This is a genomic window from Bacillus sp. RAR_M1_44 (assembly GCF_020165935.1).
Lineage (GTDB): Bacteria > Bacillota > Bacilli > Bacillales > Bacillaceae > Bacillus > Bacillus altitudinis.
The window spans coordinates 173014-230684 of the sequence record NZ_JAIUKX010000003.1 but is presented as its reverse complement, the minus strand read 5'-3'; the positions used below and the strand labels follow the sequence as shown (position 1 = coordinate 230684).

Here is a 57671-nt window from a genome sequence, read left to right as displayed (position 1 = left end):
ATCAAGCCATTACAGTGGATGGCGATTTCTATCTTGTTTATATTCAAACGAAAAAGAATACCGAATCTCCGGGACTTGCCACAGATGAAGATGGCCCTAATGCTGAAAGAAGCTGGCAGCTGACGAGCGGTGCTTTTTCTCCTTCTCCGAAAGAAGAGGGGAATTATATGATTCGTGCGCTTGTAAACTATGAAGCAGATGTACCAGAAATCACTTCTCCAAAGGCAGGAACCATTACAAATCAAGGTGAATTGACGATTGAAGGCACGGCCTCTCCGGGTCTCGATGTTGCCATTTATCAAAATGATGAAGAGGTGGCCAACGTCAAATCAGATGAGTCGGGTACTTTCAAAGAAAATGTATCTGTTCCAAGTGGAGAGCATGTCTTCACGGCGGCGACTGTAACGGATAAAGGCTCAACAAAACATTCCAAGCCAGTCAAGGTGATCATCGATCAAACAGCACCGACATTGACCATTGATACACCGAAAAAAGGCGACAAGTCTAATAGAGAATCACTCACGGTGGAAGGGAAAGTAGCGGATGATTATCTAGATCAAGTCACAGTCAATGGGAAAAAAGCGACCGTAAAGGATGGGGCATATTCTGCAAGGGTGCTGCTTGAAAATGGGAAAAATACAATCAAAGTGACAGCAAAAGATGCGGCTGGAAACAAAACGACTAAAAAGGTCGACATCGATGTACAATATGATGCACCTGTCATTTCTGAATTAACGCCAAAAGAGAATATGAATCTATCATCAGGTGAATCGGTTAAGATTTCATTTAAAAGCAGGGAAAAGCTAGATGCCACCTTTGTTCTTCATATGCCGCTGACAAATGCTAGATCAAAACTTCAAAACACAACTGAACTGCCGATTCGTGAAGTAGCACCGGGAACGTATGAAGGCTATTGGACGGCGACATCTATTGCAAAAGCAAAAGGTGCAGTGATTGAAGTCATTGTCAAAGATGATTATGGAAATGTCACAAGACAGAAGGCAGAAGGAACACTCACCATCAATGAGAAAGAATGACAGCGAAAAAGACACGACTCTTCGGAGCGTGTCTTTTTTTGTGCAATGAATAGAGGAGACACTTGTCCAACAAATCATTCGGATGTTCTTTCTGTCTCATACGTCGACAAAAACGATAACAATCCACCAAAAGTTCTCTATCATCCCCTACAAGAATTGACAGACTTCCATCCGATGACTGTTTTATACTGGTACAAACAAGTGCAAGTACTGCTTTTGATTCTTTGTTTCAGATGAAAGGAGCAGAAGGTGGTCATTTATTTAGATGTCATTTGGCTGTTAAACTTTTGTTTTGATCTATTGCTGCTCTTACTCACGGCATTTATTCTCAAACGACAAGTGAAAAAAAGGCGATATATGTTAGGAGCTCTCATTGGGTCGAGCATTGTTCTCTTGCTCTTTACGCCATTTGCAATGATTGTGTCGCACCCTTTAGGTAAACTGCTTTTTTCTGTCTTGATCGTGCTTGGAACCTTTGGCTTTCAAAGATTTCGTTCCTTTTTTCAAAACCTGTTTGCTTTTTACTTTGTCACATTTTTGATGGGAGGGGGCATGATCGGGGTTCATTCGTTTTTGCAGACAAATACAGTCATTCAAGATGGACTGCTTATTTCACAAAATGATGGATTTGGTGATCCCATTAGCTGGCTTTTTGTTCTCACTGGCTTTCCGGCCATTTGGCTGTTTTCAAAGAAACGATTAGGAGAGGTTGGTGCGAAAAAAAGACAATATGACGAACAAGTACTTGTGGAGATCCACATTCAAGGAGAAACGATCCGCTTAAATGGTCTGGTCGATTCTGGAAATCAGCTGTATGATCCATTGACGAAAACACCTGTCATGATCGTCCAGCTCGATCAGCTCACATCTATTTTCGGAGAGCCATTTATAGAAAAAATGAAACAGTTTCATCCTGTTGAATTGATGCAAAAGCTCGATGACCATTTTCCGCTGCTTGATCGTTTAAGACTTGTTCCGTATCGCGCAGTCGGTCATGATCACGGGTTTCTACTATGCTTTAAACCAGATACGGTCGTCCTTTATACAAAAACGCATATGATCCAGCCAGCGAAGTGTTTTGTTGGGATGAGTCTAAGTGGATTATCAGCAGATCAGGAATTTCAATCCATCATTCATCCAGAGATGTTAGACGGAAAAATGATACAAGGGGTGTCGTAGTTTTTTTGTGATGTCTTTTATCTTACGAAGTCAACTGGACATTTAGAAGGGAGAAGAAGATGAAAAAATTAAAATTTAAACTCACTTACTACTGGTATAAACTCCTCATGAAGCTAGGGCTAAAGAGTGATGAGATTTATTATATTGGTGGAAGTGAGGCACTGCCTCCGCCGTTATCAAAGGATGAAGAACAAGAATTGCTCGTTAAATTACCAAAAGGTGATCAAACAGCACGAGCCATTTTGATCGAAAGAAACTTGCGATTGGTCGTTTATATCGCAAGAAAATTTGAAAACACAGGCATTAACATTGAGGATTTGATTAGTATCGGAACGATAGGCCTCATAAAGGCAGTAAATACGTTTAATCCAGAAAAAAAGATCAAACTGGCCACATATGCGTCTAGGTGTATTGAAAATGAGATTTTGATGTATTTACGCCGAAATAATAAAATCCGTTCAGAAGTATCCTTTGATGAACCGCTTAACATCGACTGGGACGGCAATGAATTGCTTTTATCAGATGTACTTGGGACAGATGATGATATTATCACCCGGGATATTGAAGCAAATGTCGATAAAAAATTACTGAAAAAAGCGTTAGAACAATTAAACGATCGTGAAAAACAGATCATGGAACTGAGGTTCGGTTTAGTTGGCGGTGAAGAAAAAACCCAAAAAGATGTTGCCGACATGCTTGGTATTTCTCAGTCCTATATTTCAAGGCTCGAAAAAAGAATTATTAAACGATTGCAAAAAGAATTTAATAAGATGGTCTAAAAAAAATTTTTTTGAAAGCTTTATCCCTGTACTGTCAAAGGGATCACCATTTTTTCACATCTTTCTCGTCATAGACCGTGCATATTTTTCCATCCCACGGAGATACTGAACTTTGTACAACAGCTCCTGTAGGGAGGGAAAAAAGTGTCCAGAAATAAAGTGGAAATCTGCGGAGTCGACACCTCCAAACTGCCTGTTCTGAAAAACGACGAGATGAGAAAATTATTCAGACAGCTGCAAGATGAAGGTGATGATACAGCAAGAGAAAAGCTAGTCAATGGCAATTTGCGGTTGGTTTTAAGTGTGATTCAGCGTTTTAACAACAGAGGCGAGTATGTTGATGATCTCTTCCAAGTAGGCTGTATCGGATTAATGAAATCAATTGATAATTTTGATTTAAGCCACAATGTCAGATTTTCAACTTATGCGGTCCCTATGATCATAGGAGAAATCCGTCGATACTTGCGCGATAACAACCCTATCCGGGTGTCTCGTTCACTAAGAGATATTGCCTATAAGGCGCTTCAAGTCCGTGAGAGACTAATTAGTGAGACAAGCAAGGAACCAACGGCAGAAGACATTGCCAAAGTGTTAGAAGTCCCTCATGAGGAAATTGTTTTTGCCCTAGATGCCATTCAAGATCCTGTTTCTTTGTTTGAACCGATTTATAATGACGGAGGAGATCCGATTTATGTGATGGATCAAATTAGTGATGAACGGAACAAAGATACACAATGGGTAGAAGAATTGGCCTTAAAAGAGGGAATGCGCAGATTGAATGATCGAGAAACAATGATTCTTCGTAAACGCTTTTTCCAAGGCAAAACACAAATGGAAGTGGCAGAAGAAATCGGCATTTCTCAAGCACAAGTATCAAGGCTTGAAAAAGCAGCAATCAAACAAATGAATAAAAATATTTTTTAAAGCCGCCGCTGATGTGCGGCTTTTTTCATTCTTTTTAGAGAACCCATCTCTAGTATTGACTCTGTTATTTTTTTCATTTAATCTGTTTTTAACAAATGTTATTTGAAATATCATTTGTGAGGGAATAGAGAAGCGGAAAGAAGGGTTATTATGACATTCCATGATGAAAGAAGGCTGCTCATTAAGGTTGCGCATATGTACTATGAAGAAGGCGCCACTCAATCTAAAATTGCAGAAGCTGTTGGGGTTAGCCGTTCGCTCATATCGAAATATTTGGCAAAAGCACGTGAAGCAGGAATCGTGGAAATCATTATTCATGATGAAGTAAATCAACAATATGGTTCGTTAGAAAGAAAAATAGAGCGAAAATACGGGCTGCGAGAAGTCGTGTGTGTGGAATCTCTCAGTCAAGAAACAACAAAAAGTCGAATAGGAGCTGCGGCTGCGGGCTTTTTATTAAAAGTCATGAAGGATGGACAAGTCATCGGTTTTTCATCAGGGACAACCTTGCATGAAATGGCGAAAGCGCTTACGTCTGTTCAGCATTTTCCGTCTGTGACATTTGTTCCGCTAGTCGGAGGCGTCGGAAATGAAGATGTTGATATTCATGCCAACTATATTATTGGAAGATGCTCAGAAGCACTCAAATCCAAATGTGAGTTTTTACATGTGCCTGTCATGCTTGATACGAAAGAAGCGAAAGATGTACTCATTAGACAGCCGTCGATCAAAAAAGTCATTGAATTAGGAGAATCATCAAATATCGCGGTCGTAGGAATAGGCGGTGTTCCGCAACATTCAACGATGGTGAAATCCTATATGACAAGTGGTGAGGAAGATATCCTGCAAGCGAAAGATGTCGCGGGTGACATTTGTTATAACTTTATTGATCATAAAGGTGAAGTGTATCCGCATCCGTGGAACGACCGGGTGATGGGGATCAGTCCTCAAAAATTGAAAGAGATCCCGCTTGTGATTGGTGTCGCTGGAGGAGAAGAAAAAATTGAAGCGATCAGGGCAGCGTTAGAAGGTGGATTAATTCATGTGTTAATTACAGATGAACAAACCGGAGATGCCCTATTAAAGTAACTACCTAAGCCGATTAGGTAGTTTTTTTGAGTCTTTAGACTCAAAAAGATTGAAAATTTTATCGATTTTATCTTGACACAAAGTTGACACATCATATAAACTAAGTTCATAACAAATGATAAATAAAATAACAAATGTTACAAGAAACAGATTTTTGTTAATTTTTATAACATTTGTTAAAAGTTTCAGATTATTTTTCTAGCAATCTATTGTGAAGCAAGAAAACCTGAAAGGATGATTTAGATGTCAATTTATCAACAATTGTTAGCACGAGAACGCAGCGGAGATCCAATCAAAGTTGGGATTATCGGGGCAGGCCAAATGGGCTTTGGACTCATTTCACAAATTTCTAAAATTCCAGGTATGATTGTCGCAGGTGTTTGTGATATTCATCTTAGTGCAGCTGAGAAAGCAGCGAATTTTTACAAGCAACATGCGAAACCACATCAAATGGTCGTCACAAATGATTACAGAGAAGTGATTCAATCAGATTCTGTGGAAGTCGTTGTGGATGCAACAGGTGTTCCAGAGGTCGGAGCAAACATTTCTTTGGAAGCGCTTAATTCAAAAAAACATCTCGTTCTTTTAAATGTAGAAGTCGATATTACGATCGGTTTGGTCATGCATAAATTATTCACGAATGCAGGACTTGTTTACTCTGGATCAGCTGGAGATGAACCAGCAGCAACGCTAGAACTATACGAATTTGCAAAAACAATGGGGCTTGAAGTATTGGTTGCTGGGAAAGGTAAGAACAACCCATTCTTCCCAGAAGCAAACCCAGATACGTGTAAAGCTGAAGCAGATAGTAAACATATGAGTGCCCACATGCTGGCAGCATTCCAAGACGGAACAAAAACGATGGCAGAAATGAACCTATTAAGTAATGCAACAGGACTTTTGCCTGATAAAGTCGGCATGCACGGAGTAGAAGCGAATTTAGAAAATGTAGCAGATAAATTAAATCAAAAACAGCAAGGCGGCGTACTGGATAACTTCGGAGTCGTTGAATATGTAAACGGACTGGCACCAGGTGTCTTTGTCATCGTCAAGAGTGATCTTGAGCCAGTAGATGAAGAGCTTCGTTACTTAAAAGTTGGAAAAGGTCCTCACTACACACTGTATCGTCCTTTCCACTTAGCAAGCCTTGAAACACCAGTGACGATCGCAAAAGCAGTCTTACAACACGATTCTTCAATCCATCCAATTGGTGTACCAGTATCAGAAACTGTCGCTGTGGCGAAAAGAGATATTAAAGCAGGAGAAACACTTGATGGTATTGGCGGATACTCCGTAAGAGGTGTACTTGAAACACATCAAGACATGAAAGCGAACGGCCACATCCCAATTGGCTTAATCAGCGGAAAAGTGGTAGCGAAAAAAGATATCAAATTGGGGCAATTCCTATCTCATGATGATGTAGAACTTGATTCAAACACAACGGTCTGGAAGCTGCGTTCATTACAAGATCACTTATTTCAATCATAAGGACGTGAGGCTATGGAAAAATTAGCAATCGTACTTTGCATTATTCTGATTGTGCAGTATGGTTTATCGTTTATTCAAATCAAGTACTACCGCAAAAGCATGGATTCACTGATTGACGACTATAAAGGGAAACAAGGCTATCACTTGTTTTCAGGAATGGAGCGGCGCAAATTTGGTCCTGGAGCCATTGCGCTCATCATTGTCGATGAATCATACATCATTCAAAAGTGTCATGTGCTGGGTGGCGTCTCGATTTTGTCTAAATTTAAGGAACTGCCTTCCTATGAAGGAAAACATGTGGGGGCTGTGCTTGATGAGCATCACATGATGAAACAAACATTGAAAAAGCGCAAAAGGGGACCAGCTGTCATGCAAGCACTCTCCATGGCAGCGGAGCAGGCGCTTGTCTCGATTTCTAAAAAAAATATAACAAATGTGAACTAAGAAAGGGGAGATGAAACATGGAATGGATTCAATGGTTTGGAGAGCACTTTATCGGGATGTTTGAAGCCGGCGGAAAGCAATTCATGGGTCTTGTTACAGGTATCGTTCCAACGCTTGTTGTGTTACTTACTTTCACTTATGCTGTCATGAAGTTTATTGGAGAAGAGCGAGTGAATAGAGCGATTCAGTTTGCAGCGAAATATACCATTTTGCGCTATACGTTAATGCCGATCTTATCCGTTCTTATTTTGACAAACCCAATGGCTTATACGTTTGGCCGCTTCTTACCTGAAAAACAAAAACCAGCATTCTATGATTCAGCTGTTTCATTTGTTCATCCGGTGACATCGCTGTTCCCGTATGCCAACGCAGGAGAACTGTTTGTCTACTTAGGAATTGCGAACGGGATTAAAGAAGCTGGATACTCTATGTCAGAGCTGGCTGTTCGTTACTTCTTAGTCGGGATCGTTGTCATTTTACTTCGCGGAATCATTACGGAATGGATCACAAAGTACTTAGCAGGAAAAATGAAAGCGAATTCACAATAGGGGAGGGTTAGACATGACAAACCACAAAGTATTTGTTGCAAAAGGTGCTGGCGGATGGGGAAAAGGATTAGAGCTTGAACCAACCGGTAAAAGAAGAAAGGTCGTTTCCATTACAGGAGGAGGCATTCACCCAGTTGCACGTAAAATTGCAGAAATGACAGGGACAGAAGCATGTGATGGTTTTAAAAATTCTATACCAGAAGATGAAATGATGTGTGTTGTCATTGACTGCGGAGGAACAGCGCGAATCGGACTTTATCCAATGAAACGTATTCCAACTGTCGATGTGCTGGCATCCTCTCCTTCTGGACCGCTTGCAAAACACATTACAGAGGATATCTTCGTATCAGGTGTCACAGAAAAAGATATTTCCTTTGCGGAAGCATCTGATAGTGAAGGGAATGTAGAAGGTCAAGAAAGCAGCGGCCCAATTGACAAAGAGAATTTCAAAGAAACCTATTCAAAACTGAAAGAGGAAAATATCGAACGTCAAGAAAAAGGGAATTTCCTCATGAGATTCTCAAGAGGAATCGGGAAAGTAACCGGCACATTCTATCAAGCTGGTCGTGATTCTGTTGATATGCTCCTTAAAAACATTATTCCATTCATGGCCTTTGTCAGTATGTTAATTGGAATTATCAATTATACAAAAATCGGTGATCTGATTGCCCATTTCCTTTCACCTTTGGCAGGATCTTTATGGGGGCTCTTACTGCTCGTTGTTGTCTGTACCTTACCGTTCCTATCGCCTGTCTTAGGACCTGGGGCAGTCATTGCACAAGTCATCGGTGTTCTCATTGGTAGTCAAATTGCACTAGGGAATATTCCGCCTCAATTTGCTCTTCCAGCACTGTTTGCGATCAACGGTCAAGTAGGGTGTGACTTTATCCCGGTGGGGCTATCACTTGGTGAAGCGAAGCCGGAAACGGTACAATATGGGGTACCAGCAGTTTTGTATAGCCGTCTCATTACAGGCGTTCTATCTGTTGTGATCGCATACGTTGCCAGCTTCGGTATGTATTAAACGTATTAAAGGAGGAATCGAGATACATGGTAACACAATCTGTCGTAAAAGAAATTGGGATCTTAGTCCCGCAGTTTAAAGAAGATAAGCTGATTGTTTTATTTGGACCAGCAGCGCCGCAGGAATTAAGAGATATGTCTGTCATTCATGAGTTTGAACACTTAGAAGAAGAGCCGCTGAAATTAGGCGGAACGATTCAAGTGGGCGACCAAACTTATACCATTACTGCTTTAGGCAATAAAGCAAATGACAACTTTAAGGAACTCGGCCATATTTCGATCTACTTCCAAGAGCCGTTTGATGATGTATTACCGGGAGCTGTCTTTGCATCCCCGCATACGTTTCCTGACATTAAAGAGGGCGTACGAATTGAAATTTCGTAACCATGCAAAAAAGCTGTTCCTTAATAGGGAGCAGCTTTTTTGCGTTAGGTTTACTGATTGAAACATTTGCGATATGCTGTAGACGTTATTATTTGTATATTCAGAATTTTTATTCAGGGGGAAAAGATCGTGTCGCTTGACTTGAAGGATGTTTCTTTAAAACGAAATGGAAAATGGCTGCTTCGTTCTATTGACTGGCAGGTGAAAGACCAGGAACACTGGGTGCTTTATGGTTTAAATGGTGCTGGGAAAACGGCTTTATTAAATATGCTTTGCTCATATTATTTTCCAACGTCAGGTGAGATGACGGTGTTAGGCCATGTGTTTGGCAAGGAAGCGCTTGGTGAAAAACTAAGGAAGAAAATTGGTCTCATCTCTGCTGGTCTTGAAAAGAAGCTGCACAGAGATGACAATGCATTTGAAATTGTTTTGAGCGGGGCATTTGCTTCCATCGGACTTTATGAAACACCTACAGATGAGATAAGAGAGAAGGCGATTGATTTATTAAAAACATTTGGATCGTTTCAATATGCCAATCGCACGTATGAAACCCTGTCGCAAGGAGAGAAACAAAAAGTGCTCATCGCAAGAGCTTTAATGAATGATCCGAAGCTTCTAATATTAGATGAACCTGTGACGGGTCTTGATTTTTTAGCAAGAGAACAAGTGCTGGAGACGATCTCATTGATTGCATCAAAACCAGATGCGCCCACATTGCTCTATACGACCCACCACGCAGAAGAGATTCTCCCGATTTTTCAGCACACCTTATTATTAAAAGAAGGTACTGTTTTTCATAAAGGGGAGACAAAGCAGATGATGACAAGTGACTTGCTTTCTTCCTTTTTTGAATGTCCAGTCGAAGTCATGTGGCAAAACGGCCGTCCTCACTTAAGTAAATTGTAGATAAGAGAAACTATTGGTCTGCTTCCCTGCTTTTCCATCATACATATTATAGTAGAAAACGAAAGGCGGGGAAGGACAGATGATCAGTATTTCTGAATTCCAAATCAAAGATGTCGTCGATGTGTCCAGCGGAAAAAAATTAGGTACTATTGGAGACATCGATATCAATGTCACGAGCGGTAAAATACAAGCGATTATCATAGGCGGTACAGGTAAAATGATGGGATTTTTCGGAAAAGAAGAGGAAATGATTGTCCCGTGGCGAAATATAGTAAAAATTGGCGAAGATGTGATACTTGTCCGATTGTCTTCTTAATTCGTGTAAACTCCTCAATCAATAGATCAAATTTTCCTTGAAACAAGCTCTCCATTCTCAGCAATCAATGTCTTTTTCGGGTAAAAAGATTACGTTTTCATATCAATTTGAAAAAAAACCTGTAGAAAGGGCACATTTGAGTGTAATATTTAATGAATCCCACTAACTGTCTTTGCACGTCTTGTGGTAAAATAGGAGCGATATAAAGAGAGATGAATGAAAGGTGGGAGGCAGCTTTGATAGACAAATATGACCCCTTTCAGCAGAAATCACCTTATGCAATGATGATTCATGATTGGACGAACATGACATGTTCTGGAAAAGAGATATTGGCCGGTTTTACGACAAAAAATGGCGGCTTTAGTCTTTCTCCATATCAATCAATGAACACTGGACTCCATGTAGGAGATGATGCTTCTAGTGTCCAAATGAATCGTCAAGTCATTGCAGATGCTACTGCTGTGCCGCTCTCTAATTGGGTGTTTGCTGACCAAACACACGAGGATCGCATCATGAAAGTCACAAAGGAACAAAAGGGAAGAGGAAGTCTTCAGTATGATGAAGCACTCTCTAGAACAGATGGTTTGTACACCTCTGAACCAAACATCATGCTCGCTCTTTGTTTCGCTGACTGTGTTCCGCTTTATTTTCTAGCGCCGCAATCTGGGCTGATTGGAACGGCTCATGCCGGCTGGAAAGGAACCGTTAAGCAAATTGGCGCCAACATGGTTGATGCATGGGTTCGCCAAGAAGGCGCTGATGCCGATCATATACAAGTCGTCATTGGACCATCCATTGGCAGCTGCTGCTACATAGTAGATGATGTTGTCATAGATCAAGTGAAACAGCTTCCTTTTACAACAGAGGATGTGTATTCCGAGATGTCACAAGGACAATACAAAATTGACTTAAAAAAACTAAACAAAAACGTATTACTTCATGCAGGATTAAAAGAAGAAAACATACATGTCAGTTCGATGTGCACAAGTTGCAATGAGCAGCATTTCTTCTCACACCGGCGTGATCAAGGGAAAACAGGACGTATGATGTCTTTTGTCGGGTTTAAGGAGGCATAAGTGCAATTGAATGTACGAGAGAATCTCAGACAAATAAATGAACAAATCAACGAAGCATGTAAAAGAGCAGGTAGACATCCAGACGATGTATCGGTTGTCGCTGTCACAAAATATGTCTCGATTGAACGAGCATTAGAAGCAAAGGATGCCGGAATTTTGCACTTTGGTGAAAATCGTGACCAAGGGTTACTTGAAAAACAGGCAGCCATAACCGATGAAAACATTAGCTGGCACTTCATCGGCAGTTTACAGACGCGAAAAGTGAAATCTGTCATTCAGACCATTGACTACTTACATTCGCTAGACAGAATGTCCCTTGCGAATGAAATTGAAAAAAGAGCGGATCACACGGTTCGCTGTTTTGTACAGGTGAACACATCACTTGAGGAGTCAAAACACGGTTTACAAAGCGAAGACGTGATTCCATTTGTCAAACAGCTGGCTGATTTCAAACATATTGAAATTGCTGGACTCATGACGATGGCTCCATTTACAGATGATTATACTGTGATACGAAACTGTTTTAAAACATTAAAAAGCCTTCAACAAGAGGTAAAACAACTGAACCAAGTAAATGCACCTTGTCAGCATTTATCGATGGGCATGTCAAACGATTTTGAAATCGCAATTGAAGAAGGTGCGACATTTGTTCGGATTGGCTCTTCACTTGTTGGAAATGAAACAGGAGGTGCGTGACATGAGCATAAAAAATAAGTTTAAAAGCTTCTTCACACTCGATGATGAAGAGTATGAGTACGAATATATTGATGAAGAAAGAGAACCAGCACAAGAAGAAAAAAACACAAAAGATAAAGCGGCATTTCAAGAGCGTCCTCAGGCAGGAAAACAAAATGTCGTCAGCTTGCAAAGCGTGCAAAAATCCTCTAAAGTGGTGTTAAGTGAGCCGCGTGTTTATGCAGAGGCTCAAGAGATTGCAGATCATATTAAAAATCGGCGTGCAGTCGTCGTCAATTTGCAGCGCATTCAGCACGATCAAGCAAAGCGAATCATCGATTTCTTAAGCGGAACGGTTTATGCAATCGGTGGAGACATTCAGCGTATTGGCTCGAATATATTCCTCTGCACTCCTGATAATGTGGATGTATCTGGCACAATATCAGAGCTATTGACAGAGGAAGAACCTCAGAGGTGGTAAACCAAAGTGATTCTATATTACATTTTTCAGTTTCTACAGACTGTATTAACGATTTACTCATTCGCGATCATTATTTACATCTTTATGTCATGGGTACCATCTGCAAGAGAAACAGCGATTGGCCGCTTCTTGACAAACATTTGCGAACCGTATTTAGAACCATTCCGTAAAATTATTCCGCCAATTGGCATGATTGACATCTCGCCAATTGTGGCATTGCTTGTGATTCGTTTCGCATCATTGTATGGACTAACTGGTCTTTATAATATGATTGTACGATTCATGTAAACAGGCTGCCGGGCTTGGCATCTGCCAGGCTCTTTTACATAAAAGGGGAACAAAATGAGCGATATTTATCAACATTTTAGAAAAGACGAACAGCCATTTGTCGACCAAGTATTAGGCTGGAAAAACATCGCACTCGAACAATATCGAATGAAATTAACAGACTTTCTTGATCCGCGTGAGCAGTTCATTACCCAGTCCGTGATTCAGCATTCTGATGAACTGGGTCTCATGTTTTTTGGCGGGTATGAGGAAGCAGAGCGGAAAAGGGCTTTGATCTATCCTGATTATTTAGCACCGACCATACAGGATTTTGAACTGACTTATTTTCAGGTGAACTATGCGAAAAAGTTTATTTCTATAGAACACCCCAATCTTCTCGGTTCGCTCATTGGGACAGGCCTGAAGCGTCAAAAATTCGGTGATTTGTTGTTTTCAGAGGACAACGTGCAATTTATTTGTACAAGCGATGTTGCCGATTTTGTTCGGGCTCAGCTGACGCATGTCGGCAGAGCATCTGTTTCATTAGAGGAAATTAGCAAGGCAGATCTTCAGCCAGTCATCAGCAAAACCGATATCAAAGAAGATACGATTTCTTCACTGCGGCTTGACGCTGTATGTGCTGCTGTTAGCCGTCAGTCTCGGCAAAAAGCACAGCTTTTGGTCAAAAATGGTCTTGTCAAAGTAAACTGGAAAGTCACTGAAGACCCTTCCTTTACAATTGGTGAAGGTGATCAGCTCTCTGTCAGGGGATTTGGCCGCTTTAGCTTAAAAACAATTGATGGGAAGACGAAAAAAGATAAATTCAAAGTAACATTTGAGCTTCTGACATAACGAATTTGAATCTGGAGGTGGCAAGATTGCCATTAACACCTAATGATATTCATAATAAAACGTTCACAAAAAGTTTTCGCGGCTATGACGAAGATGAAGTAAATGAGTTTTTAAGCCAAGTACGTAAAGATTACGAGATCGTACTTCGCAAAAAGAATGAGCTTGAAGACAAAGTCAACGAGCTTGATGAAAGACTAGGCCATTTTGCAACAATTGAAGAAACATTAAACAAATCCATTCTTGTGGCGCAAGAAGCAGCAGAAGACGTGAAGCGTCATTCTGATAAAGAAGCGAAATTGATCATTCGTGAAGCTGAGAAAAATGCAGACCGTATTATCAACGAAGCGTTATCAAAATCAAGAAAGATTGCTATGGAAATCGAAGAGCTCAAGAAACAGTCGAAAGTCTTTAGAACTCGTTTCCAAATGCTCATCGAAGCTCAGCTTGATCTTCTGAAAAATGATGATTGGGATCATTTGCTGGAATATGAAGTTGACGCTGTCTTTGACGAAAAAGAATAAGCGCATCATCTTGACATGAAGTGCTCATGTTGCATATAATACCATCATAAATTAACAAGAGATAAACGTTTGAAAGGGACACTCGCAGCGGTTACATGCGTAATAAAGCGAATCAGGGACGGTGGAAGCCTGACATTACGAAACGCTGCAACGAGATCACCCCTTTAGTTCCTTTTCTGAAATGAATGAGTAAGAAAAGGCGTCTGATCACGTTACGATTTTAGAGTGGATAAGCGGCAATTTCAAAGCGCTTGTCTAAAAGGGTGGTACCGCGAGACAAGCCTTCTCGTCCCTTATGGGATGAGAGGGCTTTTTTTATTGTTTTTTAATACGAATTTGCATGTGGAGGAATAGGTATGAACTACAAAGACACCTTATTAATGCCAAAAACAGAATTCCCGATGAGAGGGAACCTGCCGAACAAAGAGCCTGAAATCCAAGAGGAGTGGGCAGAAAAAGACATCTATCAAATGGTTTTAGAGCGGACAAAAGGACGCCCGACCTTTATTTTGCATGATGGACCTCCATATGCGAATGGTGACATTCATATGGGGCACGCACTCAATAAAATCCTCAAAGATTTTATTGTCCGTTTTAAATCAATGAATGGATTCCATGCACCGTATGTACCGGGCTGGGATACACATGGCTTACCGATTGAAACAGCCCTTACGAAAAATAAAAAAGTCAAACGCAAAGAAATGTCGACAGCAGAATTCCGTAAACTATGTGAGGAGTATGCTTGGAAACAAATCGAAGGTCAGCGCAATCAGTTTAAACGTTTGGGCGTAAGAGCAGACTGGGACAATCCATATGTGACATTGAAGCCTGAATACGAAGCGCAGCAAATTCTTGTCTTTGGTGAAATGGCGAAAAGAGGCTATATTTACAAAGGTCTTAAGCCTGTTAACTGGTCTCCATCAAGTGAATCAGCACTTGCTGAAGCAGAAATTGAATACAAGGACAAACGTTCACCATCGATTTACGTATCATTTAAAGTGAAAGATGGCAAAGGCGTACTTGAAAACGGCGAGCAGTTCATCATCTGGACAACAACACCTTGGACACTTCCTGCAAACCTTGGCATTTGTGTACATCCAAACCTAGAGTACAGTGTGCTTCAAGTGGGTGCTGAGCGATATGTCATCGCATCTGAGCTAGTTGAACAAGTGGCAAAAACACTTGGATTTGAAGAGTACGAAGTTGTGAAAACCTTAAAAGGTAAAGAATTAGATAAGGTCGTTGCAGCACATCCAATTTACGATAGAGATTCTCTTGTGATGCTTGGCGATCACGTCACAACAGATGCAGGAACAGGCTGTGTTCACACAGCGCCAGGTCACGGGGAAGATGACTTTATCGTAAGTATGAAGTACGGTCTTGATGTGTTATGTCCAGTAGATGAAAAAGGTGTGATGACAGAAGAAGCACCTGGTTTTGAAGGACTATTCTACGAGGATGCCAATAAAGCCATCACAGAACAGCTTGAAGCAAAAGGCGCATTGAAAAAGCTCGACTTTATCACGCACTCCTATCCGCATGACTGGAGAACGAAAAAACCAACAATTTATCGTGCAACTGCTCAGTGGTTTGCTTCCATTAAAGATTTCAGAGAAGCACTATTAGATAATATTAAAGAAACGAAATGGGTTCCAGCTTGGGGCGAAACGCGCCTGTTCAATATGGTGCGTGACAGAGGTGACTGGTGCATTTCAAGACAGCGTGTATGGGGCGTTCCAATCCCAGTCTTCTATGCTGAAAATGGTGAGCCAATCATCACAGATGAAACGATTCAGCACGTCTCTCAATTATTTAGAGAACATGGCTCGAATATTTGGTTTGAAAAAGAAGCAAAAGAATTATTGCCTGAAGGCTTTACACATCCAGGCAGCCCGAATGGTGAATTTACAAAAGAGCAAGATATCATGGATGTATGGTTTGATTCTGGTTCTTCTCACCAAGCGGTATTAGAAGAACGAGATGACCTTGTTCGTCCGGCAGACCTTTACCTTGAAGGTTCTGATCAATATCGCGGGTGGTTTAACTCATCTTTATCTACAGCAGTTGCTGTCACTGGAAAAGCGCCATATAAAGGTGTTCTCAGCCATGGCTTTACGCTTGATAAAGAAGGACGCAAGATGAGTAAATCATTAGGCAATACGATTGATCCGACGAAAGTGGCGAAGCAGCTTGGTGCGGAGATTCTTAGACTTTGGGTCTCTTCTGTCAACTATCAAGCCGATCATCCAGTGTCTGATGACATTTTAAAACAAGTCGCAGAAGTTTATCGTAAAATCCGTAACACGTTCCGCTTCTTGCATGGTAACCTGTTTGACTTTGATCCAGCAGTCAATGCAGTACCAGTCGAAGAGCTTCGCGAAGTGGACCAATATATCTTAATCAAATTAAACAAATTGATTGATAAAGTGAAAAAAGCTTATGATGATTACGAATTTGCGGTTGTCTATCATGCCATCCACAACTTCTGTACGATTGAGCTTAGCTCTTTCTATCTCGATTTTGCAAAAGATGTGGTATACATTGAGCATGCGGATCATCCAGACCGCCGCAGCATGCAAACGGTCTTCTACGAAACATTAATGGCGTTAGTGAAGCTGACAGCACCAATTCTTCCGCATACAGCAGATGAACTATGGAGCCACTTAAGCTTTGTTGAAGAGCCAAGTGTTCAGTTAACAGATATGCCAGAAGGTGTAGCTGTTCCTCAAGCAGAAGCGACAGAAGTGAAGTTTGACCGCTTTATGGAAGTACGTGACGATGTGCTAAAAGCGCTGGAAATTGCGCGTAATGAGAAAGTCATCGGACGTTCACTTGAAGCAAGTGTGACCCTTTATGCAACAGAGGAAGTGAAAAACCTTCTTGCATCCATTAAAGAAGATGTGAAGCAGCTCTTCATCATTTCTGAATTAACAGTAGAAGATGAGAAACATGCAGACGCATCAGCGCCTGAATACACATCAGGACGTATTGTTGTTCAAAAAGCAGAAGGCGAACTGTGCGAACGCTCCCGCATTATTTCAAAAGATGTTGGCGCAAATCCAAAATACCCAACATTGTCGCTCAAAAATGCTGAAATTGTGGAGAAATATTACCAGAATTAACAGCACAATATCACCAACTAGCGCCCCGCATATAGCGGGGCGTTTTTGATATAGAGAAAATGACAGCGTTTAGAACGAAAGGAAAAATCTTATGGCTTTAAAGTAAACAGGCGGGGCAACAATATGATTATCACGACAGGGCAGGAGTTGAAACAGCGACATGAATGGCGATCTAGAGACGATTTACATGGAACTCCTTCAAATGAGAGAAGAACTGCAATCGAAACTGTTTGAATATGCATCATTGCGTTCACCCGCTGAACATGTCACGTTCGATCAAGCAAAAACGACCACGCTTCTTTATCACATCAAAGAAGAACTGCAAGATGTTTCGCTCGCGATTGCAAAAATTGAACAAGGAACTTATGGCATATGTGAGGCGACTGGGCATACAATGCCCATTGAACAAATGAGTATTCTTCCGACTGCTCGTACGACTGACGACTTTTTATATCATAAGCAATACGAGAAAAAATCATTCACCCCTTATCCTCACGAATCAAACGATTCTCATTTTGAAGCCTTCCACATGTAGGGAGGTTTTTGTCTGTCAACTAAAGTTTCTTTACTCCATCCTGTTTTCTTGATAAAATGCTTAAAGACCAAAGTATGAAGATGGAGGAACGTGTGTGTTCTATTACATAATCGCATTCGTGATAATTTGTTTAGATCAATTAACAAAATGGCTCATTGTCAAACATATGATGCTCGGTGATTCTATTCCTGTGATTGATGGCTTCTTTTACATCACATCCCACCGAAATTCAGGAGCCGCATGGGGGATTCTCCAAGGACAAATGTGGTTTTTCTATGTGATCACACTCGTTGTTATTGCAGGAATTGTTTATTATTTGCAAAAACATGGACAAAAGGACAAGCTACTTGGCGTAGCGCTTGCCTTAATGCTTGGCGGAGCGATTGGAAACTTTATTGACCGTATTTTCCGTCAAGAAGTGGTTGATTTTGCTCATTTCGTATTTGGGGATTATCATTATCCAATCTTTAATATCGCAGATTCCTCTCTATGTGTGGGGGTCATTCTGCTCTTTATTCAAATGCTTTTAGATGGAAAGAAAAATAAGGAGTCAACTACATGAATCAAGTAAACATTGCCGTTTCAGAAGAACAAACGAGTGAACGGCTTGATAAATTTTTAAGCACAACTGAACCAGAATGGTCAAGAACCCAAGTCCAGCAGTGGGTGAAAGATGGGCTCATCGAAGTAAATGGAAAACAAGTGAAGGCCAATTATAAAGTACAAGCTGGAGATCAAATCAAAGTAGAGATTCCAGATCCAGAAGCACTAGATGTAGAAGCGGAATCAATGGATCTTGATATTTATTATGAGGATGAAGATGTACTAGTGGTCAATAAACCAAGAGGAATGGTCGTTCATCCAGCACCAGGACATGTGACAGGTACTCTTGTCAATGGCCTCATGGCTCATTGCAATGATTTGTCAGGCATTAATGGTGTGATGAGACCAGGAATTGTCCACCGGATTGATAAAGATACGTCAGGGCTTTTAATGGTCGCAAAAAATGATATGGCGCATGAATCACTCGTCAATCAGCTGGTGGCGAAAACGGTCACTAGAAAATACACAGCCGTTGTTCATGGCATCATTCAGCATGATACTGGAACGATTGATGCACCAATTGGTCGAGACAAAAAAGATCGCCAAAGCATGACGGTCACAAAAGAAAATGCAAAGCAGGCAGTCACTCATTTTGATGTGATGGAGCGCTTTAAAGACTTTACCGTTGTAGAATGCCGCCTTGAAACAGGAAGAACCCACCAAATTCGTGTTCATATGAAATACATTGGCTATCCGCTTGCCGGAGATCCAAAATATGGCCCGAGAAAAACGGTTGATTTCAATGGACAACTGCTGCATGCAGGCGTGTTAGGATTTGATCACCCTAGAACAGGAGAATATATGGAGTTTACAGCTCCAATTCCAGCTGATATGCAGGGCTTTATCGATTCATTAAGAAATAACGATTGACAGGCCGTTCTTTTTTTGAAATAATAAACGAAGAAATTGAGATTCTTTAAAACAGTCCAGAGAGGCTGAGAAGGATAACGGATCAATTTGTGCACGAGTATGCACAAATGAGCGCCCCTCTCTGCCCTTTGCAGAAGGGGCTTTTTATTTGTCAAAAAGAGGTGTAAAAGATGGAACAAAAAGCAGTCATTCTTGATGAACAAGCGATAAGACGAGCGCTTACCCGTATTGCACATGAAATGATTGAGCGCAACAAAGGGATGAAGGATGTCATCCTGGCCGGGATCAAGACAAGAGGTATTCATCTTGCAAAGCGCCTTGCAGAGCGCATCGAGCAAATTGAAGGAAACCCAGTGACTGTGGGTGAACTTGATATTACGCTATACCGTGATGACCTGACAAAAAAGACAGAGAACCAAGACCCGCTTGTCAAGGGTGCAGACATCCCAGCTGACATTAATGACAAAACACTCATTGTCGTTGATGATGTGCTGTTCACAGGTAGAACCGTCAGAGCGGCTATGGATGCGCTTGTGGATGTAGGAAGACCATCTTCCATTCAGCTAGCTGTTCTAGTCGACCGGGGACACCGGGAGCTGCCGATTCGGGCAGATTATATCGGGAAAAACATCCCGACATCAAAAGCAGAGACAGTCATGGTTCAGCTCAATGAAGTAGATCAAAACGACCTTGTCGCTATATATGAAAAATAACCTTTTTAAATGCATTCCAGAGAGTTTGCAAAGAGGGCAATAACAGAGACACCGAGCACACGACTAAAGTGACGTGTACGGTTTTTCTAGGCCTCTTTGCGCATACTCGCAAAGAGGCTTTTTTAATGAAAAAGGACACATCTAGGAGGAAAATCATGAGTCAGCAAAAAGCCAATTTAGGCATTCGAGATATCCCAAAACCGTTCACATGGCTGTCACTCAGCCTGCAGCACTTGTTTGCCATGTTTGGTGCAACCATTCTTGTACCAAAGATCATTGATATGAGCCCAGCCGTTGCGCTCATCTCAAGCGGGGTTGGAACCATTGTGTACTTAATCATCACAAGAGGGCAGATTCCGGCGTATCTTGGATCGTCCTTTGCCTTTATCGCCCCTATCTTGAATGTAAAAGCCACCGGCGGCCCTGGAGCCGCAATGGTAGGTGCCTTTATGGCTGGTGTGGCATATGCACTCATCGCATTATTTATCAAATGGCTTGGCACAGGCTGGCTAATGAAGCTTCTGCCGCCTGTCGTTGTAGGACCCGTCATTATGGTCATCGGACTCGGACTCGCTGGAACAGCTGTTAACATGGCGATGTACGTGGATCCGAATGCAAAGGAGCTTGTTTACAGCCTGAAGCACTTAATGGTTGCAGGCTTCACACTCGCTGTCACCATTATTAGTATGATCTTCCTAAGAGGATTCCTTAGCTTGATTCCAGTCTTAATCGGCATTATCAGCGGCTACCTCTTTGCCTTAACACAAGGCATTGTGAACTTCCAGCCGGTCATTGCTGCAAAATGGTTTGCTGTACCAGACTTTGTTGTACCATTTGTCGACTATACTCCTGCTGTGACCTTAAGCATTCTCACAGTGATGGTGCCAGTTGCCTTTGTGACCATGTCTGAGCACATCGGCCATCAAGTCGTGTTAAGCAAAGTTGTTGGACAAGATTTTATTAAAAAACCAGGTCTTCATCGCTCCATTTTAGGAGACAGTGCGGCGACAATCTTCGCTTCACTCATCGGCGGACCTCCAACAACGACTTATGGAGAGAACATTGGCGTCCTTGCGATCACAAGAGTGTTCAGTATCTTCGTCATCGGCGGAGCAGCGGTGTTTGCGATCTGCTTCGGCTTTGTTGGGAAAATTTCAGCATTAATCAGTACAGTACCATCCGCGGTTATGGGGGGCGTTTCGTTCCTGCTCTTTGGAATCATAGCCTCAAGCGGACTGCGAATCCTGATTGATCATAAAGTGAATTTTGAAGAAAAGCGCAATCTCATTATCGCATCAGTCATCTTAGTCATTGGAATTGGCGGGGCATTCATTGAGGTGAAACAAATCAATCTGACGCTGTCAGGAATGGCACTCGCTGCCATTACTGGCGTCCTGCTAAACCTGATTCTGCCGCATCAGAAGGCAGAAGATGATGAGTCAAATGAATCGAATACCGAAAACCTTTTAAAAGAAGTCCAGTGAGGCTGACAAGGGTTCTAAACGGAGCAGAACGTGCGAAAGCACCCCTGCTTCTTTTGGAGAACCCTAAGCTGCCGAGGCTTAGGGTTTTTTTAAACCTGAAAGTGATGAAAAACTAGAGGGGGCAGAAAAAATGAATGATTTATCGACAATGAGCAGCTTGTCAAAGGAAGAAATTTTACAGCTGATTGAAGAAGCATGTGCATTGAAAAAAGGGAAACAGGAACATGGTTTAGCAGGTGAATTTGTAGCGAACCTCTTCTTTGAACCAAGTACAAGAACGCGTTTTAGCTTTGAGGTGGCAGAGAAGAAACTTGGAATGAATGTGCTGAACCTAGACGCAGCAAGTACCTCTGTTCAAAAGGGAGAGACCCTTTACGATACAGTGAAAACACTTGAATCCATCGGAGTCAAGGCATGTGTCATCAGAGACAGTACCGACGAATATTACAAAGAGCTGATTGGGAAGGTCGGGATTCCAATCATTAATGCGGGAGATGGCTGCGGACAGCACCCTACACAATCATTGCTGGATTTGATGACGATCTTTGAAGAGTTTGGCGGTTTTGAAGGCTTAACGATCTCGATTCATGGTGATATCAAACATAGCAGGGTGGCAAGGTCCAATGCTGAAGTCCTCGCAAGACTAGGAGCGACAGTGCTCTTTTCAGGACCAGCATCCTTCCAAGATGAACAAAATCCTCATGGAATGTATGTCGAAGTGGACGAAGCCATGAAGCGGTCTGACGTGGTGATGCTGCTGAGAATTCAGCATGAAAGACACTCAGAAAAGATGGGCAACGAGGGTTACTTATCGACTTATGGATTAACAGTAGACAGGGCAAGCAAAATGAAAGAAAGAGCGATTATTATGCATCCAGCACCAGTAAATAGAGGTGTTGAAATAGATGATTCATTAGTAGAGTCAAAGCAGTCAAGGATTTTTAAACAAATGGAAAATGGTGTGTATATCCGAATGGCTGTGTTAAAAAGAGCTTTTCAAAATAGCAGACTACATCAAAAAGGGAGAGATTCTGTCTATGTCATATCTCATTAAAAACGGTTTTATCTTAACAAGCACAGGGGAAAGAGTGCAGCAGGATATTAGGGTAGAAGGAAAAGTGATTCAAGCAATGGGTCACTTAGAAAGAGAAGACGGAGAAGAAGTCATTGATGCAGCAGGGCTATTTGTATCACCAGGTTTGATTGATCTGCATGTGCATTTAAGAGAGCCAGGCGGCGAGAAAAAAGAAACCATTGAAACAGGTTCTAAGGCAGCAGCAAGAGGCGGGTATACGACCATTGCAGCAATGCCGAATACACGGCCAGTTCCAGATACAAAAGAACAAATGGAATGGCTGATGAATCGAATCAAAGAGACCTCCTCTGTAAGAGTACTGCCATACGCTTCCATCACGACGAGACAAATTGGCGAAGAGATGACAGACTTTGCAGCGTTAAAAGAAGCGGGCGCTTTTGCCTTTACGGATGACGGTGTAGGTATTCAAACCGCAGGCATGATGTACGAAGCAATGAAAAAGGCAGCAAGCCTTGATCAAGCCATAGTGGCGCACTGTGAAGATAACTCACTCATTTATGGAGGATGCGTTCATGAAGGAGACTTTTCAAAAGCAAATGGGTTAAACGGGATACCGTCAATTTGTGAATCGGTGCATATTGCAAGAGATGTCCTCTTAGCAGAAGCAGCGAATTGTCATTATCATGTATGTCATATCAGTACAAAGGAATCCGTCCGAGTGGTACGCGATGCAAAAAAAGCAGGCATTCGTGTGACGGCTGAGGTCTCTCCGCATCACCTGCTCTTATGTGATACAGACATCCCAGGTCTTGACACAAACTATAAAATGAATCCGCCGCTCAGAGGAGCAGAAGATCGCGAGGCACTGATCGAGGGACTCTTAGATGGCACGATTGATTTTATCGCCACAGACCATGCACCGCATACAGAAGAAGAAAAGAACGAAACGATGCAGAGAGCACCTTTTGGGATTGTCGGACTTGAAACAGCGTTCCCGCTTCTGTACACACGTTTTGTGAAAACAGGGGAATGGACATTAAAAGAACTTGTTGATTATATGACCATCAAACCAGCAGAAGCCTTTGCTCTTCCATACGGAAAGCTGGAAGAAGGTCAAATCGCTGATATCACACTGATTGATTTAAACAAAGAAATGGCAATTGACAAAAAAAGCTTCTTATCTAAAGGACAAAATACACCGTTTGACAAATTGACTGTATCAGGATGGCCGGTCATGACACTTGCATCTGGGAAAGTCGTTTATGAAGAGGGGAGACTAGTAAAATGAAGAGACGCTTAGTGCTAGAAAACGGAACAGTATTCGAAGGAACAGGCTTTGGCAGCTTAGAACCGTCAGTCGGAGAAGTCGTCTTTAACACAGGGATGACAGGCTATCAAGAGATTTTGTCTGACCCGTCGTACTGCGGACAAATTGTCACACTCACTTACCCGCTGATCGGCAACTACGGCATTAACCGTGATGATTTTGAATCGATCACACCGTTTGTGAAAGGGCTGATCGTGAAAGAGCTTTGTGAAAAGCCTTCAAACTGGCGCTCTTCATACTCACTTGATGAGTATTTAAAAATGAAAAATATCCCGGGTCTTAGCGGCATTGATACACGCAAGCTCACGCGCATGATCCGAAGTGCAGGTACATTAAGAGGAGCTTTTGCAGGACCGGATGAACAAGTAGAAGACGTTGTAAGCCGCCTTCAAACGATGCAGCTACCAACAGATCAAGTAAGCCAAGTATCTGTGAAAAATGCGTATCCAAGCCCAGGAAGAGGCAAAAGAATTGTGCTTGTCGATTTCGGCATGAAGCACGGCATTTTGCGCGAGCTCAATAAGCGAGATTGTGATGTCATTGTGGTGCCATACAATATCACGGCAGATGAAGTATTACAGTTAAAACCAGATGGCATCATGCTTTCAAACGGACCTGGGGATCCAGTCGATGTGCCAGAAGCAGTTGAAATGATTCAGCAGCTGATTGGAAAGGTACCACTCTTTGGTATCTGCCTGGGACACCAGTTATTCGCGCTTGCGTGCGGCGCAAGTACAGAAAAAATGAAATTTGGGCATAGAGGATCCAATCATCCAGTCAAAGAACTAGCAACTGGCAAGGTAACCTTGACGTCTCAAAACCACGGTTACACGGTTAGCGCCATTAATGAAGACGTGCTTGAAGTCACACATATTGCGCTAAATGACAATACCATTGAAGGATTAAAACATAAAGAAGCACCAGCATTCACTGTCCAGTATCACCCAGAAGCATCACCGGGTCCAGAAGATGCGAACTACTTATTCGACGAGTTCATGGACATGATTCATACAACTGAGAAAGAAGGGGAAGAAGTATGCCAAAACGCGTAGATATCAAAAAGATTTTAGTGATCGGTTCAGGTCCAATCATCATCGGTCAGGCAGCGGAGTTTGACTATGCAGGCACACAGGCTTGCTTAGCGCTAAAAGAAGAGGGCTATGAAGTCGTTCTTGTGAACTCTAACCCGGCGACGATCATGACAGATACAGAAATGGCCGATAAGGTATACATCGAACCACTGACACCAGAATTTTTAACACGAATCATTCGAAAAGAACGTCCTGATGCGATTCTGCCGACACTTGGCGGACAAACTGGATTGAACCTTGCTGTTGAGTTATCAGATCTTGGTGTACTCGCTGAATGCGGTGTTGAAGTACTAGGCACCAAGCTGTCAGCTATTCAAAAAGCAGAGGACAGAGATTTATTCCGTAATCTAATGAATGAATTAAATGAACCTGTACCAGAAAGTGAAATCATCCATAACCTTGAAGAAGCGATGGCATTCACAGATCAAATCGGTTTCCCGGTCATTGTTAGACCAGCCTATACACTAGGCGGAACAGGCGGCGGAATTTGTACAAATGAGCAAGAATTAAAAGAAATCGTCGAGAATGGACTGAAGTTAAGTCCGGTGACACAATGCTTGCTTGAAAAAAGTATCGCAGGCTTTAAAGAAATTGAATATGAGGTCATGCGTGACAGCGGAGATCATGCCATTGTGGTTTGTAACATGGAAAACTTTGATCCTGTCGGCATCCACACAGGTGACAGTATCGTTGTGGCACCAAGTCAAACGCTAAGTGATCGTGAATATCAGCTGCTTCGTAATGTGTCACTCAAGCTGATCCGTGCACTTGGCATTGAAGGCGGATGTAACGTACAGCTGGCGATTGATCCAGACAGCTTCCAATACTATATTATCGAAGTAAACCCGCGCGTGAGCCGTTCTTCTGCTCTTGCGTCTAAAGCAACTGGATATCCGATTGCAAAACTTGCAGCGAAAATCGCAGTTGGCCTAACACTTGATGAAATGATGAACCCAGTCACAGGTAAAACATATGCAGCGTTCGAACCAGCACTCGACTATATCGTTTCAAAAATCCCGCGCTGGCCGTTCGATAAATTTGAATCTGCCAACAGACGACTTGGAACACAAATGAAAGCAACGGGTGAGGTCATGGCGATCGGCCGTACATTAGAAGAGTCTCTTTTAAAGGCTGTTCGTTCACTTGAAGCGGATGTGCATCACATTGAATTAAAAGACGAAGCGGACATTACGAACGAAGTGCTCGAAAAGCGGATTATCAAAGCAGGAGATGAGCGTCTGTTTTATATCGCTGAGGCGCTAAGAAGAGGCTATACCGTCGAACAGATTCATGAATTCTCGAAAATTGATTATTTCTTCCTTCATAAGCTGAAAGGCATCATCGCATTTGAAAAGACACTAAAAGAAAACAAAGGCAATGTAGACGTTTTAAAAGAAGCGAAAGAAAAAGGTTTCTCAGATATTTATATTAGCCGCGAATGGAATATGAATGAGGCAGATGTCTATAACCTAAGAACAGAAGCAGGCATCGTTCCTGTGTATAAGATGGTGGACACATGTGCGGCAGAATTTGAATCAGAAACACCGTATTTCTACAGCACATATGAAGATGAAAATGAATCCGAACGAACAGATAAGAAAAGTGTCATCGTGCTAGGCTCAGGTCCAATCAGAATCGGACAAGGGGTTGAATTTGATTATGCGACCGTTCATTCAGTGTGGGCAATCAAACAAGCAGGCTATGAAGCCATTATTATTAACAACAACCCTGAAACCGTCTCAACAGACTTTAGTATTTCAGATAAGCTCTACTTTGAACCACTCACTGTAGAAGATGTGATGCACATCATCGACCTTGAACAACCAGAAGGTGTCGTCGTTCAGTTTGGCGGACAAACAGCGATTAACTTAGCAGATGAATTATCAAATAGAGGGGTTAAGATACTTGGAACATCGCTTGAAGACCTTGATCGCGCGGAAAACCGTGACAAGTTTGAACAAACATTAGAAACTCTCGGCGTGCCGCAGCCAAAAGGTAAGACAGCAACGTCTGTGCCAGAGGCAGTAGCAATTGCGAATCAAATCGGTTACCCCGTGCTTGTCCGTCCTTCCTATGTATTAGGCGGCCGTGCAATGGAAATTGTGTATCAAGAAGCTGAGCTCCTTCACTACATGGAGAATGCGGTGAAAGTCAATCCGCAGCACCCAGTGCTCATTGACAAGTATTTGACAGGAAAAGAAATTGAAGTAGATGCTGTGTCTGACGGAGAAACGGTTGTCATACCAGGCATTATGGAACACATTGAAAGAGCCGGAGTTCACTCTGGAGACTCCATTGCGGTCTACCCGCCGCAAACTTTGTCAGAGGACATCAAAGCGAAGATTGCAGAATACACGATTAAACTCGCAAAAGGCCTTAACATCATTGGGCTTTTGAACATTCAATTTGTTCTATCAAAAGGAGAAGTGTACGTACTTGAAGTGAATCCGCGCTCAAGCCGGACTGTCCCATTCTTAAGTAAAATTACAGGCATTCCAATGGCGAACTTAGCTACAAAGGTTATTTTAGGAGAAAAACTGAAAAACTATGGCTACCAAGAAGGGCTTCATGTTGAGCAAGAAGGCGTATATGTGAAAGTTCCAGTCTTCTCTTTTGCAAAACTAAGAAGAGTAGATATTACACTAGGGCCTGAAATGAAATCAACAGGTGAAGTCATGGGGAAAGATGTCACAATCGAAAAAGCCCTCTATAAAGGGTTGATTGCATCAGGCATTCAAATTCCAAAAGACGGAACGGTTCTCCTGACAGTGGCTGATAAAGATAAAGAAGAAGGACTTGAGATTGCAAGAAGATTCCATTCCATCGGCTATCATATTTTAGCAACAGAAGGAACAGCGAATTACTTAAAACAAGCCTCTATTCCATCAAGTGTTGTCGGCAAAATAGGAGAAGAAGGAAAGAATCTGCTGGATGTCATTCGAAATGGTGAAGCCCAATTTGTCATCAACACCTTAACAAAAGGAAAACAGCCGGCAAGAGACGGCTTTAGAATTAGACGTGAATCTGTTGAAAATGGTGTCGCTTGCTTAACGTCACTAGATACAGCAGAAGCGATTTTAAGAGTGCTAGAGAGCATGACATTTAGAGCAGATGAAATGCCAGAAGTGAAAACGAATGCTGAGGTGACAGTAACGATATGAAAAAAGCATACTTGACGGTCGTCTCAAACCGAGAGATCGCTGATCATATTTACGAAATGACATTAAAGGGTGATCTTGTTGAATCCTTTCAAACAGCTGGACAGTTTCTTCATATAAAGGTCAGTGAATCCATGACACCGCTGCTGAGAAGACCGATCAGTATTGCCAACATTCATGCCGAAAAGCAAGAAGCAACCATCATTTACCGCGCAGAGGGAGAGGGCACAAAGCTCCTTTCCCAAAAGCGGGCGGGAGAGTCAGTCGATGTGTTAGGACCGCTTGGAAACGGCTATGACCCTTCAGTCGTTCAGGCCGGACAGACTGCATTATTAGTCGGTGGAGGAATCGGTGTGCCTCCGTTATATGAACTGTCTAAGCGGTTAACGAAAAAAGGCGTCATCGTAAAACATGTTCTCGGTTTTCAATCGAAAAAGGATGTATTTTATGAGGAGAAGTTTCAAGCACTCGGAGATACGTTTATCGCAACCGTTGATGGGACATATGGTTCGAAAGGTTTCGTGACAAATGTCATTGAAGAGAATGAGCTGGACTTTGATGTCTTGCTTTCCTGTGGACCGACACCTATGTTAAAAGCACTAAAAGACTCTTATCCCGATAAGCCTGTCTATATTTCAATGGAAGAACGAATGGGCTGCGGAATCGGTGCATGCTTTGCTTGTGTCTGTCATACCGATCAGCACGAGAAACCGTACGTTAAAGTTTGTCTGGATGGACCTGTTTTTAAAGCGGAGGAGGTGGCGCTATCATGCTAAACATCGAATTACCTGGCTTATCTTTAAAAAATCCAATCATTCCTGCATCAGGCTGTTTTGGATTTGGAAAAGAATTCGCATCATTATATGACCTTTCCTTGCTGGGCGGCATCATGATTAAAGCCACGACCCTTGAACCGAGATTTGGCAACCCGACACCTAGGGTAGCTGAGACAGGAGCCGGTATGCTGAATGCGATTGGTCTCCAAAATCCAGGTCTAAAAGGCGTGCTTGAACATGAATTACCTTGGCTTGAGCAGTTCGATACCCCTATTATTGCCAATGTTGCTGGATCACAAGTTGATGATTATGTTGAAGTAGCAAAGCAAATTAGTCAAGCAAGCAATGTTCACGCCCTTGAACTGAATATCTCGTGTCCGAATGTGAAAACAGGCGGAATTGCCTTTGGGACCGATCCAGAAATGGCGGCCACATTGACAAAAGCTGTCAAGGAAGTTTCCTCCGTTCCTGTTTATGTGAAGCTGTCACCTAATGTAGCCAATATCGTTGAGATTGCTAAAGCGATTGAATCGGCTGGAGCGGATGGACTCACCATGATCAATACCTTGATTGGGATGCGTTTAGATTTAAAAACAGGCAAACCCATTCTTGCCAATAAAACAGGCGGATTATCAGGTCCTGCTGTAAAACCTGTTGCCATCCGAATGGTGCATGAGGTCAGTCAGGCCGTTTCTATTCCGATTATTGGGATGGGCGGGGTGCAAAGCGCTGAAGATGTACTTGAATTTTTACTAGCTGGTGCAAGTGCGGTAGCTGTTGGGACAGCCAATTTTGTGAACCCATTTATTTGCCCGGAAATCATTGATGAACTGCCGAATGTGTTAGCGGCTTATGGGTATTCATCTGTAGAGGAATGCATCGGAAGGAGCTGGAAACATGAAGCACTTGCCCATCATCGCGCTTGATTTTCCATCAGGACAGGAGGCGCACGCCTTTTTAGATCGTTTTGAAGGTACTCCATTATTCGTAAAGGTTGGCATGGAGCTGTTTTACCAAGAAGGTCCTGCCATTATTGACGCACTGAAAGAAAAAAATTGCCGTATTTTCCTTGATCTGAAGCTTCATGACATTCCAACAACCGTGCAAAAAGCGATGAACCGGCTTGCTGCACTTGGTGTTGATTTGGTGAATGTGCATGCAGCCGGCGGGAAAAGAATGATGCAGGCGGCCATAGAGGGGCTTGAAAGCGGAACCCCTGCCGGCCAAAATCGCCCAGGCATTATTGCAGTGACCCAGCTGACAAGCACGTCAGAAGATATGATGAAAAAAGAATTACTAATTGACCGCCCATTGCAAGAGGCGGTGCTTCATTATGGACAATTGGCATATGAAAGTGGACTTGATGGTGTGGTGTGCTCTGTTCATGAATCAAAACAGCTTCATGAACAAATCTCTCCTTCCTTTCTCACTGTCACACCAGGAATTCGCTTACCAAATGATCAAACGGATGACCAAAAGCGTGTGGCGACACCTGCTTTTGCCAAAGAGCAGGGTGTTTCACAGATTGTTGTGGGAAGATCGATCACAAAAGCCACAAACCCAGTGGAAGCTTATCAACAAATTTTGAAAGAGTGGGAGTGACTGCCGGATGAAAACGAAAATCGCGAAGCATTTATTACAAATCAAAGCTGTCTCTTTAAAACCAGACGAACCATTTACATGGGCGAGCGGTATCAAATCACCGATTTACTGTGACAATCGCCTCACCTTGTCTTATCCTGAGGTCAGAGGGGACATTGCGGAAGGTTTAAAAGACTTGATTCTCACTCATTTTGAAGGAGCGGAAGTTGTCGCAGGTACAGCTACAGCTGGCATTCCTCATGCGGCATTAGCAGCTGATCGTCTGAACGTACCGATGTGTTATGTAAGAAGTAAACCAAAAGCACACGGAAAAGGAAATCAAATTGAAGGAGCAGTATCACCTGGCCAAAAGGTGGTTGTCGTAGAAGACCTCATCTCAACTGGAGGCAGCGTTCTTGAAGTTGTGGCTGCTCTAGAAGAAGAAGGCTGTGACGTACTCGGAGTTGTTGCGATCTTCACTTATGGACTGCCAAAAGCAACTGCGGCTTTTCAAGAGAAAAACATTCCCTATGTCACGCTGACAGACTATGACACACTGACAGAAGTGGCACTTGAGCTAAAAGCAATCGAGTCTTCTGCTATGAATAAACTAAAACGCTGGAGACAGGATCCTTCGTCTGAATCTTGGATGGAAGAAACGGTCTAAAAAGCTTGTTTTGTTTTAAAAAAAGCTGTGCTGCGCTGCACAGTTTTTTATTTGGTTAAAAATAGTAAAATAGACTCAAATTTAAATAAAAACTAATCCTATCAATAAAGTCGGGTTGACTTTTGTTTGAATTGTGTTAATATTTAATACAAATTAAAACTCTTATCCAGAGAGGTGGAGGGACTGGCCCGATGAAGCCCGGCAACCTGCGATTTGCAAGGTGCTACTTCCTGCAAAATGATTCTATTTTGAAAGATAAGGAAATCGTGAGCTTCCTCATCTTTCTTTCGGACTGAAAGAAAGTTTTTTTATTTTAACGGTGAGGAGGAAGAGGAGATGGAACTGAAACAAAACCAGGATGAGGACTTAGTGAAGCACATGCAAGAGCTGATTGGGGATATGAAATTCGGTTCAATTACGTTGATCGTTCAGGACGGTCAAGTGATTCAAGTGGAAAAAAATGAAAAAATCAGATTAAAGTAGTGCGGAGAATAGCAATAGAAGCAGTACTCCGGAAGGGGAGAAACAATGTTAACTTATGAAAATTGGCAAGAGCCGTCCATTACATTTCAAGAGGACGATTTGTATAAAGGGGCCCTATCTGTGCTGAAATGGGCGTACGGCCACTATGGTGATCAGCTCGTTTATGCATGCAGTTTTGGCATTGAGGGCATTGTCCTGATCGATCTTATTGCGAAAGTAAAAAAAGATGCAAGAATTGTCTTTTTAGATACAGGTCTGCATTTCAAGGAAACATACGACACCATTGATGCAGTTAAGGAAAGATATCCTGGTTTAGACATCGTGCTGAAAACACCTGAGCTGACGGTGGAAGAGCAGAATGAGCAGCATGGTGATAAATTATGGGAAACGAATCCTCAAAGCTGCTGCCATATGAGAAAGGTCATTCCATTGCAAGAGGCACTATCTGGCTATCCGGCATGGCTGTCGGGTTTAAGAAGAGAGCAGTCGCCTAAACGAGCAGGTACGAACTTCTTAAATAAGGATGAAAAATTCCAATCAGTCAAAGTATGTCCGCTCATCCACTGGACGTGGAAGGACATATGGAGATATGCGTCTAGAGAGGATCTTACTTATAATCCGCTGCATGACCAAGGATATCCAAGCATCGGGTGTGCACCTTGTACACAGCCGGCATTTACTGCTGATGATTTGCGTTCTGGAAGATGGTCAGGGACAGCAAAGACTGAGTGCGGATTACATGAGTAAGGGAGCATAATGTATGGAAATCGCCGCAATTTTATTTAGCTTATTCTTTGCTTTAAATATTGGCGCAAGCGGAGCAGCTGCTTCGATGGGCATCGCATATGGTTCAGGTGCGATCAAAAAGCCAATATACGCGCTCAGCGTTTGTGCGGTTGGAATATTAGCAGGTTCAGTGATTGGCGGCGGTGAGGTCGTCAAAACGATCAGCTCCGGGATTATGCCGGAATCTGTCATCACACTTGAAATTGTGTGTATCATCATTGGCTCGGCCGCATTATCACTTTTCATAGCGAATCTCTTGGCCATTCCTTTATCCACAAGTGAGGTCACAGTAGGAGCTGTGGTCGGTGTGGCAGCCGCATATAAAGTGCTGTATGTGAAATCGATCTTAGTCATTGTCTCTTTTTGGGTGATTATTCCGATTGTTGCCTTTGTTTTTACCTTTGCTGTTGTCAAAATCATCAGATTGTTCCCTAAACGGACATTATCCAAAAAAGGTACATTGATCTTATCTGTTGTTTTGATTATCAGTGGGTTTTTAGAAGCATTTTCAGCCGGCATGAACAATGTCGCCAATGCGGTCGGCCCGCTTGTCGCGTCAGGTGTTTTAACAGTCGGGCAAGGAACCCTTTACGGCGGAATCTTTGTGGCCATTGGGGCGCTGCTTCTAGGAAGAAGGGTACTAGAAACAAACGGAAAGAAAATTACACGCTATCAAACGGGTGAAGGCATTCTATTATCGAGCACCGGTGCAGGACTTGTCATCGTCAGCTCTATATTCGGACTCCCTGTTCCCCTTACTCAAATTACCTCCTCGTCCATTATTGGGCTAGGTATGGCAAAGGGTGGACCGAACATTTTTCATAAACATGTTGTGAAAAAAATGCTGAAGGTATGGGTTGTGTCACCTTTCTTATCACTTAGTCTATCTTATTTGTTGGTAAGCCTTTTCTTAAAAGGAGACTATTACTCTATCTTTATCATGATGAGTGTACTGCTTGCTTCACTAGGTGCACTGAGTCTTATGAAGGCAGTTAAAAATGAGAGCAGCTCGATTCATGAACAGGGCGGCGGGATTTAAATATAAATCCGACTATTAACATCTAATAAATATGAACATTGAGAGGAAGATGAACAAATGAGTTTAACACCACATGGTGGCGTATTAATTAATCGAGTAAATGAAGAATTTGATCTAAGCACAGCTGCGAAAGAAATTGAGCTGGATGCCATTTCTTTTGCAGACCTTGAACTCATCGCAATTGGCGGGTATAGTCCAATTGAAGGGTTTTTAACGAAAGCTGATTATGAAGCAGTTGTCAGCAGTATGCGACTAGCAAGTGGTGTCGTTTGGTCTCTTCCGATTACTCTGCCTGTCACAAAGGAACAAGCAGCGGAGATCAATCAAGGTGACATTGTTCGTTTATCGTATAATGGAACAGTATACGGGGTCATTGAGGTGGAAGATCAATACACACCTGATAAGGAAAAAGAAGCAGTGAATGTGTATAAAACAGATGACCGCAATCACCCAGGCGTGAAAAAATTATTTGAACGCGGTGACACGTATATTGGTGGTAAAATTACACTGACAAAACGCAGTGAAAAACCTTTCCCGCAATTTACGTATGAGCCAGAAGAAACAAGAAAACATTTTAAAGAAAACGGCTGGAAAACCATTGTCGGTTTCCAAACGAGAAACCCAGTCCATCGTGCGCATGAATACATTCAAAAGACAGCACTGGAAACAGTGGATGGTCTATTTTTAAATCCACTTGTTGGTGAAACAAAATCTGATGATATTCCAGCAGATGTAAGAATGAAAAGCTATCAAGTGTTACTGAACGGTTATTACCCGAAAGACCGCGTCTTTTTAGGTGTTTTTCCTGCTGCCATGCGTTATGCTGGACCAAAGGAAGCGATTTTTCATGCGCTTGTGCGTAAAAATTATGGCTGTACACATTTTATTGTCGGCAGAGATCATGCGGGTGTTGGTGATTATTACGGCACATACGAAGCGCAGGAGCTATTTGAACAATTTACAAGCGAAGAAATTGGGATCACACCATTAAAATTTGAGCACAGCTTTTACTGCAATACATGTGAAGCCATGGCAACACCAAAAACATGCCCACATGATAAAAGCGAACATGTCATTCTTTCAGGTACAAAGGTCAGAACGATGCTGAGAAATGGTGAATTACCTCCGAGCACGTTCAGCCGAAAAGAAGTCATTGAAACATTAATCGAAGGATTAAAAACGACGGTATCTTAAAGGAGGATATGACATGAGCAACGAACATATCGTGTGGCATGATTCATCTATTACTAAAAAAGAATATCAACAGAAAAACAACCATACAAGCGGGATCATTTGGCTGACAGGTCTAAGCGGTTCAGGTAAATCGACGATCGCCAACGCAGCGGCTCGAGAGCTGTTTGAACAGGGGTACCAAGTGACAGTTCTTGACGGCGATAACGTACGCCATGGACTCAATAAAGACTTAGGCTTTTCAGATGACGACAGAAAAGAGAACATTCGGCGCATCGGTGAAGTGGCGAAATTATTTGTTGAGCAAGGAACGATTGTCATTACTGCTTTTATTTCACCATTTCAAGAAGACCGCCAAATCGTAAGACAGTTAGTCGAAGACGGAGAATTTCACGAAGTGTTTGTGAAATGTGATCTGAACGTGTGTGAAGAGCGTGATCCAAAGGGATTATATAAAAAAGCAAGAAACGGCGAAATTCCATTTTTCACGGGAATCGATTCACCATACGAAGAGCCAGCTGCGCCTGAGCTCGTTCTAGATACAGGTGAATTATCACGCGAGGAGTCAAAACAGCGCCTTGTTGATTATGTAAAGAATAAAACGAAATAATCGCCTGATGGCAGGGGGAGAAAGCAAGATGGGGAAAGTATACATTGTTGGTGCCGGACCGGGTGACCCAGACTTAATTACGCTAAAGGCCCATAAGGCAATACAGCAGGCAGATGTCATTTTATATGATCGTCTTGTCAATCAAGAGATTCTTGCCCATGCCAAACCGGAGGCGGAGTTGATCTATTGCGGCAAACTGCCGAATCATCATACGATGAGACAGGAAGCGATTAATGAAGCGCTTGTTGCTTATGCGAAGGAAGGGAAAATAGTCGTTCGTCTAAAAGGCGGTGATCCCTTTGTATTTGGCCGCGGCGGTGAAGAAATCGAATGCTTAGCTGAGCATGGTATTCCGTATGAAGTTGTCCCGGGGATTACTTCTGGTATTGCAGCGGCTGCTTATGCAGGCATTCCAGTCACGCACCGAGAATTCAGCTCAAATGTTGCGTTTGTGACAGGGCATTATCAAAAGGATGAACATTTTGAAGAAAAGTGGGAAGCGCTGGCGACGGGGATTGATACCCTTGTCATTTACATGGGCGTCAAAAATGTGGAAAGAGTCCAGCGGCTGCTTTTGAAAAATGGGCGGAACCCTGAAACCCCAGCTGCGTTTATTCACTGGGGAACGACCACGAGGCAAAAGACGACTTGCTGCACGGTGGCGACACTATCTGAAACGGTTGAAAAAGAAGGGATCGAGCATCCGAGTTTAATCGTAGTAGGAGATGTCGTTCACTTTCATCAAAAGTTGAACTGGTTTGAACCAGCACTGATTGAGAAATGAGAACAAAGGTGAAAAGACACGTGTGGACATCGTGTCTTTTCGTCTGAATAAAACTAGGGTTGCAAGGAGGAGTCAAATGAAACAAGCTGTCCTTTATGTTGGGCATGGAAGCAGGGTAAAAGAAGCACAGGATAAAGCCATTTCTTTTATGAAAAGCTGTATGCCGTTAGTGGAAGCAGATATACAAGAAATTTGTTTTTTAGAGTTGACGGACCCTTCAATCGAAGAAGGGTTTGAGACTTGTGTACAAAAAGGAGCAACTCACATTGCGATCGTCCCGCTCCTCCTTTTAACTGCCATGCATGCCAAATCAGATATTCCAGATGAGATTGTGAAAGTACAAAAACGTTTCCCACAAGTGAAGGTGACATATGGAAGACCTATAGGCGTGAACCAAGAAGTCACGAAAGCGGTTATCGCAAGGATTGAAGAAGCTGGATACAAGGGAGAGCGCGCAAAAATTCTCTTAATTGGCCGCGGAAGCTCTGATCCAGATGTAAAGCGGGATGTGTTTGGCATTGTAGATGATGTCCGAAGCATGCTGCCTTGTGCAGAGGTTTTTCCGTGTTTTATTACAGCGTGTGAACCGAATTATCGTGACGTCTTAGCACAGTTAACAGTAGATGACGATACGCCTGTCTATCTCGTGCCTTATCTTTTATTTACAGGCATTTTAATGAAAGAGATTGAGAATGAAGCGAATCAGGCGAGAGAGCGGCTGCGAGATGTCCGTGTCTGCCGGTATATTGGTTTTCATCCCCATGTAAAAGCAGCTTATATTGAACGTGTGCAGGAAACGATCTTAAACAAAGAGGATGCGTTTCGTTTTCAAGGAGAAAGCCATGCTTCCAGTTCATCTTGATCTAACCAATAAACACGTGCTGATTGCCGGCGGTGGAAGGATTGCGGCTAGAAGGACGAGTGCGCTATGCATGGAGCCATGCAACATAACCATTGTGAGCCCTGACATTTGTGAAGAAATGGCGAATCTCATTGAGACATATCAGCTGATTTGGAAGAAAAAGAAAGTTGATGCGGAAGATGTAAAGGATGCATTTTTGATTGTCGCTGCTACAGACGATCCTTCAGTAAACGAGTGGATGACGCAATCAGCGCTTCCTCATCAGCTCATCAACTGTGTGAGCCAGTCAGAGCTTGGCAATGTGATTGTGCCAAAGGTTGTGAGGGCAGGAAAAGTGACAATCTCTGTATCTACGAGTGGTGCAAGCCCAGCCCGCACTAAACAGCTGGCTGCGGCCATTGAGACCTTGCTTGAACAAGAGGACGTAGATGCACTGGATGAGCTCTATATAGAAAGGAAAAAACGACAAAGAAAGAGCCGATAAAATCTCATCTAAAGATTTAATCGGCTCTTTTTTATTTTCTCAGCTTTAGGACAACATCCTCATCAGGCGTCACAAATAATGTTTGCTGCTGATCATACGTGACAAAGCCCGGTTTTGCTCCGTTTGGTTTTTTCACATGCCGGATTTTCGTATAATCGACAGGGACGGAGCTTGATTCTTTTGCCTTCGAGAAGTAGGCAGCAATTTGTGCCGCTTCAAGCAAGGTTTGTTCATCAGGCGCTTGGTGACGAATGACGACATGTGATCCAGGAATATCCTTTGTGTGCAGCCAAATGTCATCACGAGCTGCCGCCTTTGTGGTCAAATATTCGTTTTGCTTGTTGTTTTTTCCAACGAGAATCGGAACACCTTGAGAAGATTCATATGCTTCAAGCTGAATGGCCGATGGTTTTTTCTTTTTGGCGTTGCGTTTTTGTTTGGGACGCAAATATTTTCCTTCCACCAGTTCTTCTCTTATTTCCTCTAAATCTTTTGGTGAGGCAGAGGACAGCTGCTGGATCAGCTCATTAAAATAAACAATTTCTTCATGTGTTCGTTCGATTTGTTCATTTACGGCCTCTACTGCATTTTTTGCCTTTTGGTATTTTGTAAAATACGCTTGTGCATTTTCAGAAGGGGTTTTGTTTGTTTTGAGCGGGATCGTGATCTCTCCGCCTTCTTCATCATAATAATTGATGACAGTCGCTTCTTTATCCCCTTTTTTAATTGCATATATATTGGCAGTAAGCAATTCACCATAAAGCTGGTACTTATGCGCATTTTGAGATTCTTCAAGCGTTCTTTTTAGTTTTTTTAGCTTGTTTTCATTTTTCTTTTTTTCATTCACAACAAAACGTTCAAGATCAGCCGCCTGCTGTTTGACTCTGTCTCTTTCAGCTTTTCCGAAATAAAAGCGGTCAAGTAGCTCACTAAGAGAATCAAATGTCTTCATGTCACCATGGACGTGCTGAAGTTCTAATAAATAAAAATACTCTTTCCCGTCTTTTCTCGTGAGCTGAGGGGTAAAAGAATGCGCCTGAATGAGCTGAAACATCTTGAGCAATGTACTTGGAATCGTTTCCTGATTGGCAAGACCGGCCCTGTGGACAGCTTCCTTAGCAAACAGCGGAGAAACCCCGGAGAATGTATCGACAATTTGATTGGCAATTTTCCCTTCTTGAAAACGTAAATGCTTTAAAATATCTTCCTTCGTCACGTCAAAAGGATTCAGCTTTTGCTGTGCCGGCGGCAGAAGATATTGATGTCCGGGCAGCACCGTTCGATAGCTGTTCACAGATGGAGAAAGATGTTTCAGTCCGTCAATGATCTGCTCCGTTTCGTCCTCCACGAGAATTAAGTTGCTGTGCCTGCCCATAATTTCAATATACAGCTTACGGGTTTGTTCATCGCCAATTTCATTTCGGCTTCGCACGTGCAGCACGATCACCCGATCTAACCCAATTTGTTCAAAACGTTCAATGAACCCACCCTCAAGATGTTTTCTGAGAAGCATACAAAACATTGGCGGTTCGCTCGGATTATCATCATGGTGCTCAGTGAGCTGTACCCTTGCATAGCTCGGGTGAGCGGATAAAAGAAGCTTATGATTCTTCCCCTTTGATCGGATATGAAAAATCAGCTCATGCTTGTATGGCTGATGTATTTTCGAAATTCTTCCGCCAGATAATGTTTCTTGCAATTCATTTGTCATACCGTATGTAAAAATGCCGTCAAATGACATGTTGGATACACCCTCTTCTTTCACACAAATCTACTGAAAGAACCTTACGTTTTCTCGTTCTTTAGGCAGTCTTATTATTATAGCATGATTTAGGACGAGTCTGAATAAACTGGCTTATAGAACACTGCATAAGAGAGAGAACAAAAGAGGAGTGGACGAGGTCAAATGAATTGGCATGAACTGAACCAAACCGATTTATTAAAAACAATGAATACATCGATAGGTGACGGACTGTCAGAAAAAGATGTGCAAAAGCGGCTTGAAAAGCATGGGCCAAATGAATTGCAGGAAGGGAAAAAGGCGTCGGCGTTCGTTATTTTTTTAGCGCAATTTAAAGACTTTATGGTGTTAATCCTGCTTGCGGCAACGATTATTTCTGCCTTTTTAGGTGAATATATTGATGCTGTGGCGATTGTGGCGATTGTGCTGATAAATGGTGTGCTTGGCTTTTATCAGGAACGCCGTGCGGAAAAGTCCCTCCAAGCACTAAAGGAATTATCAACGCCGCATGTCTATGCAAGGAGAAACAATGAATGGGTCAAGATCCCGTCCAAGCACCTCGTGCCGGGAGATATTGTGAAGTTTTCAAGTGGGGATCGAATTGGGGCAGATATCAGATTACTAGAAACAAAGAGTTTGGAAATCGAAGAATCTGCCCTCACTGGAGAGTCCATCCCAGCAGTCAAACATGCGAGTCCGCTCTCGCGAGATCATGTCTCGCTTGGAGATTTGACGAACATGGCCTTTATGGGGACGCTTGTCACAAGAGGAAGCGGTGTAGGAGTTGTCATTGGTACAGGGATGAATACAGCGATGGGACAAATTGCCGGTATGCTGGATTCAGCAGGTAATATGGAAACACCGCTGCAAAGACGCCTTGAGCAGCTGGGGAAAATTTTAATTGTTGCTGCGTTATTTTTAACTGTTCTTGTGGTTGTTCTTGGTGTGGTGCAAGGTCATGATTTGTATCATATGTTCTTAGCGGGTGTATCTCTCGCTGTTGCTGCGATTCCAGAAGGACTGCCGGCGATCGTCACTGTCGCACTTTCCCTAGGTGTGCAGCGGATGATTAAACAAAAATCCATTGTCAGAAAGCTGCCGGCCGTGGAAACACTCGGCTGCGCCTCGATTATTTGCTCAGATAAAACAGGCACAATGACACAAAATAAAATGACAGTGACACATGTATGGGCAGAGGGGAAAACGTGGAATATTTCTGGCACTGGGTACGAGCCGTCAGGTGATTTTACCTTAAACGGAGAACTTGTCCACGTAGACAAACATCCAAGCCTGCAAAAGGTGCTATTATACGGAGCACTTTGTAATACATCGACCATCGTTGAAAAAGACGGAGAGATGAGACTTGATGGCGATCCGACAGAAGGAGCACTTCTAACCGCTGCGCGTAAAGCGGGTTTTACAGAGCAATTCATCGAAGCGGGATTTCGTGTGGTGGAGGAATTCCCTTTTGACTCTGAAAGAAAAATGATGTCAGTCGTCGTGGAAACGAATCAGAAGGAGCGGTATGTCATTGCCAAAGGGGCGCCAGATGTGCTGATGAACCGTTCAAGTCATATGATGCACGGCGGACGCACCGCCTCATTTTCAAAGGCCCACCGGCAAGAAACAGAAGCTGCCATTCAAGGTTTAGCAAGACAAGCGCTTAGAACCATTGCGATTGCATATAAAAAAGTAAGCCTGACAGAAAAAATCACCTCTGTTCAGCAGGCGGAAACTGGCCTCACATTTATCGGTCTAGAGGGCATGATTGATCCACCTCGTCCTGAAGTGAGACGAGCGATTAAAGAATGCCGGGATGCTGGCATTAAAACAGTGATGATTACAGGCGATCACGTAGAAACGGCTAAAGCGATCGCTAAAGATTTAAGTCTCTTACCGAAGCAAGGAAAGGTGCTTGATGGAAAAGCTCTGGATCAGCTAAGCGACAAAGAGCTGGAGCAAACAGCAGAAGATGTGTACGTCTTTGCCCGTGTATCACCTGAGCATAAACTGAGAATTGTGAAGGCCTATCAAAAAAATGGCCATATTGTCGCGATGACAGGTGATGGGGTGAATGATGCGCCAGCGATTAAACAGGCGGATATCGGCATATCCATGGGGATTACCGGAACAGACGTTGCCAAAGAAGCTTCTTCTCTTATTTTGCTTGATGACAACTTTGCGACCATTAAATCCGCTATTAAAGAGGGCCGGAATATTTATGAAAACATTCGCAAATTTGTCCGCTATTTGCTGGCATCGAATGTGGGAGAGATTTTGGTCATGCTGTTTGCGATGCTTCTTGCGCTTCCATTGCCTCTCGTTCCAATTCAAATTTTGTGGGTAAACCTTGTCACAGACGGCTTGCCGGCTATGGCACTTGGAATGGATAAACCAGAAGGCGATGTCATGAAGAGAAAGCCGCGGAACATGAAAGAGGGGATTTTTGCAAGAGGGCTTGGCTGGAAGGTCGTATCAAGAGGGTTTCTGATCGGGATTGCCACTTTGTTAGCCTTTATGTTTGTGTATCACCGTGATCCGAACAATCTTCAATATGCGCAGACGGTTGCATTCAGCACACTCGTTTTGGCGCAGCTCATTCATGTGTTTGACTGCCGCAGTGAACGGTCTATTTTTGAACGCAATCCATTCGGGAATATGTACTTAATCGGCGCCGTTGTGTCTTCCCTGCTGCTGATGCTTGTGGTCATTTATTATCCGCCGCTTCAGCCGATTTTCAAAACGGTGGCGGTCGCACCAGTTGATTGGCTTCTGATCATCGGTATGTCTGCATTGCCAACTTTTTTACTGGCGGGATCACTTTTGACAAGAAAAAAATAATTGGTTATGGTATAATTTTGAGGTAATAGTGTCTGCTATTACCTTTTTCATTTTATTAATATGAAAGAATTGGGTGTTTTCACATGATACGCAGTATGACGGGATTCGGCCAAGCGAGTAAAACGGATGGAGAACTGACAGTGTCAGTTGAGCTAAAATCGGTCAATCACCGTTTTAAAGAGGTTCATGCCCGTTTGCCGAGGCCGCTTTTATATTTCGAAGATACATTAAAAAAAATTATTCTTCGTCACGTGCAGCGCGGTCGAATTGAGCTGTTTGTTACGATTGAAGGCGGTAAACTTGCAAGCCGGTCTTTACAGATTGACTGGCCGCTGCTTGATGAATATATGAAAGCCGCAAAAGACCTTGAGGACCGCTATCATATTTCAGGTATTCAGCATGCACATGACTTACTGAAGCTGGAACAGGCTGTTCAGGTGGAAGAGTCAGTCAGCCGTAATGAGCAGCTGGAGCATTTGCTGATAGACACTTGTGAAGAAGCTGTCAAGGAGCTTTGCTTTATGAGAGAGCAGGAGGGAACATCACTTCAAAAAGACTGTGAACTCAGGCTGTCTGAACTTGAGGCATTTACAGAAGAAATCAAAGTGTTTGCACCAGAGGTTGTGAGTCAGTACAAAGAACGATTGAATCAAAGATTGCAAGAATGGATCGGAGAGGCGCTTGAAGAGAGCAGACTGACCACAGAGGCGGCCATCTTTGCTGATCGCTGTGACATTACAGAAGAGATTACCAGGCTGAAAAGTCATTTTCAGCAGTTCCAGCAAATTTTGACGCAAGGCGGCGCTGCCGGACGAAAGCTTGACTTTCTTGTACAGGAGCTCAACCGTGAAGTGAACACGATTGGATCAAAAGCAAACCATCACCATTTAACAAAGCTCGTGGTTGAAATGAAAAGCGCTATTGAAAAAATAAAAGAACAAGTGCAAAATATAGAATAGTCATTGTGTATGCTGTTTACAGTGCGTCTCTTTCGGCGAGACTAGAGACGTTTATATTACAGGGGGACGTTAGAAGATGACCATAAAGTTGATCAATATCGGATTTGGAAACATCATTTCAGCGAATCGGATGATTTCGATCGTCAGTCCGGAATCAGCACCGATTAAACGAATGATACAAGACGCAAGAGATCGAGGCATGCTCATTGATGCGACATACGGAAGAAGAACCCGTGCTGTTGTCATTATGGACAGTGACCATGTCATCTTATCTGCCGTTCAGCCTGAGACTGTCGCGCAAAGACTTTCTGTAAAAGAAGAAATCATAGATGAAGGGCAGGGGTAATACGCCATTATGAAAGAAAGAGGACTTTTAATCGTTCTCTCTGGACCTTCGGGAGTTGGAAAAGGAACGGTCAGACAAGCCATTTTCTCCCAGGAAGATACGAAATTTGAATACTCTATTTCTGTGACAACCCGCAAACCGCGTGAAGGTGAAAGAAATGGTGTTGATTATTTCTTTAAAACCAGGGAAGAATTTGAACATATGATTGAAAACAAAAAGCTGTTAGAATGGGCAGAATATGTCGGGAATTACTACGGCACGCCTGTTGACTATGTAGAACAAACATTGAGCGAAGGAAAAGATGTTTTCCTTGAAATCGAAGTGCAAGGTGCACTTCAAGTAAGAGAAGCATTCCCGGAAGGTCTCTTTATTTTCCTTGCACCGCCAAGTCTTTCAGAACTTCAAAACCGCATTATTACACGCGGGACAGAATCTGAGGATCTCATCCGTAACCGAATGGCTGCTGCAAAAGAAGAAATTGAAATGATGGATGCTTATGACTATGTCGTTGAAAACGACGATGTCGAGCTTGCATGTGAAAGAATTAAAGCGATCGTCCTTGCAGAGCACCTGCGAAGAGACAGAGTCGCACCAAGATATAAAAAAATGCTGGGGGTAGAATAAACCATGTTAGATCCTTCAATTGACTCATTGATGAACAAACTTGACTCAAAATATACACTTGTCACAGTGTCTGCACGCCGTGCACGTGAAATGCAAATCCATCAAGATCAACAAATCGAAAACACAAAATCCTACAAATTTGTAGGGAAAGCTCTTGAAGAAATCGATGCTGGTCTTTTGACATTTGAAAAAGAAGAGCAAGAATAACATCGCTTCTGCCATGCAGATACGATACGTTCAAAAAAGTCAAAACTATGATTGGTTTTGACTTTTTTGAATTGTAGACGAATTTGTGAAAAAGGCCGTTAAGGGGGACAAACAAATGTTACAGTCAAAAAATATTTTACTCGGCGTCAGCGGAGGAATCGCCGTATATAAAGCAGCTGCACTCACTAGTAAACTCGTACAGGCAGGCGCAAACGTAAGAGTGATTATGACAGAATCTGCCCGTGAGTTTGTGTCTCCGCTCACCTTTCAAGCCCTATCTCGGCATGAGGTGTATGTGGATACATTTAAAGAAAACAATCCAAAAGTCATTGCGCATATTGATGTAGCTGACTGGGCCGATCTCATTCTTGTTGCCCCTGCAACAGCACATACCATTGGTAAAATGGCCGCAGGACTTGCTGATGATATGCTCACAACGACCTTGCTTGCTTCAACAGCTCCTGTATGGGTTGCACCGGCTATGAATGTGCACATGTATGACCATCCAGCTGTCAAGCGGAACATCCGCACTTTATATGAAGACGGCTACCGGTTTATAGAGCCAAGTGAAGGCTATTTAGCATGCGGCTACATTGGAAAAGGACGCTTAGAGGAGCCTGAAAAAATTGTTGAACACATTCGTGCGTTTTTTGATGAGCCAACCAGCTTGCCGCTTTCAGGTAAAAAAGTTGTGGTCACAGCTGGCCCTACACGAGAAGTGATCGACCCTGTTCGTTTTCTTTCAAATCGATCTTCTGGGAAAATGGGCTATGCCATTGCAGAAGCTGCCGAGCAAATGGGGGCTGATGTCACGCTCATTTCAGGACCTGTTTCGTTGACTGCGCCTGAGCATGTGGATGTGGTGCAAGTGGAATCGGCTGAGGAGATGTATCAAGCAGCGTTAGATGTATACGAGACAGCAGATATCGTGATTAAATCAGCAGCCGTTGCTGATTATACGCCTGTCACGACGTATTCTCATAAAATGAAAAAACAAGACGGTGCACTAGCGGTTGAATTTAAGCGGACGAAAGATATTTTAAAAGAGCTTGGGAAAAGAAAAGAACATCAGGTGCTAGTCGGCTTTGCAGCTGAGACACAAGATGTAGAATACTATGCGAAAAAGAAAATCGAATCCAAGCATTTAGATATGATTGTCGCGAACAATGTTGCAGCAGAGGGCGCAGGCTTTGGCACAGATACGAATGTCGCAGCATTGATCAAAGCAGACGGAACAAAAAAAGAGCTGCCAATGATGAGTAAAAAAGACCTTGCCTTTGAAATCTTACAGGAGGCAAAACAGCTGCTGCCAAAAGAGCGTGATCGAGCATGATTGCTGAAGTGATCGTCGATGTCACAACGAAAGCCATTGACAGGCCATTTGACTATCGTGTGCCAGACCGCTTTAAAGGCCTTGTCAAGGCTGGTATGAGGGTAGTAGTTCCTTTTGGACCAAGGAAGATTCAAGGGTTTGTGACAAAAATCAAAGAAGAAACAGACGTACAGTCAGGAAACATCAAGGACATTGTCGATTTATTTGATTTATCTCCTGTTCTGACAGATGAGCTATTGGAGCTTTCCCACTGGCTGACGGAAAAAACATTGTCCTATCATATTACGGCGCTTCAATCGATGCTTCCTGCAGCGATGAAAGCCAAATATGAAAAAGAAATTCAGGTGTTATCAGCTGAGGAACTTCCGCAGTCATTGAAAGAGCTTTTCGGTCAGCAAGAGAGCATCCTTTACGCTGACATTCCGCCTGAACAGCTGAAGCCTATTCAAAAGCATGTCCAAAAAGGTCATCTAGAAGTCAGATATCACGTCTCGCAAAAATCCGGAAAGAAAAAGGTGCGGACACTTCAGACAGCTGTTTCAAAAGAAAAACTTGAAGAAAAGCAGGAACAGTTAAAGAAAAATGCGGTGAAACAGAAGGCGCTGCTTGCTTTTTTACTTCAATCGAATGAAACGACGTTTTTAGCAAAAGATTTGCAGCAGCAAACAGGTGCTAGTTCTCAAACGATAAAAGCCTTGATTCAAGAAGGTCTGTTAACAGAAAGCTATGAAGAGATTTATCGAGATCCTTATCGGGATAAGGAGTTTACACCATCTACTCCTCTTGATCTCACAACAGAGCAAGCAGAAGCGGCAAAACCCATTCATCAAGCAGTGAGCGATGACAAACATGAAACGTTTTTACTGCACGGAGTCACAGGAAGCGGTAAAACCGAAATTTATTTACAGACGATTGATCATGTCCTCCAAAAGGGAAAAGAAGCGATCGTCCTAGTTCCTGAAATTTCATTAACGCCTCAAATGGTCCAGCGTTTTAAAGAGCGCTTCGGGTCCAATGTGGCTGTTCTTCATAGCGGCTTATCGACTGGGGAAAAATACGATGAATGGCGGAAAATCCACCGCAAGGAAGTCAAGCTTGTCGTTGGCGCAAGATCGGCTGTTTTTGCCCCGTTTGAGAATCTAGGAATGATCATTATAGATGAAGAACACGAATCGTCATATAAACAAGAAGAAATGCCTCGGTATCATGCGAAAGATGTGGCCATTGAACGAGCAGGGCGGCACCAATGTCCGGTTGTATTAGGCAGTGCAACGCCTTCACTTGAGTCATATGCGCGTGCGAAAAAGGGTGTGTATACACTGCTGACGCTCAAACGGCGCGTCAATCAGCAGCAGCTGCCGCACGTTTCGTTAATTGATATGAGAGAAGAATTAAGAAACGGCAACCGCTCCATGTTCTCAGAAGAATTAATGCTCAGGTTAAAAGAAGTACTTGAAAGAAAAGAACAGGCTGTTTTATTTCTAAATAAAAGAGGCTATTCATCCTTTGTGATGTGCCGTGATTGCGGATATGTGGAACAATGTCCACATTGTGAGATTTCTCTCACTTATCACCGCTTTCAAAAACGGCTGAAGTGCCATTACTGCGGTCACGAAGCTCCTGTACCTGCAGAATGTCCAGAATGCCATAGTGAGCATATTCGCTATTTTGGTACAGGCACGCAGCGTGTGGAAGAAGAGTTGACGAAGGTATTGCCAGAAGCAAGGGTCATCCGAATGGATGTAGATACAACCTCTCGGAAAGGCGCGCACGAAAAGCTTCTCACGTCCTTTGGTAACAAAGAAGCGGACATTCTGCTTGGGACGCAAATGATTGCAAAAGGATTAGACTTCCCAGATGTTACACTTGTCGGTGTCCTTAGTGCGGATACGTCTCTTCACATCCCTGATTTTCGTTCAAGTGAAAAAACGTTTCAGCTTCTTACACAAGTAAGCGGACGGGCGGGACGTCATGAAAAAGCGGGGTCAGTCATTATTCAATCATATACACCTACGCATTATAGTATTGAATTAACCAAACAGCATGATTATGAAGCCTTTTATGAGCAGGAGATGTTGCACCGTCGTCATCAGTCCTATCCGCCATTTTATTTTTTGGCGATGGTGACTGTATCACATGAAGAAGTGACAAAGGCAGCGCATGTCACAGACAAAATTGTTCAGTTCCTGAAAATGAATTGTGCACCGAATACAAGGATTCTCGGTCCTGCTGCTTCTCCGATCGCTAAGATCAAAGATAGATATCGATATCAATGCGTGATAAAATACAAAAGGGAAAATGAACTGGCAAGTTTATTACGGAAAATACAAGATCATTATCAAAAAGAAATGGAACAAAAACAGTTGATGATATCAATCGATATGAATCCATATATGATGATGTAAAACGGAGGTCTTTTCGTGGCAATCAAACCGATAGTCTTACATCCTGCAGACGTGCTTGAACAACAAACAGAGCTTGTTGATACATTCGATAAAAAACTGAAAAAACTGCTGGATGATATGTATGATACAATGCTTGAACTAGATGGAGTCGGCCTAGCCGCACCGCAAATTGGCATCTCAAAAAGAATTGCCGTGGTCGATATCGGAGAAGATTCTGGGAGGATTGACTTGGTAAATCCTGAGATTCTTGAAGTGGAAGGGAGCCAGACAGACATTGAAGGCTGCCTGAGCTTTCCATCTTTGTACGGAACGGTTGAAAGACCAAATTATGTGAAGGTGAAAGCCTTTGATAAGAAAGGCAAACCATTTACAATAGAAGCAGAAGGATTTTTAGCAAGAGCTTTATTGCATGAAATTGATCACTTAGACGGCGTATTATTCACGTCGAAGATCATTCAAACCTATACAGAAAAAGAACTTGCGGAAATGGAAGGGTGAAGAAAATGGCACGTATCGTATTTATGGGAACCCCTGATTTCTCAGTACCTGTGCTGCAAACACTTATAACAGAAGGATACGAAGTGGTAGGGGTCGTCACACAGCCAGATCGCCCGAAAGGCAGAAAACGAGTGCTCACGCCGCCTCCTGTAAAAGTAGAAGCCTTAAAACACGGCATTCCAGTTTTACAGCCTGAAAAGGTACGTCTTGATGAAGAAATTGATAAAGTGCTTGCGTTAAAGCCAGATTTAATCGTAACAGCAGCATTCGGACAAATCTTGCCAAAAAGATTACTTGATGAACCTGAATTTGGCTGTATCAACGTTCATGCCTCACTGCTGCCAGAACTAAGAGGCGGTGCACCGATCCATTATGCGATCCTGCAAGGCAAAAAGAAAACAGGCGTGACGATCATGTATATGGTGGAAAAGCTTGATGCAGGTGACATGATTAGCAAAGTAGAAGTAGAAATTGATGAATTAGACAACGTCGGAACACTGCATGATAAATTAAGTGTGGCTGGTGCGGCCTTATTAAAAGATACCGTTCCAAATGTGTTAAGCAGGTCTATCTCGCCAATTCCGCAAAATGAAGAGGCAGCAACGTATGCACCAAATATTAAGCGGGAGCAGGAAAGATTAGACTGGACCAAGCCAGGAGAAGAGCTTTACAACCAAGTTCGCGGCTTAAATCCATGGCCAGTTGCCTATACTGAATGGAACGGTGCTAACTTAAAAGTATGGGAAGCGAAAAAAGTGCCGCTTCAAGCGCCAGAAGAACCTGGGAAAGTGATTGAGCTTCAAAAAGAAGGGCCAGTCGTTGGAACAGGAAATCAGCAAGGCCTTTTATTAACGAGTGTACAGCCCGCTGGAAAGAAAAAAATGAGCGGTGAAGACTTTTTAAGAGGCGCAAATATCGAAATTGGACAGAAATTAGGGTTAATCAATGAAGAAAAGTAATGTGAGAGAAGTAGCGCTGGACGCTTTAATCAAACTCGAACAAAATCAAGCCTACAGTAACTTGCTTTTGCAGTCAGTGATGAAAGAGAAAGAACTTTCCGATCAAGACAAACCGCTATTAACAGAACTTGTATACGGTACACTGCAAAACAAGCTGGCACTTGATTATATGCTCACACCCTTTGTGAAAAAACCGCAAAAAGTGGCTCCGTGGGTGATGCAGCTTTTGCGGATGTCTCTTTATCAGATGGTTTACCTTGAAAAAATTCCAGATCGTGCAGCCATCCATGAAGCAGTGGAACTAACGAAAAAGCGCGGACATAAAGGCATTTCTTCACTAGTCAACGGCGTTTTGCGTTCCGTGCAAAGAGAAGGCGTGCCAGCATTTGATGCGATCAAAGATCCGGTAAAAAGGCTTTCAATAGAGACAAGCCATCCATTGTGGCTCGTACAAGAATGGGTGGAGGCGTACGGTTTTGAAGCAACAGAAAGCATGTGCCGTATTCATTTAGTCCCGCCAAAGCAGACATTGCGTGTCAATCAAATGAAAAAAAACCGCCCTGCACTGCAGCAAGAACTCATGCATGCAGGAATTGAAACAGAGCTCGGCGACTTATCTGAGGATGCACTCAAACTCATGAAAGGATCTATCGTATCTACTCCTTTCTTTCAAGAGGGCTTTGTCACGATTCAAGATGAAAGCTCCATGCTTGTCGCAAGAGCGCTGGATCCTCAGCCGGGAGAAATGGTGCTTGATGCCTGTGCCGCTCCTGGTGGTAAATCAACACATATCGCAGAGCGAATGAACGATGAGGGGAAGATTGTGTCTCTTGATTTACATGAGCACAAAGTAAAACTGATCAAACAGGCAGCAAAACGTCTGAACTTAACGCATATTGAGGCAAAAGCGCTTGATGCAAGGAAAGCATCCGACCATTATGATGATGCTTCGTTTGACCGTATTCTCATTGATGCACCATGTTCAGGTTTTGGCGTCATCAGACGAAAACCAGATATGAAATATACAAAGTCCTCGGAAGACTCAGCAAGACTTGCGACAATTCAGCAATCGATCTTGCATGAAACAGCCCAGCTGCTAAAGCCAGGCGGTACCCTTGTATACAGTACATGTACAATGGATCCAACAGAAAATCAACAAGTGATTCATGCGTTTTTACAAGAACACCAAGACTTCGAACCCGATCTATCTCTTAATGAACGGCTGCCTGAGCAGGTTGCTCCGTTTGTTCAAAACGGAAGTGTACAAATACTTCCTCATTATTTCGGAACAGATGGTTTCTTTATTTGCAGCATGAGAAAGAAGGGATAAAAAATGACAGAACAAAAACAAAAAGTAAGAAAAGAACTGAAAACAGACATGCCGTCGATCTACTCGTTTGAGCTAAATGAAATCAAAGACTGGTTAAAGGAACAAGGCGAAAAGCCTTTCCGTGCAACACAAATTTTTGAGTGGCTTTATGAAAAACGCGTCACATCCTTTGATGAAATGTCTAACCTTTCAAAGGAATTAAGAGAAAAATTAAAAGATCAATTCGCCATCACGACTTTAAAAACAGTGATCAAACAAACATCTCAAGATGGAACGATCAAGTTCTTATTTGAATTACACGATGGCTATACCATTGAAACCGTGCTAATGCGCCACGAATACGGCAACTCTGTCTGCGTCACAACACAGGTTGGCTGCCGGATTGGTTGTACATTCTGTGCATCTACACTTGGCGGTTTGAAACGTAACCTTGAGGCGGGAGAAATTGTGGCCCAAGTATTGAAAGTACAACAGGCGCTTGATGAAACAGATGAACGCGTCAGCTCAGTTGTTATCATGGGAATTGGCGAACCGTTTGATAACTTTGATGAAATGCTTGCATTCCTTAAAATCATTAACCATGATAACGGCTTAAATATTGGTGCACGTCATATTACCGTTTCGACGAGCGGGATCATTCCAAAGATTTATCAATTTGCGGATGAGCAAATGCAAATCAACTTTGCTGTCTCCCTGCACGCACCAAATACTGACATTCGAAGCCGCCTCATGCCAATCAATAAGGCATACAAGCTGCCAAAATTAATGGAAGCTATTGAATATTACATTCAAAAAACAGGCAGACGCGTGAGCTTTGAATACGGTCTGTTTGGCGGAGTCAATGATCAAGTCCATCATGCAGAAGAACTTGCTGATTTATTAAAAGGAATCAAATGCCATGTAAACCTCATCCCGGTGAACTATGTACCAGAAAGAGATTACGTGAGAACACCAAGAGAACAAATCTTCCTATTTGAAAAAACGCTGAAAGAACGAGGCGTAAACGTAACGATTAGACGAGAGCAAGGCCATGATATTGATGCTGCTTGCGGTCAGCTAAGAGCGAAGGAGCGTCAGGAAGAGACGAGGTGACGAATGTTGATAAGGGCAGCCTTTCAAACCGATACAGGAAAAGTCCGTCAGCATAATGAAGATGATGCAGGTATTTTTGAAGCAAAAGAAGACACACTTCTAGCTGTTGTAGCAGATGGAATGGGAGGTCATCTTGCTGGTGATGTAGCCAGCAAGATGGCAGTTTCTTCTTTAAAAGAATACTGGCAGCAAACATCTTCAATTCCAAATAAACCAGCCGATCAAGAAAATTGGTTAATCTCAAAAATTAGCGATATTAATGACCAAGTATACGAACATGCGAAAAACAATGAGGAGTGCCAAGGAATGGGGACGACCATCGTTTGTGCGCTCGTTCATTTGCAAACGGTCACAATTGCCCATATTGGTGACAGCCGCTGCTATTTGCTAAGAGAAGGAGCACTGACCCAATTAACAGATGATCACTCACTAGTGAATGAGTTAGTGAAAACAGGAGAGATTTCAAAAGCGGATGCAGAATATCATCCAAGAAAAAATGTGCTGACCAAAGCGTTAGGAACGGATAAACACGTTCAAATTGATGCACGAACTTTTGAAGTGGACCCAGGAGATCAAATTTTGCTTTGCTCAGACGGATTATCGAATAAAGTAGAAGAAGAACATCTGATTCAGATTTTATCGCAAACAACCGCACCAGATGAAAAAGTAACAGAGTTAGTTCAAACAGCGAATGACAACGGCGGTGAAGATAACATTACAGCAGTACTGTTAGAAATCTCCTCCCAAACAGAGGAGGGTGACAGCAAGTGTTGATCGGAAAAAGGATCAGCGGCCGTTATCAAATTCTTCGCGCCATAGGCGGAGGCGGAATGGCCAACGTTTATTTGGCGGAGGATATGATTTTAGATCGCGAAGTGGCGATTAAAATTTTACGGTTTGACTTTGCAAGCGATGATGATTTTATTAGACGGTTCCGGAGAGAAGCGCAATCAGCAGCCAGCTTAGATCATCCGAATATTGTCAGTATCTACGATGTAGGAGAAGAAGATGACATTTATTATATTGTCATGGAATATGTCGAAGGGATGACGCTCAAAGAATACATACACGCCAATGGACCGCTTCATCCAAAAGAAGCCGTTCGCATTATGGAGCAAGTCGTTGCGGCGATGGAAGAAGCCCATGCGAAACAGCTCGTCCATCGAGACATTAAGCCTCACAATATATTAATAGACAACTTGGGGAATATCAAAGTCACTGATTTTGGCATTGCCATGGCACTTAGCTCAGCGACGATTACCCATACGAATTCTGTTCTTGGCTCCGTGCATTATTTGTCCCCAGAGCAAGCGCGCGGCGGTCTTGCAACGAAAAAGTCAGACATTTATTCACTTGGTATTGTTCTTTATGAGCTGATTTCAGGACGCATGCCATTTGAAGGAGAATCCGCTGTCAGTGTCGCACTGAAGCATTTGCAATCAGAGCCGCCATCTGTGAGAAGGTGGAATCCTTCTGTACCACAAAGCGTGGAGAACATCATTTTAAAAGCGATGGCCAAAGATCCATTCTATCGATACGAAGATGCATCTGAAATGCAAAAAGACTTAAAAACGGCTTTTGACCCTGCAAGACTAAAAGAAAAGCGCTTTGTCATTGAAGAAGATCATGAAGCAACAAAAGCCATTCCTATTATAAAAGATCATCAAGTCGATCAAGACAATGAAAAAACAGCCGTCCACCCGGTTCAAAAACCAAAGAAAAAAGAGAAACAAAAGCCGAAGAAAAAACGGAAAAAATGGCCGTGGATTGTAGCATCGATCTTATTTGTTTTGACGGCTGCGACCATTTTAGCGATCACGGTCTTCCCAGGATTACTCTTTCCAAAGGATGTAGAGGTGACCGATGTTTCTGGCATGACGGTTGAAAAAGCGGAAGACACCTTGAAGAAAGCCGGATTTACCGTCGCTTCTGACCCCATTGATATTGCCGACGAGAAGATTGAAAAAGGGCTGGTTGTCAAAACAGACCCGAAAATCGGAACTAAGGTAAAAGAAGGGACAGAAATTCAACTTTATCAAAGTACAGGTAAAGAAAAAACCGAATTACCTGATGTAACAGGTGAAAAGGTCGAGAAAGCAAAAGAACGATTAGAGAAAAAAGGGTTTAAACAGGTTGTTGTAGAGGAAGTGAATGATAATGACACAGAATCAGGCATTGTCATGGAACAGAAACCTTCCGCAAATACAGAACTTGTCGCAGCAGATGAAGAGGTCACATTGACCGTCAGTATAGGCCCTGCCGATATTACCTTACGGGATTTAACGACCTATAGTAAACAGGCCGCATCAAATTATCTAGAGGATAATGGACTAAAGCTAGATGAAAAAGAAGCATATTCTGACGATGTGCCGAAAGGTGAGGTCATGAAGCAAGAACCGGGAGCGGGGACAGCTGTTAAACCTGGTGATACGGTCAAAATTACGTTCTCTCTTGGTCCAAAAGAGAAACCGGCTAAAACGGTGACTGAAAAAATTGCGATCCCTTATGAACCAGAAACAGAAGGACAAGAAATGATTGTTCAAATATCCATTGACGATGCAGAACATAGCATTTCTGATTTATATGAAACCTTTAAAATCACTGCGCCCACTGAGCGAACGATTAAATTTAAAATAGAACCTGGTCAAAAAGGATACTATCAGGTGACTGTGGATGATAAAGTAGTAAGCTCCAAAACGATTGAATACCCTGATGATGAATAAAGGAGGGACTTTATGCCTGAGGGCAAAATTATTAAAGCATTAAGCGGATTTTATTATGTGCTGGATGAGTCTCTAGAAAGTGGCAAAGTAATTCAGTGTAGAGCAAGAGGGATTTTTCGTAAAAACAAAATAACCCCTCTTGTTGGAGATTATGTCGTCTATCAAGCAGATAACGATAAGGAAGGCTATTTGCTGGAAGTAAAAGAGCGGACAAATGAGCTGATTCGGCCGCCTATTAGCAACGTTGATCAAGCGGTGCTCGTTTTCTCAGCAGCAGAGCCGACCTTTAGTACATCGCTGTTAGACAGATTCCTAGTGCTTGTTGAAGAGAGCCAGATTGAACCGATTATCTGCATCACAAAAATGGACTTGCTGAAAACAGAGCAAGAGCGAGAAACGATTCAAGCCTATGCAGAAGACTATCGCCAAATTGGATACGACGTTCATTTAACATCGACAATCGAAGGGGATGGAATTGAAACACTGACCCCGCATTTCCATCACAAGATTACTGTATTTGCAGGTCAATCAGGTGTAGGGAAGTCTTCCCTCTTAAATGCGATGAGTCCTGATTTAGCACTGAAAACAAATGATATTTCCTCCCATCTTGGCAGGGGGAAACATACAACAAGACATGTGGAACTCATTCGAACGGCTGAAGGGCTCATTGCCGATACACCAGGATTTAGCTCGCTTGAATTTACAGGTATCGAAGCGGAAGATTTAGGGCTCTATTTCTTAGAAATCAGAGAGAAGAGTGCAGAATGTAAATTCAGGGGCTGTTTGCACGTAAAAGAGCCTGGATGTGCAGTAAAAGAGGCAGTAGAAGACGATCGCATCAGAGAGTATCGCTATCAGCATTATTTAGAGTTTTTAACTGAAATTAAAGACAGAAAGCCGAGGTACTAAATCATGGTTTATATTGCCCCATCCATTTTATCAGCCGATTTTGCCAATCTTGCGAAAGATATCCGTGATGTGGAACAAGGTGGAGCGGATTATATTCATATTGATGTGATGGACGGTCATTTTGTGCCGAATATGACATTTGGACCAAATGTAGTGGAGGCGATCAGGCCGCATACAAAGCTGCCGCTCGATGTTCACTTAATGATTGAGCAGCCAGACCAGTATATCCCTGCATTTGCAAAAGCGGGCGCTGATATTATTTCTGTTCATGTCGAGGCGTGTCCACACTTACATCGCACGATTCAGCATATAAAAGAACAAGGTGTCAAAGCAGGGGTTGTTTTAAACCCGCACACACCTGTTTCTCAAATTGCGCATGTGTTAGAGGATGTTGACCTAGTCTTATTCATGACGGTGAACCCTGGTTTTGGCGGACAGGCGTTTATTCCTTCTGTTCTCTCAAAGGTAAAAGAAGTAAAGACACTTAGTGAACAAAAGGGCTTAACCGATTTACTCATTGAAATAGATGGCGGTGTCAATGTAGAGACAGCAAAGAGCTGCAAAGAAGCAGGCGCTAATCTACTTGTTGCCGGCTCAGCGGTATATGGGAAAGAAGACCGCGCGGCGGCCATTCAGGCCATTCGAGAAGCATAAGAAAAAGAACCAAAGTCATTGTGATCTTTGGTTCTTTTTCAATGGAGAGGAGCGTAATCATGCACATACATATCGTAGCCGGCGGTCCTTTTGCGTACATCCCGCCGCTTGATCATGAAGCATCTGAGGAGGACATTCTCTGGGTCGGCGTAGATCGGGGAACCCTTTTCTTACTAGAGCATGGCATTGTACCTGACAGAGCATTTGGTGATTTTGATAGCGTGACAGAAGAAGAGCTTCATGAACTGAAAAAGAAATTGCCTGCACTCAATCTATTTCAGGCAGAGAAAGATGAAACGGATTTAGAACTTGCGCTGAACTGGTCTTTGCGTCAGAATCCAGCCCATATTCAAATTTACGGCATCACAGGCGGAAGAGCAGATCATTTTCTTGGGAATATCCATCTTCTTTATAAAGGCATTCAGCACAAACAGAGCATGACCCTTGTAGACAAACAAAATATCATTCAAATGTTTGGACCTGGTACATACGACATCAAACAAGACCCGGATAAAAAATATGTGTCGTTTTTGCCCTTCGGTACATCGGTTGAAAAGCTGACATTAAAAGGTTTCAAATATCCTCTGAAAAATTGTCATATTGAGCCTGGTTCCACACTATGTATTAGTAACGAACTCATCCACTCAAATGGTACTTTTTCTTTTCATGAAGGCATATTAATAATGGTAAGAAGCAAAGATTGACCAACCTATCAATGTGGATGGCTGATTAAGCTCAATTGTGCTGCAAGCGGTACTTTTAGGAGGGGGACAAAATGAAATTTTATACAATCAAACTGCCTAGATTTCTTGGCGGCATTGTCCGTGCGATGCTTGGTTCATTTAAGAAAGATTAATGAGTAATCTCCTTTATTTCCACATAAAAACGCCTGCTACATTTAACTGTAGCAGGCGTTTACTCTTGCTTATACACGCTCAACTTTACCAGATTTCAAAGCTCGAGCTGATACATATACTCTTTTAGGCTTACCGTCCACTAGAATACGAACTTTTTGAAGGTTCGCGCCCCATGTACGTTTTGTAGAGTTCATTGCGTGAGAACGGTTGTTCCCAGCTTTTGTTTTTCTGCCTGTAATAACGCATTTACGTGCCATTTGTTTCCCTCCTAACTGCGAAAACATCATCATATTCTTCATATACGTACTTAGAGATGCCTCAAGATACTTTAATAATTTACCACAGCTTCAAGGGGTTTGCAAGGATTGTTTGCTCCTCTTTCAAGAAAAATACCTTGACATCTTGATAAAAAATCAAGGCTATAGTATAAGTAGGATTGGGTCGGATTGAATGATTTCTTTTAAAAAGAAGGGTCTTATAGTAAAATAGTGATAACTCAGGGCAATTTCTCAAAAAGGGGGAACCAATGTGTCCATTGAACTTAGAACGAAATACGGACAAATTGATATATCAAATGAAGTCATTGCAATGGTGGCAGGAGGCGCTGCGATCGATTGCTATGGTATTGTTGGCATGGCGTCCAAAAATCAAATAAAGGACGGCTTGACGGATATTCTCCGCAAAGAGAACTTCAGCCGGGGTGTTCTTGTGCGTCAAAAAGAAGATCGCATTCATATTGATATGTACATCATCGTCAGCTACGGTACAAAAATATCAGAAGTCGCACATAATGTTCAAACGAAAGTCAAATATACGATTCATCACACGATTGGACTTTCAGTTGACTCAGTCAACATTTATGTACAAGGAGTAAAAGTTACGAACCCGTAGTAAGGAGGAAATATATTGTCTATTAGAAATCTGGGTGGCCGCTCATTTGCAAAAATGATTCTTGCAGGTGCTCACCATCTTTCTCAAAACGCACAAATTGTTGATGCGTTA

61 protein-coding genes and 1 riboswitch (2 of these 62 only partly in view) are annotated in these 57671 nt (G+C 42.7%); of the genes, 59 read left to right on the top strand and 2 right to left on the bottom strand.

The genetic code is table 11. From position 1 onward, the window contains the following. The 40 genes from LCD34_RS17055 to LCD34_RS16860 all read left to right on the top strand — a co-directional run. Nucleotides 1-1037 carry the end of a S8 family peptidase gene (locus LCD34_RS17055; RefSeq protein WP_263490872.1) on the top strand. It extends 3283 nt beyond the left edge of the window, so only the last 1037 of its 4320 coding nucleotides appear in the window; its start codon lies beyond the left edge, outside the window; the stop codon is at nt 1035-1037. A gap of 249 nt (nt 1038-1286) precedes the next feature. After that, nucleotides 1287-2216, top strand: coding sequence for a sigma-E processing peptidase SpoIIGA (spoIIGA, locus tag LCD34_RS17050; RefSeq protein WP_008344972.1), 930 nt, complete (start codon nt 1287-1289; stop codon nt 2214-2216). 59 nt (nt 2217-2275) lie between these two features. Then, nucleotides 2276-2995, top strand: coding sequence for an RNA polymerase sporulation sigma factor SigE (gene sigE / locus LCD34_RS17045; protein ID WP_007499746.1), 720 nt, complete (start codon nt 2276-2278; stop codon nt 2993-2995). A 144-nt stretch (nt 2996-3139) separates the two neighbouring features. Beyond that, nucleotides 3140-3919, top strand: coding sequence for an RNA polymerase sporulation sigma factor SigG (gene sigG, locus LCD34_RS17040; RefSeq protein WP_171465307.1), 780 nt, complete (start codon nt 3140-3142; stop codon nt 3917-3919). Nucleotides 3920-4069: 150 nt separating this feature from the next. Next, nucleotides 4070-5008: a sugar-binding transcriptional regulator gene (locus tag LCD34_RS17035; RefSeq protein WP_007499742.1), complete on the top strand. Its 939-nt coding sequence runs from the start codon at nt 4070-4072 to the stop codon at nt 5006-5008. Nucleotides 5009-5251: 243 nt separating this feature from the next. Then, the gene (locus tag LCD34_RS17030; RefSeq protein WP_008344966.1) at nt 5252-6496 is read left to right on the top strand and encodes an NAD(P)H-dependent oxidoreductase; all 1245 of its coding nucleotides are present in this window, start codon (nt 5252-5254) and stop codon (nt 6494-6496) included. Between the two features lie 12 nt (nt 6497-6508). Continuing rightward, nucleotides 6509-6940 carry a transcriptional regulator GutM gene (locus tag LCD34_RS17025; protein WP_008354650.1) on the top strand — a complete coding sequence of 144 codons (432 nt, stop codon included), beginning with the start codon at nt 6509-6511 and terminating at the stop codon, nt 6938-6940. 17 nt (nt 6941-6957) lie between these two features. Next, complete coding sequence (locus LCD34_RS17020) at nt 6958-7488, top strand: PTS glucitol/sorbitol transporter subunit IIC (protein WP_003210918.1); 531 nt, start codon at nt 6958-6960, stop codon at nt 7486-7488. 13 nt (nt 7489-7501) lie between these two features. Next, entirely contained in the window at nt 7502-8512 is a 1011-nt protein-coding gene (locus tag LCD34_RS17015) for a PTS glucitol/sorbitol transporter subunit IIB (RefSeq protein WP_024720315.1), read from the top strand. Nucleotides 8513-8538: 26 nt separating this feature from the next. Continuing rightward, nucleotides 8539-8895, top strand: coding sequence for a PTS glucitol/sorbitol transporter subunit IIA (locus tag LCD34_RS17010; protein WP_007499733.1), 357 nt, complete (start codon nt 8539-8541; stop codon nt 8893-8895). A gap of 129 nt (nt 8896-9024) precedes the next feature. Beyond that, nucleotides 9025-9801: an ABC transporter ATP-binding protein gene (locus tag LCD34_RS17005; protein ID WP_017367201.1), complete on the top strand. Its 777-nt coding sequence runs from the start codon at nt 9025-9027 to the stop codon at nt 9799-9801. Between the two features lie 79 nt (nt 9802-9880). Beyond that, the gene (locus tag LCD34_RS17000) at nt 9881-10117 is read left to right on the top strand and encodes a YlmC/YmxH family sporulation protein (protein ID WP_008344958.1); all 237 of its coding nucleotides are present in this window, start codon (nt 9881-9883) and stop codon (nt 10115-10117) included. A 212-nt stretch (nt 10118-10329) separates the two neighbouring features. Further along, nucleotides 10330-11193 carry a peptidoglycan editing factor PgeF gene (pgeF, locus tag LCD34_RS16995; protein ID WP_035392129.1) on the top strand — a complete coding sequence of 288 codons (864 nt, stop codon included), beginning with the start codon at nt 10330-10332 and terminating at the stop codon, nt 11191-11193. A gap of 6 nt (nt 11194-11199) precedes the next feature. Next, on the top strand, nt 11200-11889 hold the full coding sequence (locus LCD34_RS16990) for a YggS family pyridoxal phosphate-dependent enzyme (protein WP_175580589.1): 690 nt from the start codon (nt 11200-11202) through the stop codon (nt 11887-11889). Nucleotide 11890: 1 nt separating this feature from the next. After that, the gene (gene sepF / locus LCD34_RS16985; RefSeq protein ID WP_017359354.1) at nt 11891-12349 is read left to right on the top strand and encodes a cell division protein SepF; all 459 of its coding nucleotides are present in this window, start codon (nt 11891-11893) and stop codon (nt 12347-12349) included. A 6-nt stretch (nt 12350-12355) separates the two neighbouring features. Beyond that, the gene (locus tag LCD34_RS16980) at nt 12356-12637 is read left to right on the top strand and encodes a YggT family protein (protein ID WP_017367203.1); all 282 of its coding nucleotides are present in this window, start codon (nt 12356-12358) and stop codon (nt 12635-12637) included. A gap of 54 nt (nt 12638-12691) precedes the next feature. Further along, complete coding sequence (locus tag LCD34_RS16975; protein ID WP_057079575.1) at nt 12692-13468, top strand: RNA-binding protein; 777 nt, start codon at nt 12692-12694, stop codon at nt 13466-13468. Between the two features lie 26 nt (nt 13469-13494). Then, nucleotides 13495-13989: a DivIVA domain-containing protein gene (locus LCD34_RS16970; RefSeq protein ID WP_008344947.1), complete on the top strand. Its 495-nt coding sequence runs from the start codon at nt 13495-13497 to the stop codon at nt 13987-13989. Between the two features lie 356 nt (nt 13990-14345). Further along, a complete protein-coding gene (gene ileS, locus LCD34_RS16965; RefSeq protein ID WP_008344945.1) occupies nt 14346-17111 on the top strand; it encodes an isoleucine--tRNA ligase in 2766 nt (921 codons plus the stop codon). A gap of 160 nt (nt 17112-17271) precedes the next feature. Next, nucleotides 17272-17646 carry a TraR/DksA family transcriptional regulator gene (locus LCD34_RS16960; RefSeq protein WP_144610134.1) on the top strand — a complete coding sequence of 125 codons (375 nt, stop codon included), beginning with the start codon at nt 17272-17274 and terminating at the stop codon, nt 17644-17646. A 94-nt stretch (nt 17647-17740) separates the two neighbouring features. After that, on the top strand, nt 17741-18208 hold the full coding sequence (gene lspA, locus LCD34_RS16955) for a signal peptidase II (protein ID WP_008344942.1): 468 nt from the start codon (nt 17741-17743) through the stop codon (nt 18206-18208). Beyond that, nucleotides 18205-19119, top strand: a complete 915-nt coding sequence (locus LCD34_RS16950) for an RluA family pseudouridine synthase (protein WP_074042037.1) — start codon at nt 18205-18207, stop codon at nt 19117-19119. The genes lspA and LCD34_RS16950 overlap by 4 nt, the downstream gene beginning before the upstream one ends. Nucleotides 19120-19289: 170 nt before the next feature. Next, complete coding sequence (pyrR, locus tag LCD34_RS16945) at nt 19290-19832, top strand: bifunctional pyr operon transcriptional regulator/uracil phosphoribosyltransferase PyrR (RefSeq protein WP_007499718.1); 543 nt, start codon at nt 19290-19292, stop codon at nt 19830-19832. Nucleotides 19833-19987: 155 nt separating this feature from the next. Continuing rightward, a complete protein-coding gene (locus tag LCD34_RS16940; RefSeq protein ID WP_017359351.1) occupies nt 19988-21316 on the top strand; it encodes a solute carrier family 23 protein in 1329 nt (442 codons plus the stop codon). Between the two features lie 130 nt (nt 21317-21446). Continuing rightward, a complete protein-coding gene (locus LCD34_RS16935) occupies nt 21447-22370 on the top strand; it encodes an aspartate carbamoyltransferase catalytic subunit (RefSeq protein WP_017359350.1) in 924 nt (307 codons plus the stop codon). Then, nucleotides 22354-23640, top strand: coding sequence for a dihydroorotase (locus tag LCD34_RS16930; protein WP_079919230.1), 1287 nt, complete (start codon nt 22354-22356; stop codon nt 23638-23640). Before LCD34_RS16935 ends, LCD34_RS16930 begins: the two co-directional genes overlap by 17 nt. Next, complete coding sequence (locus LCD34_RS16925; RefSeq protein ID WP_019743288.1) at nt 23637-24731, top strand: carbamoyl phosphate synthase small subunit; 1095 nt, start codon at nt 23637-23639, stop codon at nt 24729-24731. Before LCD34_RS16930 ends, LCD34_RS16925 begins: the two co-directional genes overlap by 4 nt. Next, a complete protein-coding gene (gene carB, locus LCD34_RS16920; RefSeq protein WP_060832317.1) occupies nt 24716-27931 on the top strand; it encodes a carbamoyl-phosphate synthase (glutamine-hydrolyzing) large subunit in 3216 nt (1071 codons plus the stop codon). The genes LCD34_RS16925 and carB overlap by 16 nt, the downstream gene beginning before the upstream one ends. Beyond that, complete coding sequence (locus LCD34_RS16915) at nt 27928-28704, top strand: dihydroorotate dehydrogenase electron transfer subunit (protein ID WP_007499709.1); 777 nt, start codon at nt 27928-27930, stop codon at nt 28702-28704. Before carB ends, LCD34_RS16915 begins: the two co-directional genes overlap by 4 nt. Further along, nucleotides 28698-29630: a dihydroorotate dehydrogenase gene (locus LCD34_RS16910; RefSeq protein ID WP_017359348.1), complete on the top strand. Its 933-nt coding sequence runs from the start codon at nt 28698-28700 to the stop codon at nt 29628-29630. The genes LCD34_RS16915 and LCD34_RS16910 overlap by 7 nt, the downstream gene beginning before the upstream one ends. Next, complete coding sequence (gene pyrF / locus LCD34_RS16905; protein ID WP_050827246.1) at nt 29602-30306, top strand: orotidine-5'-phosphate decarboxylase; 705 nt, start codon at nt 29602-29604, stop codon at nt 30304-30306. The genes LCD34_RS16910 and pyrF overlap by 29 nt, the downstream gene beginning before the upstream one ends. A 7-nt stretch (nt 30307-30313) precedes the next feature. After that, on the top strand, nt 30314-30952 hold the full coding sequence (gene pyrE / locus LCD34_RS16900; RefSeq protein ID WP_017367212.1) for an orotate phosphoribosyltransferase: 639 nt from the start codon (nt 30314-30316) through the stop codon (nt 30950-30952). A 159-nt stretch (nt 30953-31111) separates the two neighbouring features. Beyond that, nucleotides 31112-31214: riboswitch (SAM riboswitch) on the top strand. Between the two features lie 74 nt (nt 31215-31288). Further along, nucleotides 31289-31435, top strand: a complete 147-nt coding sequence (locus LCD34_RS16895; RefSeq protein ID WP_008344920.1) for a YezD family protein — start codon at nt 31289-31291, stop codon at nt 31433-31435. Between the two features lie 45 nt (nt 31436-31480). Next, nucleotides 31481-32182 carry a phosphoadenylyl-sulfate reductase gene (locus LCD34_RS16890; RefSeq protein ID WP_008344917.1) on the top strand — a complete coding sequence of 234 codons (702 nt, stop codon included), beginning with the start codon at nt 31481-31483 and terminating at the stop codon, nt 32180-32182. 13 nt (nt 32183-32195) lie between these two features. Next, on the top strand, nt 32196-33260 hold the full coding sequence (locus LCD34_RS16885; protein ID WP_050827247.1) for an inorganic phosphate transporter: 1065 nt from the start codon (nt 32196-32198) through the stop codon (nt 33258-33260). Nucleotides 33261-33317: 57 nt separating this feature from the next. Next, entirely contained in the window at nt 33318-34454 is a 1137-nt protein-coding gene (gene sat / locus LCD34_RS16880) for a sulfate adenylyltransferase (RefSeq protein WP_046527256.1), read from the top strand. A 13-nt stretch (nt 34455-34467) separates the two neighbouring features. Beyond that, nucleotides 34468-35061, top strand: coding sequence for an adenylyl-sulfate kinase (cysC, locus tag LCD34_RS16875; protein WP_074042033.1), 594 nt, complete (start codon nt 34468-34470; stop codon nt 35059-35061). Nucleotides 35062-35089: 28 nt separating this feature from the next. After that, complete coding sequence (cobA, locus tag LCD34_RS16870) at nt 35090-35845, top strand: uroporphyrinogen-III C-methyltransferase (protein WP_144625882.1); 756 nt, start codon at nt 35090-35092, stop codon at nt 35843-35845. Between the two features lie 76 nt (nt 35846-35921). After that, on the top strand, nt 35922-36707 hold the full coding sequence (locus LCD34_RS16865) for a sirohydrochlorin chelatase (RefSeq protein WP_144740265.1): 786 nt from the start codon (nt 35922-35924) through the stop codon (nt 36705-36707). After that, on the top strand, nt 36688-37191 hold the full coding sequence (locus LCD34_RS16860; RefSeq protein ID WP_224559775.1) for an NAD(P)-dependent oxidoreductase: 504 nt from the start codon (nt 36688-36690) through the stop codon (nt 37189-37191). Before LCD34_RS16865 ends, LCD34_RS16860 begins: the two co-directional genes overlap by 20 nt. A 31-nt stretch (nt 37192-37222) precedes the next feature. On the opposite strand, the gene LCD34_RS16855 is transcribed toward LCD34_RS16860, so the two are convergent. Further along, complete coding sequence (locus LCD34_RS16855; RefSeq protein WP_224559774.1) at nt 37223-38932, bottom strand: NFACT family protein; 1710 nt, start codon at nt 38930-38932, stop codon at nt 37223-37225. Nucleotides 38933-39097: 165 nt separating this feature from the next. Here LCD34_RS16855 and LCD34_RS16850 point away from each other — a divergent pair, with 165 nt between their 5' ends. From LCD34_RS16850 to spoVM, 17 genes are all read left to right on the top strand, one after another. Continuing rightward, complete coding sequence (locus LCD34_RS16850) at nt 39098-41773, top strand: calcium-translocating P-type ATPase, SERCA-type (RefSeq protein ID WP_224559773.1); 2676 nt, start codon at nt 39098-39100, stop codon at nt 41771-41773. An 83-nt stretch (nt 41774-41856) separates the two neighbouring features. Then, on the top strand, nt 41857-42732 hold the full coding sequence (locus LCD34_RS16845) for a YicC/YloC family endoribonuclease (protein WP_007499682.1): 876 nt from the start codon (nt 41857-41859) through the stop codon (nt 42730-42732). 76 nt (nt 42733-42808) lie between these two features. Continuing rightward, a complete protein-coding gene (remA, locus tag LCD34_RS16840) occupies nt 42809-43078 on the top strand; it encodes an extracellular matrix/biofilm regulator RemA (RefSeq protein ID WP_008344898.1) in 270 nt (89 codons plus the stop codon). Between the two features lie 9 nt (nt 43079-43087). Then, entirely contained in the window at nt 43088-43702 is a 615-nt protein-coding gene (gene gmk, locus LCD34_RS16835) for a guanylate kinase (protein ID WP_007499680.1), read from the top strand. A gap of 3 nt (nt 43703-43705) precedes the next feature. After that, complete coding sequence (gene rpoZ / locus LCD34_RS16830) at nt 43706-43909, top strand: DNA-directed RNA polymerase subunit omega (RefSeq protein ID WP_008344896.1); 204 nt, start codon at nt 43706-43708, stop codon at nt 43907-43909. A gap of 115 nt (nt 43910-44024) precedes the next feature. Beyond that, nucleotides 44025-45242: a bifunctional phosphopantothenoylcysteine decarboxylase/phosphopantothenate--cysteine ligase CoaBC gene (coaBC, locus tag LCD34_RS16825; protein WP_017367218.1), complete on the top strand. Its 1218-nt coding sequence runs from the start codon at nt 44025-44027 to the stop codon at nt 45240-45242. Beyond that, nucleotides 45239-47647 carry a primosomal protein N' gene (gene priA / locus LCD34_RS16820; RefSeq protein WP_224559772.1) on the top strand — a complete coding sequence of 803 codons (2409 nt, stop codon included), beginning with the start codon at nt 45239-45241 and terminating at the stop codon, nt 47645-47647. The genes coaBC and priA overlap by 4 nt, the downstream gene beginning before the upstream one ends. A 15-nt stretch (nt 47648-47662) precedes the next feature. After that, on the top strand, nt 47663-48145 hold the full coding sequence (def, locus tag LCD34_RS16815) for a peptide deformylase (RefSeq protein WP_017359337.1): 483 nt from the start codon (nt 47663-47665) through the stop codon (nt 48143-48145). 5 nt (nt 48146-48150) lie between these two features. After that, nucleotides 48151-49104, top strand: coding sequence for a methionyl-tRNA formyltransferase (gene fmt / locus LCD34_RS16810; protein WP_017359336.1), 954 nt, complete (start codon nt 48151-48153; stop codon nt 49102-49104). Then, nucleotides 49091-50434 carry a 16S rRNA (cytosine(967)-C(5))-methyltransferase RsmB gene (rsmB, locus tag LCD34_RS16805; protein ID WP_224559771.1) on the top strand — a complete coding sequence of 448 codons (1344 nt, stop codon included), beginning with the start codon at nt 49091-49093 and terminating at the stop codon, nt 50432-50434. Before fmt ends, rsmB begins: the two co-directional genes overlap by 14 nt. A 3-nt stretch (nt 50435-50437) precedes the next feature. Further along, nucleotides 50438-51526 (top strand): 23S rRNA (adenine(2503)-C(2))-methyltransferase RlmN, encoded by a 1089-nt coding sequence (rlmN, locus tag LCD34_RS16800; RefSeq protein ID WP_007499669.1) that lies wholly within the window; start codon nt 50438-50440, stop codon nt 51524-51526. A gap of 3 nt (nt 51527-51529) precedes the next feature. After that, nucleotides 51530-52300 (top strand): Stp1/IreP family PP2C-type Ser/Thr phosphatase, encoded by a 771-nt coding sequence (locus LCD34_RS16795; RefSeq protein ID WP_007499667.1) that lies wholly within the window; start codon nt 51530-51532, stop codon nt 52298-52300. Beyond that, complete coding sequence (gene pknB / locus LCD34_RS16790) at nt 52294-54249, top strand: Stk1 family PASTA domain-containing Ser/Thr kinase (RefSeq protein ID WP_224559770.1); 1956 nt, start codon at nt 52294-52296, stop codon at nt 54247-54249. Before LCD34_RS16795 ends, pknB begins: the two co-directional genes overlap by 7 nt. Before the next feature lie 12 nt (nt 54250-54261). Then, on the top strand, nt 54262-55158 hold the full coding sequence (gene rsgA / locus LCD34_RS16785; protein ID WP_224559769.1) for a ribosome small subunit-dependent GTPase A: 897 nt from the start codon (nt 54262-54264) through the stop codon (nt 55156-55158). 3 nt (nt 55159-55161) lie between these two features. Continuing rightward, a complete protein-coding gene (rpe, locus tag LCD34_RS16780; RefSeq protein WP_046343514.1) occupies nt 55162-55812 on the top strand; it encodes a ribulose-phosphate 3-epimerase in 651 nt (216 codons plus the stop codon). A 59-nt stretch (nt 55813-55871) separates the two neighbouring features. Continuing rightward, nucleotides 55872-56516 carry a thiamine diphosphokinase gene (locus LCD34_RS16775; RefSeq protein WP_019743293.1) on the top strand — a complete coding sequence of 215 codons (645 nt, stop codon included), beginning with the start codon at nt 55872-55874 and terminating at the stop codon, nt 56514-56516. A 71-nt stretch (nt 56517-56587) separates the two neighbouring features. Next, nucleotides 56588-56668 carry a stage V sporulation protein SpoVM gene (spoVM, locus tag LCD34_RS16770; protein WP_008354550.1) on the top strand — a complete coding sequence of 27 codons (81 nt, stop codon included), beginning with the start codon at nt 56588-56590 and terminating at the stop codon, nt 56666-56668. 69 nt (nt 56669-56737) lie between these two features. Here the strand turns inward: spoVM and rpmB are convergent, their stop codons facing one another. After that, nucleotides 56738-56926: a 50S ribosomal protein L28 gene (gene rpmB / locus LCD34_RS16765; protein ID WP_003212514.1), complete on the bottom strand. Its 189-nt coding sequence runs from the start codon at nt 56924-56926 to the stop codon at nt 56738-56740. 271 nt (nt 56927-57197) lie between these two features. Here rpmB and LCD34_RS16760 point away from each other — a divergent pair, with 271 nt between their 5' ends. Further along, nucleotides 57198-57560: an Asp23/Gls24 family envelope stress response protein gene (locus LCD34_RS16760; protein WP_008344871.1), complete on the top strand. Its 363-nt coding sequence runs from the start codon at nt 57198-57200 to the stop codon at nt 57558-57560. Between the two features lie 15 nt (nt 57561-57575). Continuing rightward, on the top strand, nt 57576-57671 hold the 5' end (the start) of the coding sequence (locus LCD34_RS16755; protein ID WP_048002836.1) for a DAK2 domain-containing protein. Its footprint extends 1578 nt past the window's final position; the window shows 96 of its 1674 coding nt (coding positions 1-96); it begins with the start codon at nt 57576-57578; its stop codon lies beyond the right edge, outside the window.

Excerpts from the sequence above, each read along its gene's own strand:
- LCD34_RS16950 (WP_074042037.1), top strand. The coding sequence starts at position 18,205 with ATGAATCAAGTAAACATTGCCGTTTCAGAAGAACAAACGAGTGAACGG.
- pyrF (WP_050827246.1), top strand. The coding sequence starts at position 29,602 with ATGAAGCACTTGCCCATCATCGCGCTTGATTTTCCATCAGGACAGGAG.
- LCD34_RS17035 (WP_007499742.1), top strand. The coding sequence starts at position 4,070 with ATGACATTCCATGATGAAAGAAGGCTGCTCATTAAGGTTGCGCATATG.
- sat (WP_046527256.1), top strand. The coding sequence starts at position 33,318 with ATGAGTTTAACACCACATGGTGGCGTATTAATTAATCGAGTAAATGAA.
- LCD34_RS16940 (WP_017359351.1), top strand. The coding sequence starts at position 19,988 with ATGAGTCAGCAAAAAGCCAATTTAGGCATTCGAGATATCCCAAAACCG.
- LCD34_RS16860 (WP_224559775.1), top strand. The coding sequence starts at position 36,688 with ATGCTTCCAGTTCATCTTGATCTAACCAATAAACACGTGCTGATTGCC.
- LCD34_RS16915 (WP_007499709.1), top strand. The coding sequence starts at position 27,928 with ATGAAAAAAGCATACTTGACGGTCGTCTCAAACCGAGAGATCGCTGAT.
- cobA (WP_144625882.1), top strand. The coding sequence starts at position 35,090 with ATGGGGAAAGTATACATTGTTGGTGCCGGACCGGGTGACCCAGACTTA.
- LCD34_RS16890 (WP_008344917.1), top strand. The coding sequence starts at position 31,481 with ATGTTAACTTATGAAAATTGGCAAGAGCCGTCCATTACATTTCAAGAG.
- LCD34_RS16975 (WP_057079575.1), top strand. The coding sequence starts at position 12,692 with ATGAGCGATATTTATCAACATTTTAGAAAAGACGAACAGCCATTTGTC.
- sigE (WP_007499746.1), top strand. The coding sequence starts at position 2,276 with ATGAAAAAATTAAAATTTAAACTCACTTACTACTGGTATAAACTCCTC.
- rpe (WP_046343514.1), top strand. The coding sequence starts at position 55,162 with ATGGTTTATATTGCCCCATCCATTTTATCAGCCGATTTTGCCAATCTT.
- sepF (WP_017359354.1), top strand. The coding sequence starts at position 11,891 with ATGAGCATAAAAAATAAGTTTAAAAGCTTCTTCACACTCGATGATGAA.
- remA (WP_008344898.1), top strand. The coding sequence starts at position 42,809 with ATGACCATAAAGTTGATCAATATCGGATTTGGAAACATCATTTCAGCG.
- priA (WP_224559772.1), top strand. The coding sequence starts at position 45,239 with ATGATTGCTGAAGTGATCGTCGATGTCACAACGAAAGCCATTGACAGG.
- gmk (WP_007499680.1), top strand. The coding sequence starts at position 43,088 with ATGAAAGAAAGAGGACTTTTAATCGTTCTCTCTGGACCTTCGGGAGTT.
- pgeF (WP_035392129.1), top strand. The coding sequence starts at position 10,330 with ATGAATGAAAGGTGGGAGGCAGCTTTGATAGACAAATATGACCCCTTT.
- cysC (WP_074042033.1), top strand. The coding sequence starts at position 34,468 with ATGAGCAACGAACATATCGTGTGGCATGATTCATCTATTACTAAAAAA.
- LCD34_RS16795 (WP_007499667.1), top strand. The coding sequence starts at position 51,530 with ATGTTGATAAGGGCAGCCTTTCAAACCGATACAGGAAAAGTCCGTCAG.
- rlmN (WP_007499669.1), top strand. The coding sequence starts at position 50,438 with ATGACAGAACAAAAACAAAAAGTAAGAAAAGAACTGAAAACAGACATG.
- LCD34_RS17000 (WP_008344958.1), top strand. The coding sequence starts at position 9,881 with ATGATCAGTATTTCTGAATTCCAAATCAAAGATGTCGTCGATGTGTCC.
- LCD34_RS16895 (WP_008344920.1), top strand. The coding sequence starts at position 31,289 with ATGGAACTGAAACAAAACCAGGATGAGGACTTAGTGAAGCACATGCAA.
- LCD34_RS17030 (WP_008344966.1), top strand. The coding sequence starts at position 5,252 with ATGTCAATTTATCAACAATTGTTAGCACGAGAACGCAGCGGAGATCCA.
- LCD34_RS16925 (WP_019743288.1), top strand. The coding sequence starts at position 23,637 with ATGAAGAGACGCTTAGTGCTAGAAAACGGAACAGTATTCGAAGGAACA.
- LCD34_RS16865 (WP_144740265.1), top strand. The coding sequence starts at position 35,922 with ATGAAACAAGCTGTCCTTTATGTTGGGCATGGAAGCAGGGTAAAAGAA.
- LCD34_RS16960 (WP_144610134.1), top strand. The coding sequence starts at position 17,272 with ATGAATGGCGATCTAGAGACGATTTACATGGAACTCCTTCAAATGAGA.
- carB (WP_060832317.1), top strand. The coding sequence starts at position 24,716 with ATGCCAAAACGCGTAGATATCAAAAAGATTTTAGTGATCGGTTCAGGT.
- fmt (WP_017359336.1), top strand. The coding sequence starts at position 48,151 with ATGGCACGTATCGTATTTATGGGAACCCCTGATTTCTCAGTACCTGTG.
- rpoZ (WP_008344896.1), top strand. The coding sequence starts at position 43,706 with ATGTTAGATCCTTCAATTGACTCATTGATGAACAAACTTGACTCAAAA.
- rsgA (WP_224559769.1), top strand. The coding sequence starts at position 54,262 with ATGCCTGAGGGCAAAATTATTAAAGCATTAAGCGGATTTTATTATGTG.
- LCD34_RS17015 (WP_024720315.1), top strand. The coding sequence starts at position 7,502 with ATGACAAACCACAAAGTATTTGTTGCAAAAGGTGCTGGCGGATGGGGA.
- LCD34_RS17010 (WP_007499733.1), top strand. The coding sequence starts at position 8,539 with ATGGTAACACAATCTGTCGTAAAAGAAATTGGGATCTTAGTCCCGCAG.
- LCD34_RS16775 (WP_019743293.1), top strand. The coding sequence starts at position 55,872 with ATGCACATACATATCGTAGCCGGCGGTCCTTTTGCGTACATCCCGCCG.
- spoVM (WP_008354550.1), top strand. The coding sequence starts at position 56,588 with ATGAAATTTTATACAATCAAACTGCCTAGATTTCTTGGCGGCATTGTC.
- LCD34_RS16850 (WP_224559773.1), top strand. The coding sequence starts at position 39,098 with ATGAATTGGCATGAACTGAACCAAACCGATTTATTAAAAACAATGAAT.
- LCD34_RS16885 (WP_050827247.1), top strand. The coding sequence starts at position 32,196 with ATGGAAATCGCCGCAATTTTATTTAGCTTATTCTTTGCTTTAAATATT.
- LCD34_RS16935 (WP_017359350.1), top strand. The coding sequence starts at position 21,447 with ATGAATGATTTATCGACAATGAGCAGCTTGTCAAAGGAAGAAATTTTA.
- LCD34_RS16845 (WP_007499682.1), top strand. The coding sequence starts at position 41,857 with ATGATACGCAGTATGACGGGATTCGGCCAAGCGAGTAAAACGGATGGA.
- LCD34_RS16930 (WP_079919230.1), top strand. The coding sequence starts at position 22,354 with ATGTCATATCTCATTAAAAACGGTTTTATCTTAACAAGCACAGGGGAA.
- rpmB (WP_003212514.1), bottom strand. The coding sequence starts at position 56,926 with ATGGCACGTAAATGCGTTATTACAGGCAGAAAAACAAAAGCTGGGAAC.
- coaBC (WP_017367218.1), top strand. The coding sequence starts at position 44,025 with ATGTTACAGTCAAAAAATATTTTACTCGGCGTCAGCGGAGGAATCGCC.
- LCD34_RS16855 (WP_224559774.1), bottom strand. The coding sequence starts at position 38,932 with ATGTCATTTGACGGCATTTTTACATACGGTATGACAAATGAATTGCAA.
- LCD34_RS16910 (WP_017359348.1), top strand. The coding sequence starts at position 28,698 with ATGCTAAACATCGAATTACCTGGCTTATCTTTAAAAAATCCAATCATT.
- ileS (WP_008344945.1), top strand. The coding sequence starts at position 14,346 with ATGAACTACAAAGACACCTTATTAATGCCAAAAACAGAATTCCCGATG.
- pyrE (WP_017367212.1), top strand. The coding sequence starts at position 30,314 with ATGAAAACGAAAATCGCGAAGCATTTATTACAAATCAAAGCTGTCTCT.
- LCD34_RS17025 (WP_008354650.1), top strand. The coding sequence starts at position 6,509 with ATGGAAAAATTAGCAATCGTACTTTGCATTATTCTGATTGTGCAGTAT.
- pyrR (WP_007499718.1), top strand. The coding sequence starts at position 19,290 with ATGGAACAAAAAGCAGTCATTCTTGATGAACAAGCGATAAGACGAGCG.
- LCD34_RS17020 (WP_003210918.1), top strand. The coding sequence starts at position 6,958 with ATGGAATGGATTCAATGGTTTGGAGAGCACTTTATCGGGATGTTTGAA.
- rsmB (WP_224559771.1), top strand. The coding sequence starts at position 49,091 with ATGAAGAAAAGTAATGTGAGAGAAGTAGCGCTGGACGCTTTAATCAAA.